General features: G+C 35.9%; 42 protein-coding genes and 1 pseudogene (1 of these 43 running past the window's edge). 31 read left to right on the top strand and 12 right to left on the bottom strand.

Going from position 1 to position 57,671, the window contains the following annotated elements; translation table 11 throughout:
• The 4 genes from FNW52_RS17850 to FNW52_RS17835 all read right to left on the bottom strand — a co-directional run.
• On the bottom strand, positions 1-318 hold the 5' portion of the coding sequence (locus FNW52_RS17850; RefSeq protein WP_143378842.1) for a CopD family protein. Its footprint begins 237 nt before the window's first position; the window shows 318 of its 555 coding nt (coding positions 1-318); the start codon lies at positions 316-318; its stop codon lies off the left edge, out of view.
• Positions 305-1,660: an MATE family efflux transporter gene (locus FNW52_RS17845; RefSeq protein WP_143378841.1), complete on the bottom strand. Its 1,356-nt coding sequence runs from the start codon at positions 1,658-1,660 to the stop codon at positions 305-307. The genes FNW52_RS17850 and FNW52_RS17845 overlap by 14 nt, the downstream gene beginning before the upstream one ends.
• A 183-nt stretch (positions 1,661-1,843) precedes the next feature.
• Positions 1,844-2,860, bottom strand: a complete 1,017-nt coding sequence (hemH, locus tag FNW52_RS17840) for a ferrochelatase (protein WP_143378840.1) — start codon at positions 2,858-2,860, stop codon at positions 1,844-1,846.
• Between the two features lie 238 nt (positions 2,861-3,098).
• Positions 3,099-3,971, bottom strand: a complete 873-nt coding sequence (locus tag FNW52_RS17835) for an AraC family transcriptional regulator (RefSeq protein ID WP_143378839.1) — start codon at positions 3,969-3,971, stop codon at positions 3,099-3,101.
• Between the two features lie 228 nt (positions 3,972-4,199).
• Here FNW52_RS17835 and hemA point away from each other — a divergent pair, with 228 nt between their 5' ends.
• The 16 genes from hemA (at position 4,200) to FNW52_RS21335 (ending at position 17,105) form a co-directional block, all read left to right on the top strand.
• Positions 4,200-5,456, top strand: coding sequence for a glutamyl-tRNA reductase (gene hemA / locus FNW52_RS17830; protein ID WP_143378838.1), 1,257 nt, complete (start codon positions 4,200-4,202; stop codon positions 5,454-5,456).
• Complete coding sequence (hemC, locus tag FNW52_RS17825; RefSeq protein ID WP_185966031.1) at positions 5,456-6,373, top strand: hydroxymethylbilane synthase; 918 nt, start codon at positions 5,456-5,458, stop codon at positions 6,371-6,373. Before hemA ends, hemC begins: the two co-directional genes overlap by 1 nt.
• A 66-nt stretch (positions 6,374-6,439) precedes the next feature.
• Entirely contained in the window at positions 6,440-7,102 is a 663-nt protein-coding gene (locus FNW52_RS17820; RefSeq protein WP_143378837.1) for a uroporphyrinogen-III synthase, read from the top strand.
• A gap of 99 nt (positions 7,103-7,201) precedes the next feature.
• Positions 7,202-8,227, top strand: coding sequence for a uroporphyrinogen decarboxylase (gene hemE, locus FNW52_RS17815; RefSeq protein WP_143378836.1), 1,026 nt, complete (start codon positions 7,202-7,204; stop codon positions 8,225-8,227).
• Between the two features lie 72 nt (positions 8,228-8,299).
• Entirely contained in the window at positions 8,300-8,683 is a 384-nt protein-coding gene (locus FNW52_RS17810; RefSeq protein ID WP_143378835.1) for a hypothetical protein, read from the top strand.
• A 279-nt stretch (positions 8,684-8,962) separates the two neighbouring features.
• The gene (locus FNW52_RS17805) at positions 8,963-9,493 is read left to right on the top strand and encodes a GNAT family N-acetyltransferase (protein ID WP_143378834.1); all 531 of its coding nucleotides are present in this window, start codon (positions 8,963-8,965) and stop codon (positions 9,491-9,493) included.
• Positions 9,490-10,479 carry an oxygen-dependent coproporphyrinogen oxidase gene (gene hemF, locus FNW52_RS17800; protein ID WP_143378833.1) on the top strand — a complete coding sequence of 330 codons (990 nt, stop codon included), beginning with the start codon at positions 9,490-9,492 and terminating at the stop codon, positions 10,477-10,479. Before FNW52_RS17805 ends, hemF begins: the two co-directional genes overlap by 4 nt.
• 11 nt (positions 10,480-10,490) lie before the next feature.
• The gene (locus tag FNW52_RS17795; RefSeq protein WP_185966030.1) at positions 10,491-10,853 is read left to right on the top strand and encodes a protease inhibitor I42 family protein; all 363 of its coding nucleotides are present in this window, start codon (positions 10,491-10,493) and stop codon (positions 10,851-10,853) included.
• A 22-nt stretch (positions 10,854-10,875) separates the two neighbouring features.
• Complete coding sequence (hemB, locus tag FNW52_RS17790; protein ID WP_143378831.1) at positions 10,876-11,886, top strand: porphobilinogen synthase; 1,011 nt, start codon at positions 10,876-10,878, stop codon at positions 11,884-11,886.
• 199 nt (positions 11,887-12,085) lie between these two features.
• A complete protein-coding gene (locus FNW52_RS17785) occupies positions 12,086-12,556 on the top strand; it encodes a methylated-DNA--[protein]-cysteine S-methyltransferase (protein WP_143378830.1) in 471 nt (156 codons plus the stop codon).
• A 169-nt stretch (positions 12,557-12,725) separates the two neighbouring features.
• Positions 12,726-13,439 (top strand): 3'-5' exonuclease, encoded by a 714-nt coding sequence (locus FNW52_RS17780; RefSeq protein WP_143378829.1) that lies wholly within the window; start codon positions 12,726-12,728, stop codon positions 13,437-13,439.
• A gap of 72 nt (positions 13,440-13,511) precedes the next feature.
• The gene (locus FNW52_RS17775; RefSeq protein ID WP_143378828.1) at positions 13,512-14,951 is read left to right on the top strand and encodes a nucleoside recognition domain-containing protein; all 1,440 of its coding nucleotides are present in this window, start codon (positions 13,512-13,514) and stop codon (positions 14,949-14,951) included.
• Between the two features lie 92 nt (positions 14,952-15,043).
• Positions 15,044-15,622, top strand: coding sequence for a Crp/Fnr family transcriptional regulator (locus tag FNW52_RS17770; RefSeq protein WP_143378827.1), 579 nt, complete (start codon positions 15,044-15,046; stop codon positions 15,620-15,622).
• Positions 15,623-15,714: 92 nt separating this feature from the next.
• Complete coding sequence (locus tag FNW52_RS17765; protein WP_143378826.1) at positions 15,715-16,131, top strand: 4-oxalocrotonate tautomerase; 417 nt, start codon at positions 15,715-15,717, stop codon at positions 16,129-16,131.
• A gap of 66 nt (positions 16,132-16,197) precedes the next feature.
• Positions 16,198-16,872, top strand: a complete 675-nt coding sequence (locus FNW52_RS17760; RefSeq protein WP_143378825.1) for a type 1 glutamine amidotransferase domain-containing protein — start codon at positions 16,198-16,200, stop codon at positions 16,870-16,872.
• Positions 16,873-16,877: 5 nt separating this feature from the next.
• Positions 16,878-17,105: a DUF2798 domain-containing protein gene (locus FNW52_RS21335; protein ID WP_143378824.1), complete on the top strand. Its 228-nt coding sequence runs from the start codon at positions 16,878-16,880 to the stop codon at positions 17,103-17,105.
• A gap of 217 nt (positions 17,106-17,322) precedes the next feature.
• On the opposite strand, the gene FNW52_RS17750 is transcribed toward FNW52_RS21335, so the two are convergent.
• Complete coding sequence (locus tag FNW52_RS17750) at positions 17,323-20,802, bottom strand: M4 family metallopeptidase (RefSeq protein ID WP_143378823.1); 3,480 nt, start codon at positions 20,800-20,802, stop codon at positions 17,323-17,325.
• Positions 20,803-21,157: 355 nt separating this feature from the next.
• On the opposite strand from FNW52_RS17750, the gene FNW52_RS17745 reads away from it, so the two are divergent.
• Positions 21,158-22,759 carry a fumarate hydratase gene (locus FNW52_RS17745; protein ID WP_143378822.1) on the top strand — a complete coding sequence of 534 codons (1,602 nt, stop codon included), beginning with the start codon at positions 21,158-21,160 and terminating at the stop codon, positions 22,757-22,759.
• Between the two features lie 73 nt (positions 22,760-22,832).
• On the opposite strand, the gene FNW52_RS17740 is transcribed toward FNW52_RS17745, so the two are convergent.
• The 7 genes from FNW52_RS17740 to FNW52_RS17710 all read right to left on the bottom strand — a co-directional run bounded on the left by FNW52_RS17740 (position 22,833) and on the right by FNW52_RS17710 (position 29,590).
• Complete coding sequence (locus FNW52_RS17740) at positions 22,833-23,378, bottom strand: hypothetical protein (RefSeq protein ID WP_143378821.1); 546 nt, start codon at positions 23,376-23,378, stop codon at positions 22,833-22,835.
• A 15-nt stretch (positions 23,379-23,393) separates the two neighbouring features.
• Entirely contained in the window at positions 23,394-24,083 is a 690-nt protein-coding gene (locus FNW52_RS17735) for a pirin (protein WP_143378820.1), read from the bottom strand.
• Positions 24,084-24,112: 29 nt separating this feature from the next.
• A complete protein-coding gene (locus FNW52_RS17730) occupies positions 24,113-24,865 on the bottom strand; it encodes an intradiol ring-cleavage dioxygenase (RefSeq protein ID WP_143378819.1) in 753 nt (250 codons plus the stop codon).
• A gap of 109 nt (positions 24,866-24,974) precedes the next feature.
• Positions 24,975-26,267: a HupE/UreJ family protein gene (locus tag FNW52_RS17725; RefSeq protein WP_221933411.1), complete on the bottom strand. Its 1,293-nt coding sequence runs from the start codon at positions 26,265-26,267 to the stop codon at positions 24,975-24,977.
• Positions 26,248-27,624, bottom strand: a complete 1,377-nt coding sequence (locus FNW52_RS17720; protein WP_143378818.1) for a DUF3500 domain-containing protein — start codon at positions 27,622-27,624, stop codon at positions 26,248-26,250. The genes FNW52_RS17725 and FNW52_RS17720 overlap by 20 nt, the downstream gene beginning before the upstream one ends.
• Positions 27,625-27,788: 164 nt before the next feature.
• A complete protein-coding gene (locus FNW52_RS17715) occupies positions 27,789-28,478 on the bottom strand; it encodes a LytTR family DNA-binding domain-containing protein (protein ID WP_143378817.1) in 690 nt (229 codons plus the stop codon).
• The gene (locus tag FNW52_RS17710) at positions 28,475-29,590 is read right to left on the bottom strand and encodes a sensor histidine kinase (RefSeq protein WP_143378816.1); all 1,116 of its coding nucleotides are present in this window, start codon (positions 29,588-29,590) and stop codon (positions 28,475-28,477) included. The genes FNW52_RS17715 and FNW52_RS17710 overlap by 4 nt, the downstream gene beginning before the upstream one ends.
• Positions 29,591-29,740: 150 nt before the next feature.
• On the opposite strand from FNW52_RS17710, the pseudogene FNW52_RS17705 reads away from it, so the two are divergent.
• The 14 genes and pseudogenes from FNW52_RS17705 to FNW52_RS17640 all read left to right on the top strand — a co-directional run.
• Positions 29,741-29,836: pseudogene (locus FNW52_RS17705) on the top strand (fumarate hydratase C-terminal domain-containing protein); the annotation flags it as partial.
• Between the two features lie 126 nt (positions 29,837-29,962).
• Entirely contained in the window at positions 29,963-31,003 is a 1,041-nt protein-coding gene (locus tag FNW52_RS17700) for a LacI family DNA-binding transcriptional regulator (RefSeq protein WP_143378815.1), read from the top strand.
• Positions 31,004-31,570: 567 nt separating this feature from the next.
• Entirely contained in the window at positions 31,571-34,681 is a 3,111-nt protein-coding gene (locus tag FNW52_RS17695) for a TonB-dependent receptor (RefSeq protein ID WP_143378860.1), read from the top strand.
• A gap of 37 nt (positions 34,682-34,718) precedes the next feature.
• Entirely contained in the window at positions 34,719-36,230 is a 1,512-nt protein-coding gene (locus FNW52_RS17690) for a RagB/SusD family nutrient uptake outer membrane protein (protein ID WP_143378814.1), read from the top strand.
• 105 nt (positions 36,231-36,335) lie between these two features.
• Complete coding sequence (locus FNW52_RS17685; protein ID WP_143378813.1) at positions 36,336-37,748, top strand: aryl-sulfate sulfotransferase; 1,413 nt, start codon at positions 36,336-36,338, stop codon at positions 37,746-37,748.
• A gap of 74 nt (positions 37,749-37,822) precedes the next feature.
• Positions 37,823-38,812, top strand: a complete 990-nt coding sequence (locus tag FNW52_RS17680; RefSeq protein WP_143378812.1) for a c-type cytochrome — start codon at positions 37,823-37,825, stop codon at positions 38,810-38,812.
• A gap of 56 nt (positions 38,813-38,868) precedes the next feature.
• Positions 38,869-41,883 carry a glycoside hydrolase domain-containing protein gene (locus FNW52_RS17675; RefSeq protein ID WP_221933410.1) on the top strand — a complete coding sequence of 1,005 codons (3,015 nt, stop codon included), beginning with the start codon at positions 38,869-38,871 and terminating at the stop codon, positions 41,881-41,883.
• A gap of 222 nt (positions 41,884-42,105) precedes the next feature.
• A complete protein-coding gene (locus FNW52_RS17670) occupies positions 42,106-45,204 on the top strand; it encodes a DUF5107 domain-containing protein (protein ID WP_143378811.1) in 3,099 nt (1,032 codons plus the stop codon).
• Positions 45,205-45,268: 64 nt separating this feature from the next.
• Positions 45,269-46,831: a M60 family metallopeptidase gene (locus FNW52_RS17665; protein WP_143378810.1), complete on the top strand. Its 1,563-nt coding sequence runs from the start codon at positions 45,269-45,271 to the stop codon at positions 46,829-46,831.
• 65 nt (positions 46,832-46,896) lie between these two features.
• A complete protein-coding gene (locus tag FNW52_RS17660) occupies positions 46,897-49,068 on the top strand; it encodes a M1 family aminopeptidase (protein ID WP_143378809.1) in 2,172 nt (723 codons plus the stop codon).
• 717 nt (positions 49,069-49,785) lie between these two features.
• On the top strand, positions 49,786-52,830 hold the full coding sequence (locus FNW52_RS17655) for a TIM-barrel domain-containing protein (protein WP_143378858.1): 3,045 nt from the start codon (positions 49,786-49,788) through the stop codon (positions 52,828-52,830).
• Between the two features lie 76 nt (positions 52,831-52,906).
• Entirely contained in the window at positions 52,907-53,788 is an 882-nt protein-coding gene (locus FNW52_RS17650; protein ID WP_143378808.1) for a sugar phosphate nucleotidyltransferase, read from the top strand.
• On the top strand, positions 53,776-54,807 hold the full coding sequence (locus FNW52_RS17645) for a phosphotransferase enzyme family protein (RefSeq protein WP_143378807.1): 1,032 nt from the start codon (positions 53,776-53,778) through the stop codon (positions 54,805-54,807). Before FNW52_RS17650 ends, FNW52_RS17645 begins: the two co-directional genes overlap by 13 nt.
• Before the next feature lie 124 nt (positions 54,808-54,931).
• Positions 54,932-56,788, top strand: coding sequence for a beta-galactosidase family protein (locus FNW52_RS17640; protein WP_143378806.1), 1,857 nt, complete (start codon positions 54,932-54,934; stop codon positions 56,786-56,788).
• Positions 56,789-57,671 lie beyond the last annotated feature (883 nt).

Here is a 57,671-nt window from a genome sequence, read left to right as displayed (position 1 = left end):
ATGATACAGATACAGCACAAAAACAAAGCCAAGTTTTACATGCATCCAAGGCATTTGTAGCCAAGTGTTGCCAATATCGGTAAAAAATAACATCCAATAAGCAAAAAAGCTAGCCAATACAGCGGATGGCCACGTGATAATGTACCACAATCGGTACGACATAATTTTATACTGTTTTTGAAGAATTTCTTTTTCGGGAGATGGTTTATCGGCAGCTTCTATTTGGTACACAAATAATCGAACGATATAGAATAAACCGGCAAACCAAGTAATTACAAAGATGAGGTGTAACGATTTTAAGTAATTATAATACTCCATTGGTTGTTGTGTTTTGTTTGAAATTCATTTCTTTTTTTAGAAAATAACCGGTAACGAGTGTTGAAAAAACATCGGCAATTGGAAATGCGATCCAAACTCCAAAAATACCTAAAAAATTTGGTAATAAAAGTACTAGCGGAATTAAGAAAAAACCTTGTTTGGTCAATGTCAACAGTAATGCTTTTTTTGCTTTTCCGGCCGCTTGAAAATACGCAGCCCCGATGAGTTGAATGGCGATAATGGGAGATGCGGCAAAAACCCAACGCAAAGCTTCGGGTGTTTCTGCAATGACTTTCGGGTCTGTAGTAAAAACGGAAACTATCGGTCGGGCAAAAAACAGTATGATTACAAAAATGACAGTGGCTAAAATGGCGGAGTATTTGATAGAAAGAGCTATGGTTTCTCGTACTCTTTGGGTATTTTTTGCTCCATAATTATAGCCTGCAATGGGTAGAAATCCTTGTGTGATTCCCAAAACAGGAAACAAAGCAAACATCAACATTCTGCTGATAATTCCGTAAACGGTTATGGAATGTTCTCCTCCATAAGTATATAAAGTGTGATTCAATATGATGGCCAATACGCTCACAACCCCTTGTCTGGAGAAAGTAACAAAACTCAATTCGGTGATTTCTTTTACTATGGGCAACTGAAATTTAAAATGTCGGGTTTGTAATTTTAATTCACTTTCGGATACAAAAAACCAAAGCACAAACAAAAAGCACATAAAATAAGAAATAGATGTCGCCAGTGCCGCTCCAAAGATGCCTAAATTCAGGAGCTTTATAAAAACAATATCCAAAAGGATGTTTGCAATTGCTGGAATAATCATGGCTACCATGGCAAATTTTGCTTTTCCTTCGGCCCGAATGATATTATTTCCCATCATGCAAAGTGCCAAAAACGGAACGCTAATTATGATGGGTATAAAGAATTCTTTGGCGGGGTTCATAATCGCCCCCTTAGCTCCAAAGAGCAATAGCATTTGATCACTAAAAATAAGTCCTAAAACAGAAAAAAGAGTAGACAACAGGAAAGTCATCATGATTTGGTTTCCAAAAACCTGTTTGGCTTTTTCCTTGTCATTGGCACCTAAAGCCCTGGAAAGTACGGATCCTCCGCCCACGCCAATTGCCATTCCTAAGGATGAAATCAAGAACGTAATGGGTAAGACAACAGTTAGCGCTGCAATGGCAAGCGAGCCAATCCATTGTCCCACAAATATGGTGTCGATAAGAATGTTAACCGACATGAATAAGATGCCAATAGAAGAAGGAACTGCTTGTTTGATCAAGAGTTTCCTTATGTCTTGCGTTCCTAATTCTTCGGAGGTTACGGCCATTTAGATTTTAGATTTATGATTAACGATTTATGATTTTAGATTTTGACCCGATGGCGATGTTTTTTGATTTAGATTGATTATTGAATTAGCAAAGTAATTTTAATTCCTTATTTTAAGATGCTACAGAAATCAGCTCCCGAAAGCTTTCGGGACACAAATCGTTAATCAGAAATCAGCAATCAACTATCCTTTCGCCCATTCATTAATCCATTTGCTTACTGTAGCACACCATTCGTCACTATCATTCAAACAAGGAATGGCCAAGAAATTTTCTCCGCCGTGTTCTTTGAATTGGTGGTTGGCTTCCATGGCAATCTCTTCTAATGTTTCTAAACAATCCGCAACAAAAGCAGGTGTTACCACGGCTAGATTTTTAATTCCTTGCTCTGGCATTTTATTCACTTCAACATCCGTGTAAGGTTCGAGCCATTTGTCTCCCGCCAAGCGTGATTGAAAAGTTTGGCTGTATTTGCCTTCGGGAATTCCTAACGCTTTTACTACTAACTTTGTGGTTTCATAGCATTGGTGACGGTAACAAAATTCGTGTGCTGGCGATGGAGTGCTGCAACAAGAACCGTCAATTTTGCAATGTGATTTGGTTATATCGGTTTTGCGAATATGACGCTCTGGAAGTCCGTGATAAGAGAACAAAAGATGATCATAACCAAATCCATCCAAGTGTTTTTGAATAGAATCGGACAAGTTTTTGATGTAATCAGGGTTATTATAAAATGCGGGAACAGAAGAGAATTTCATGTTAGGGAAATGCTCTTTTCGGACTTCTTCCGCCTTATCAATAACGGTAATCGTAGACGACATCGCGTGGTGTGGATACAAAGGAAAAAGTAATACCTCGGTAACGCCTTTGTCGTGCAATTCCTGAAGGCCTGCAAGTAAGGAAGGATTTCCGTAACGCATCGCCAAAGCTACTGGAACATTGGCTTGAGGTTTCACTTTCTCGTACATTCTTTTGGAGAGTACCACTAAAGGCGAACCTTCTTTCCACCATATTTTTGAGTAAGCTGCAGCCGCTTTTTCAGGTCTGTTTCTTAGAATAATGCCACGAACCAATAATGCTCTTAACAAATACGGAACATCAATCACGTATTTGTCCATTAAAAATTCATCTAAATAGGGTTTTACATCTTTGGGAGTTGGACTTTCTGGAGAACCTAAATTGATTAATAATACGCCTTTCATATTTCGTTTTTTTGATGTTTCAAAAGTAACTAAACTTACTTTTGGATAAATTAGAGTTAACTATTTTTTAATTATTGTTGGATAGAGGAAATAGATTTATTTAAAAAGGATTAAAAGTTAAAGGAGACACAGATTACACAAATTTACACAGATAACTGTTATACGTAAATCACTCAATACTAATCTGTGCTAATTTGTGAAATCTGTGTCAGTTTTTTTTATTGAATAATTACTTTTTCTAAACATTCGAATTAATCGACATCAAATATTTCTTGGGTGTCGTGGCAAATTTCTTTTTGAATGCCGCTATAAAATGACTTCCGGTACTATATCCAATTTTCAATCCCACTTCATTAACATTGTAGGAACCACTATCCAATAATTGACGAGCGTAATCCATTTTGTAATCAAAAAGAAAACCATAAACGGTGTCGCCATAAATTTGCTTGAAACCCATTTTTAGTTTCTTTAAAGTCAATCCTACTTGGTCAGCCAATTCTTGTAGTCCAGGAGGTTCGGCCATATTGGCAATCATAATTTCTTTGGCTTTTTTGATTTTATAAACATTGTCTTCATCTATCAAAAACGGACATTGTTCTGCATTGGGGTCTTCGGAACGATTAAAATACAAACTCAGCAATTCGTATCCTTTGCCTTTGTAATATAAATTCTTGATAGAAGGATTTAAATTATAATGAAACAACTGACTTAAAACAATAGCCATGGATGGGCTAATATCACCCTCTTTATAATATTTCTTATCCTTATTCTCTTCACTCAAAAACGGAATATGTCCAGCATCATTAGAAAATAATCTATGAAATTTTTGAATCGAAATTAAAATAGAGATGACCCAAGTATTTGGTGCTAATTCTAAATTGAGCGGTAATTCTTTTTGGGGATTGTAGAGCAAATAAGACTTCTCTTCGTTCAAATCCAAGATATAGCTCCCTTGATTGAAAATGAATTTGGCTTTCCCTTTTAATCCAAAATGAAATTGAATTAAGCCGTTACTTACTTCGTGTTTGGCCTGAAAAGTTTCTAAACCATCGTTTTGAAAACGAATCAGAGTAAAATCATCTTCAATAGTTATAATTTCTTGTGAACCCATAGCGATGTTTTTTTTGTGAAAATATGATAATTATCAAGTATTTTTATTTAGAATCATTCTGAATAAAATGAATTCTAACCCTTGATAACAGTACAAAAATAGCAGTTTTTATTCTAAAACAACGATTTAAATCTAAAAAAGCATGTAGCGATACAAAAAGAACTTTTAGCGTTACTTTTATCGAAACTATAGTAATAATTTTGTTGCACTTTAAGTGAAAGTGTATATATGGAAAATCATAACGTTTCGAAGCATCACTATTTTTATTCAATTGGCTTAAGCTACAAAAAAGCCGATGCCGAGATAAGAGGTAAATTTAGTTTAGACACTTTAGCTAAAACCCGCTTGTTGGAACAAGCCAAAAATGAGGGGATTCAAAGTTTATTTGTGACTTCAACCTGTAATCGAACAGAGATTTACGGTTATGCGGAGCATCCTTTTCAGTTAATCAAATTACTTTGCGAGAACAGCAACGGTACTGTTGAAGATTTTCAAAAAGTAGCCTACGTCTATAAAAGCCAAGAAGCCATTTCTCATTTATTCCGAGTAGGAACGGGCTTGGACAGTCAAATTCTAGGTGATTTCGAAATCATTAGCCAAATAAGAAACGGTTTTGCCGAAGCAAAAGCTCTAGGATTAGCCAACGCTTTTATGGAAAGATTGGTCAATGCAGTGATACAAGCCAGTAAAAAAATCAAAAATGAAACTGAAATAAGCTCTGGTGCCACTTCGGTATCTTTTGCATCGGTTCAATATATTATTAAGAACGTTCCAGATATTGGAAACAAGAATATTTTACTTTTCGGAACAGGGAAGATCGGAAGAAATACCTGTGAGAATTTAGTAAAACATACCAAAAACGAACACATCACTTTAATCAACAGAACGAAAGACAAAGCTGAGAAATTGGCGGGGAAATTGAATCTTATCGTTAAAGATTACTCGGAATTGCATCTTGAATTGCAAAAAGCCGATGTGGTGGTTGTGGCCACTGGCGCTCAAAACCCAACGATTGACAAAGCGATCCTGAATTTGAAAAAGCCATTGTTGATTTTGGATTTGTCAATACCTAAAAATGTCAATGAAAATGTGAAAGACCTTGAGGGCGTTACTTTAATTCACATGGATCATTTGTCGCAAATGACCGATGAAACATTGGAAAACAGAAAAACACATATTCCTGCTGCCGAGGCTATTATCGAAGAAATTAAAGAGGAGTTTTTAGCTTGGACGAAAGGAAGAAAGTTTGCTCCTACTATCAATGCCTTGAAAGACAAGCTAAACGCGATTAAAAATTCGGAATTGGATTTTCAAAGCAAAAAAATTTCCAACTTCAATGAAGAACAAGCCGAAATTATAAGCTCTAGAATTATCCAAAAAATAACCACTCATTTCGCCAATCATTTAAAAAATGAAGACACTATGGTAGATGAGAGTATCGATTGGATCGAAAAAGTTTTTCAAATACAAGCTATTGCAAAATAATGAATAAAACAATACGAATAGGAACCAGAGATAGCGAACTCGCACTTTGGCAAGCCCACACAGTCGAGAAAAAACTAAATGATCTAGGCTATAAAACCGAAATCATTGCCGTAAAATCCCAAGGCGATATCATTCTTGATAAACCGTTGTATGAACTCGGAATCACTGGGATTTTTACCAAAACACTTGATATTGCCATGATTAATGGTCAAGTAGATATCGCAGTGCATTCCATGAAAGACGTTCCTACTGCTTTGCCTATTGGGATTGTTCAGGCCGCCGTTCTGGAAAGAGCCAATACCTTAGATATTTTAGTGCATAAAGGAAATCTTGATTTTCTTAACGAATCAGGAACCATTGCAACAGGAAGCTTGCGCCGTCAAGCCCAATGGTGGAATAAATACCCCAATCACACCGTAGTCGATTTGCGTGGAAACGTAAATACCAGAATGCAAAAACTACAAGATAGCGATTGGAACGGAGCTGTATTTGCTGCTGCGGGACTAGAACGCATCAACCTTAAACCTACGGATTTTATCAATCTAGACTGGATGATTCCTGCACCTGCGCAAGGAGCGATGGTTGTTGTGGCTATGGCAAACGATGAGTTTTCGAGACAAGCGGTAGCCGAATTAAACGATATTGATACCGAAGTGTGTACCCATATCGAAAGACAATTTCTAAAAACCCTCGAAGGCGGTTGTACCGCACCAATTGGAGCTTTAGCCGTATTTGTTGAAGATGATATTTTGTTTAAAGGAGTCTTGTTTTCTATCGATGGGAAACAAAAAATTGAAGTTGAGAAAACAATTCCAATGCAAGAATGGAAAAAACTGGGGTATTATATGGCCAAAGAAATTCTTGATAATGGAGGAACTGAATTAATGGCGACTATAAAAGAGAGTTTGAAAAAATAAAGTTCTAGCAACCCTTTCAGAGTTTTTAACTCTGAAAGGGTTGCTAGGCTACTATAAAAACAAAAAATGAGTAAAACAGTTATATTATCTACTAAAACCCTTTCGGATATTCAGAGACACGATCTTTTGAAAGCCGATTTTGAAGTATTCGAGGAGGATTTCATTTCGACTAAGAAGCAAGAATTCGAGCTCAATGCCATCAACGACAATTTGATTTTTACCAGTCAGAACGCAGCACAAAGTGTTTTGGAAAATTCGAATGTTGACGATTTGAAAACCAAGAATGTTTTTTGCGTTGGACTAAAAACAAAAATTCTATTATCCGAAGCTGGGTTCAACGTGGTTGCCTACACGGGATATGCTGCCGACTTAGCCGAAATTATCGCTTTGATTTATAGCCAAGAAAGCTACACTTTCTTTAGTGGAAATCTGCGTAAAGAAACACTACCAAAAGCTTTGGCAGCCGCAGGGATAAAATTCAATGAGATTCAGGTTTATGAAACGCTATTGACTCCGATAAAGATTAAGGAGAAAATCGATGCAATTTTGTTTTTCAGCCCTTCAGCCGTTGAAAGTTACTTGAAAGACAATGTTATAAAGAAAGAAATTTGCTTTTGCATAGGCGAAACAACCGCAGAGGCATTAGATAAAATAACAAAAAACATTATAGTTGCAGACCAACCCAGTGTTGAAGACGTAGTTGAAGATGTAATCGAAGAATATAAATAACCCTAATCCCGTCGCGGAATAGAATAGAATAGATTAATAAACAAAACATCGCGTAATTAATTAGTGAAAATTAGTGTAATTCGTGTTTAAATAAACATTATGATTAAGAACGACCTATTTTTAAAAGCTTTAAAAGGAGAAACAGTACAACGTCCGCCAGTTTGGATGATGCGTCAAGCCGGAAGATATTTACCGGAATTCATCGCTTTGCGTGACAAATATGATTTTTTTACCCGTTGTCAAACTCCGGAATTGGCCGCCGAAATCACCGTGCAACCCATTCGTAGAATCGCTCCCGATGCCGCTATTTTATTTTCGGATATACTTGTTGTTCCACAAGCTATGGGAATCGAAGTGTTGATGAAACCTGATTTTGGACCATTTTTACCAAATCCTATTCGTACCATTCAAGACGTCGAGAAAGTGATTGTTCCTAATATTCAGGAAACTTTGGGTTACGTGATGGATGCCATCAAGTTGACCAAAGAAATGTTGAATGATGAGGTGCCGTTAATCGGTTTTGCAGGTTCTCCTTGGACTATTTTTTGCTATGCAGTAGAAGGAAAAGGTTCAAAAAGTTTTGATATGGCCAAAGGATTTTGTTTTTCGCATCCAGAAGCAGCTCATGTTTTATTGCAAAAAATCACCGATACCACGATTTTATACCTAAAAGAAAAAGTAAAAGCGGGAGTAGATGCCGTTCAGATTTTTGATTCTTGGGGTGGAATGCTTTCTCCTGTTGATTATCAAGAGTTTTCATGGAAATACATCAACCAAATCGTTGAAGCTTTGGCCGATGATGCACCGGTTATTGTTTTCGGAAAAGGATGTTGGTTTGCTCTTGGCGAAATGGGAAAAAGCAGAGCCTCGGCTTTAGGAGTGGATTGGACTTGTTCTCCAAGAAATGCAAGATACCTTTCTGGTGGGAACATCACTTTACAAGGGAATTTTGACCCTTCGAGATTGCTATCTCCAATACCGGTTATCAAGAAAATGGTACATGAAATGATTGATGAATTCGGAAAAGACAAATACATCGTGAATTTAGGTCACGGAATTTTACCGAATATTCCTGTAGATCATGCCAAGGCGTTTATTGATGCAGTGAAGGAGTACGGGAACTAGTAAGAAGTTTTTAGTCCCAGTTTTCAGTATGCGAAGACTGCGACTGAAGACTGCGACTGAAGACTGAAAATTATGCTAAACAAAGGCTTAAGAGACCAAGAAAGTATTCGAATTGACAACGTGCTCAAAAAGCTGATGTCATTGGTTTATGTGCCTAAATTTTGGAACTTAGAAGACCTGCTGTATGTGGAAAATGAGTTAAAAGACTTAGGAATGAATATCGAGAGTCTTCGTGATTTCGACGAAAAAGAATTGATTGCCCATTTGGAACGCCTACATTTTGATTGGAATCATTTCGAGTTATTCGCCGATTTTTTAATCGCTTTTTCAAAAGAAAGTCAATTTGATTTTTCACAAAAAGCTATTGCCATTTACAACTATATCCAACAAGAAAGTAAAACTTTTTCGTTTGGAATAAGTAACAAAATAGCTAACGTAAAGACTAATTTTAAATAAAAGCAGGATATTTAGCCAATCGTAGTTTTGGTGATTCTCATTTTAAAGAGTTAATTTTAGAATATTTAGGAAAGTTTAGAAGCACTAAAAGGGATTCATTGATGTTTTAATCAGACCTAAATTTTTTACTATTCTTACTGATGTTAAGAAGAAAAACAAAGTTGCTAATTTGTTGAAGTCAATAGAGGTGTGGCTAAAATAATATCAGTTATAGAGTATTATTAGAGATTGGTTTAAATGCTTTTTGCTTATTTTTACTCACTTTCTTAAAAAGAATAAATGCATTATACAAAATCATTCCATATTGCCCTACTGGATGACAAAGACGCAAAAAATCTGAACGAATTAATGGTTTCTAATGCCGAAAGATTCAAAAGATATTTTCCTAAAACACTATCCAGCAATTTGACTTTAGAAGATTCAGAGCGTTATATCATTGCTAAAGCATTGGAGTTACAATCTAACGAGAGTTATACATTTGCCATAAAAGAAAAGGCTACCGAAAATATTGCGGGTCTTATTATCGTCAAGAAAATTGATTTTGAAACCCGACAAGCCGAATTGGCTTATGGCATAGGAGCACAGTACGAAGGGAAAGGTTTGGTTACTTTTGCGGTGAAGGAAGTTTCAAACTTTGCATTCAATGAATTAAACTTGAAAACGCTTCAAATTATATCCCATAAAACAAATTTAGGAAGTGTTAAAGTAGCAGTAAAGTCTGGATTTGTTTGGCAAAGAACCTTGCCGGATGAGTTTACGCCAACCAACGAACTTCCATTGGATATGGAATTATATGAACTAACAAAATGAAAGAACAATTTTACGCCTACATACAAAATCTTCAAGACCAAATCTGTAAAGGATTAGAAGCCGTTGATGGTCAAGCAAAATTCCGTGAAGACCTTTGGGAGCGACCTGATACTTCGGCAGGACTCAGTACAGGAGGCGGCGGAGGAAGAACTCGCGTAATCGAAAATGGAGCCGTTTTTGAAAAAGGCGGTGTCAACATTTCAGCAGTACATGGAAAACTTCCGGAAGCTATGCAAAAAATGTTCAATGTAGGCGAAGCTGATTTTTTTGCCTGTGGATTGAGTTTGGTTTTGCATCCAAAAAATCCAATGGTACCTACCGTTCACGCCAATTGGCGTTATTTCGAAATGTACGATACTTCGACTTCGCTCAGTACAAGTTCGACTTCGCTCAGTACAAGTTCGACTTCGCTCAGTACAGAGCCTCGAAAAGTAGTCCAGCAATGGTTTGGAGGAGGACAGGATTTAACTCCCTATTATTTGTTTGAAGAAGATGCGGTTCATTTTCATCAAACCTGTAAAACGGCTTGTGACAAGCACAATCCCGAGTTTTACCCAAAATATAAAAAACAATGCGACGCCTATTTTTGGAATGCGCATCGGAATGAAGCCCGAGGTATTGGCGGATTGTTTTTTGATTATTGCAAGGAAAATGAAGATATGAGCATGCAAGATTGGTACAATTTTGTGACCGAAGTAGGGAATAGTTTCCTAGAAGCTTATGTTCCGATAGTCGAAAAAAGAAAAGATCTACCTTATACTGCCGAAAACAGAACGTGGCAAGAAATCCGTCGAGGACGTTATGTCGAATTTAATTTGGTACACGACAAAGGCACATTATTTGGCTTAAAAACCAACGGAAGAATAGAAAGTATCCTGATGAGTTTGCCTCCACACGTGCAATGGGTGTACGACCACCATCCTGAAGCAGGAAGTGAGGAAGAGAAATTAATAAAAGTATTAGAAAATCCTAAAGAATGGCTTTAAAATCAATAAATATGAGAAACCTATCAATCCTTTTTTTAACACTTTTTTTTATGTCTTGTAAAGCTCAAAAAAATCCCAAATTTGACTACATCATAAATAAAAAGGATGTGCTCGAAATTAAATTAGAATCAAATCCTACAACAGGATATTCTTGGAAATGGATAAAAAGCGAGTCCAACAAAATGTTAGATTCTATTGACGCAATTTATGTCCCGACAAAGGTTTCAAATGGTGTTGTTGGCAGTGGAGGTACGGAGATCTTTAAGTTCAAAGCAAACAAGAGCGGAATTGAGTCTCTTACATTCGAATATTGCAGATCTTGGGAACAGCATTCAGCTGTAACAGTTAAAAAGTTTATTATTAAGGTAAAATAAGTTTCAATTAAAAATATATCCTATGTTCCCATTACACAGAAATAGAAGATTACGCGTCAACGAAAGTATTCGTTCATTAGTTCGTGAAACCACATTAAGTCCAACCGATTTTATGTTTCCGATGTTCATTGCCGAAGGAGAAAATGTTGCCGTTGCCATTCCTTCTATGCCTGGAATATTCCGTCGTTCGATTGATTTGACGGTAGCCGAAGTCAAAGAAATTTATGCTTTAGGAATACGAGCCGTTAATATTTATGTAAAAGTAAGTGAGCATCTAAAAGACAACGCAGGTCATGAAGCTTGGAATCCAAACGGATTGATGCAACAAGCCATTCGAGCCATCAAAGCGGCCTGTCCAGAGATGGTTGTAATGCCAGATGTGGCATTGGATCCCTATTCTATTTATGGTCATGACGGAATTATTGCCAATGGCGATGTTGAAAACGATTCTACCGTAGCCGCTTTGGTAAAAATGGCTGTTTCGCATGCACAAGCGGGTGCCGATTTTGTGGCGCCTTCGGATATGATGGATGGTCGTGTGTTGCGTTTGCGTGAAGGATTGGATGCTGCAGGGTTTCATCACGTAGGGATTATGAGTTATTCGGCTAAATATGCTTCGGCATTTTACGGGCCTTTCCGCGATGCCTTAGACAGTGCGCCAAGAGACACAATGTCTGATGCTGAGCCTGTCGAAGTACCAAAAGACAAGAAAACCTATCAAATGGATTATGCCAACCGCATCGAAGCGATCAAAGAAGCTTTATCTGATGTAGAAGAAGGCGCCGATATGGTGATGGTAAAACCCGGAATTGCGTATTTGGATATCGTTCGCGAAGTAAAAAATGCCGTAAATGTTCCCGTAACCGTTTTTCATGTATCAGGCGAATACGCTATGATCAAAGCCGCTGCCGAAAGAGGTTGGTTGGATCACGACAAAATCATGATGGAGCAACTCATGTGTATCAAACGTGCAGGAGCTAGTTTGATTTCTACGTATTTTGCCAAAGAAGCCGCTATACTTTTGAATAAATAAGCATCCTGAGTGTAGTCGAAGGAAGGAGCTATCCAGATAATTATCGGGAGCGGCACGTAAGGATTTTTACTATTATTGGGGCTAAAAAACAAGAACCATTTGTGTAAGCGAATGGTTCTTGTTTTTTTTCATCCATTTTAAATTCTTTGCGAACTTTGCGATAACTTTGTGTACTTTGCGGTTAAATCGATTCAAAATTATGGAAACAGTCTACATCAAAACGCCCTTGGGAATCACCACAATCATTGGAGATGAAAACGGCATTTCGTCGATTTCCGTTTCAGATGAAGGAACTGTTTCGACCATAATTCCAACCATTTTAGAAGAAGCTGTTTCGCAACTCAACGATTATTTCGAAGGGAAACGGAATCATTTCGATTTCAAACTGAATCCAAAAGGCACCGAATTCCAACAAAAAGTCTGGAAAGCATTATTGGAGATTCCATACGGGAAAACCAGAACGTATCTAGAACAGTCCAAAATTTTGGGAGATGTCAAAGCGATTCGAGCAGTAGCTTCGGCCAATGGGAAAAACCCACTTTGGATTGTTGTTCCTTGCCACAGAGTAATTGGCTCCGATGGATCACTCACAGGTTACGCAGGAGGATTATGGCGAAAAAAATGGCTGTTGGAACACGAAAATCCAACTACGCAACAAAGTTTATTCTAGAGAAATAAACACGAATTACGCGAATTAACACGAATTAAATCAATAAATTTAGAAGGTTTAAATCAAGATTAAGTTTACTTCGTCCGTTCGCTATCGCTCGTGTGTAATAATTTTTTGAAAACAAACCAATTCGTGTTAATTCGTGAAATTCGTGTTTAAATAAGTCATTATGATTGAAAAAATAAACCTCAATAACATTCTTTTCCTCGATATAGAAACCGTTCCTGAAGAAGAGAACTTCAATTCACTCGATGCTGAAATGCAATCGCTTTGGGAGCAAAAGACCTTATATCAACGGAAAGACGAGTTCTCAGGCGATGAGTTTTACGATCGTGCCGGAATCTGGGCTGAGTTTGGAAAAATCGTTTGTATTTCGGTGGGGTATTTTACCATCAAAGGGGATATTCGGAATTTTAGGGTGACTTCCTTTTTTGGGGACGAGAAGAAAATCCTAAACGACTTCAATAATTTGTTAAACAATCACTTCAATCAGCCGCAACACGTTTTGTGCGGGCATAACGCCAAAGAATTTGATATTCCGTTCCTCGCTCGCCGTATGATTATCAATCAAATTGCGATTCCCAATAAACTGAATCTATTTGGTAAAAAGCCATGGGAGATTCCACATCTAGATACTTTAGAGTTGTGGAAATTTGGCGATTATAAACATTTCACATCTTTAAAGCTATTGTGTAAAGTGCTCGGAATCCCTTCGCCAAAAGGTGACATCGACGGTAGCCAAGTTGGTCATGTTTTTTATGTGGATAAAGATATTGACCGTATTGTGACTTATTGCGAAAAAGACACCATTGCAGTAGCGCAGATTTTCCTCCGCCTAAGAAGAGAAGATTTATTGATTGAAGACGAAATTATTCATGTCTAATGATTTTTTATTGATATTGATATTGTAATTGACATTGCAATTGATTTATTACATTTACAAAAATTATAAATTATGGTATTAAGTAGATTTTGGCTCGTTATTTTCATTTCTTCGATTGTATTTGTTGTTATTAGTTTGTTTTCTGGGAACAGTTACACGATTGATTTTATTTTGAATGGAAAGAAAGACGATCCAATTTTACTTTCCGAAAAGTATATCCATCAAGTGCCTCTTTTTATCAAAGACAGTATCAAAAATGCGCCAGACCAAACGATGATCATCAATAGAGATACCATCAATGCGGATACGACTTATGTTTACAAAAACAAAACCGTAAAAATCTTCAGTGGCGTTCAAAAATCAGACGGATTATTGCCTACATGCAAAAGTACCTTACTCGATTTAATTATACCACTTATTGCCTATTTGGCATTCTTCTGTGGATTGATGGAACTTTTAATCATTTCTGGAGCGACTGAAAAACTAGCAATAGTATTGAGTCCAGTGTTCGTAAAAGTGTTTCCTAGTATTCCCAAAAATCACCCTTCGATATCCTATATGACCTTAAACTTTGCCGCAAATTTCTTGGGATTGGATTCAGCTGCTACACCATTTGGGTTAAAGGCTATGCAAAGTTTACAAGAAATAAACCCCGAAAAAGATAAAGCCAGTGATGCTCAAATTATGTTTATGTGTCTCCATGCCTCGGGACTTACTCTAATAGCAACTTCTATTATTGGCTATCGCGCTGCTGCTAATGCAACAAACCCTGCCGATGTAATGTTGCCTTGTATTATAACTTCTTTTATCGGAACAATTGCTGCTTTTCTTATTGTTGGAATTAAGCAGAAAATTAATTTCAAAAGCGCATCATTAGTAATTGGGTTAATGGTGTTAATTGCTGCCATTGTAGGTTTGTTGATGTATGTGAACCATTTGGATTTAATTGGTAAAAATTATTTTACATCAAATCTTTCAGCATTGATATTGGTAGGAATTATTGCTTTTACTTTGATTTTATCATTTGTTAAGGAAAAGAAATTTGCTGAGGCAAACACTACTGTTTATGAGACATTTGTGACAGGAGCCAATAATGGCGTTAAAACGGGAGTTACCATTTTTCCTTATGTTTTAGGAATGTTAGTGGCTATTTCGTTATTCAGAAATAGTGGTTTATTTGAAATTATTAGCAACTGGATTGCTTTTGCTTTTTCTAATATGGGAGTAAGTAAAGAAATTACCGATGCTTTACCGGTAGCATTGCTTAGACCTTTTAGTTCCGCAGGATCCCGAGGGTTTTTAATTGATTCGATGAATACTTTTGGTGCCGATTCAATGACTGGAAGATTAAGCAGTATTTTTCAATGTAGTGCCGAAAGTACTTTTTATGTGATTGCGGTTTACTTTGGTTCGGTTAATATAAAAAATACGCGCTACGCTTTAGGAACGATGCTTCTAGTTGATTTTATTTGTGTAATTACCGCTATTTTGGTGGCGAGTTGGTTTTTTTAAAAGAGGGGGAATATTATAAGTCGCATTGTTGGTGGCAAGGTTACTGCAACACCTAAAAAGACAAGAAACCAAAAAAATAGACCGAAATAGAAATGGAAAAAGCCTATCAACAACTTAAAATGTTTTTAGAGGAAAATACAACTTTAAAAAAAGAAAATATTGAAATCGTTTCTTCATTATTCAAATTCAAAAAAGTAAAAAGACACGAAATTCTTGAAAAAGAAGGACGAATCTGTAAACATTTTTATTTTGTAGCCAAAGGTTGCATACGTCTTTATGAAATTGATAAAAAAGGAAATGAAGTGACTGGCTTCTTTGCATTAGAAGATAATATTTTAAGTGCTTTACCAAGTTTTATTACCCAAAAACCATCTATAGATTTTCTTGTAGCACACGAGCCGTCAGAATTATTGGTTATTGATAGAGAAGCGTTTTTTAAAGCAATTAATGATTTTCCAGAATTTGCAACTTTATATCACAACTTTATGGAATTTGCTTTTATACATTCACAAATGAGAATTTATAGTTTTCTGGGAATGGAAGGAATAGACAAATTACGTTGGGTTATAGAACACGAACCAAAATTACTTACTCGTGTTTCAAGCAAATCAGTTGCGTCTTATTTAGGAATGACAAGCTCTACATTAAGCAAATTAAAAGCTAAACTCTAAAACGTTGTCTTATGACAACTTTTATTTTTCTACTACTTCCCACCTTTGCATAGTTGTTAACAATTAAGTTATCAATTTAATAATTAGTAATTATGCCAATTACACTCACTCTCACAGAAGGGGTTCTATCACAAGGAAAGATAGAACAAGCTATTGAAAAATTAACTGAATCATTTCTCGCACATCACAATATGTCAGGAAATACAGTAATGACTAGAAATGTAACAGCTCACGTAAACATTATTCCTAATGGGCTGTCATTTGCGGCTGGAAAACCAGTTGAAGGTGCTTGGATAGAAACAAAAACACCTTCTTTTGCACTTGCTGACAACAAAATTCAAGAAAGTTTCTTCAATGAAGCTACTCAAATTATTCACAATCTTACTGGCGGAGAATTATCAAAACAGAAAATATGGGCAAATGGTGTACATACTGTTGATGGTACTTGGAATATTGATGGAGTTCCTTTGACTAACGCAGGAATTGGCGAAGCAATTAGCAAAGGTTAAAACTGTAAATCAACAAAAAGGGCTTAATTATTTGATTAAGCTCTTTTTGTTAAAAAGTAATTAAAAATGAAACATATATTATTTATAGTAACAAGTGCTGACAGAGTTGGAACAAGTAATGTCAAAACTGGTTACGAATTTTCGGAAGTAGCCGACCCCTATTTAGAATTTACTAGAGCAGGGTATACTGTTGACTTTGCCAGTATTTTGGGTGGTTTACCACCCGAGGATGGTTATGACGATAGTAATTCCAATAGCAAATTATTTAGAAAAAGTGCAGGATTTAAAAGGTTGAACTTTAGCCACAGATTAAAAAATATTGACATAGAAGCTTATGATGGTGTTTTCTTCCCAGGCGGATTAGGCCCAATGGTGGACTTGGTAGATAATAAATTGGCAAAATCAATAATTGCAAAAATGTACGAAAGTGGTAAAATTGTTGCAGCAGTTTGTCACGGTCCAGTTGCGTTTTTGAATGTAAAACTATCTAATGGTAAATTTCTTTTGGACAGCAAAAAAGTTACCAGTTTTACCGAAGCCGAAGAAAAAGTCAAAAAGCATCATCTAGAAACAGTTATACCCTTTTTATTAGACGAAGCTTTAATAAATGAAGGTGCTAATTTTAGCAATACCGAACCTTTTGAAAGCTATGTTATTGCTGATGGAAACATAATTACAGGGCAAAACCCATCTTCAGCAAGTGATGTTGCAAAAGCAATTATTCAAAAGTTAGATAAGTAGAAAAAATGTTTAAGTCAGACGTGAAATTTGCTATTGTGTATGGGCTATTAGTAACCAGCTATATCTCTTTCATAATAGCATTTGTTAATATTGGGTTTACATCAAGTTTTATTTTTACTTGGCTTCGGAGTTGGGCAATAGCTTTTATTTTAGTAGTTCCGTCGCTTTTATTTTTAGCGCCTTACATTAGAGATAAGCAACAGAAATTAAAAAAATTAGGGAGTAGCAAATAATAATTAACGCTAACTGAACAACAAGCCCAGCTACTAATGGCTACTACAATAGATTAGGGTATTTGGCTTAATAGAAAGTTGGTCTTGTACTTGGGATGATTTGGCAAATCCGAATAATGGGTTAAAGCGAGTTTCAATGATTGCTCCATAGTCATAAAATATCATAAAAAAAGCCTCACATTTCTGCGAGGCTTTTTATTTTTTCTAAAAGTAAAGATTATTTCTTAATCAATTTCTTAGTCATTGTTTTTTGACCATCATTTACTTCGATGATATAAGTACCAGCACTTAATTTACCAACATTGATAGCGTTTTCAGATAGTTTGCCTGAATCAACTTGTTGACCTAAGTAATTAAAAATTCGGAAAGAAGAGGCTCTATTGTCAGCCATTCTAACGTTTACGAAAGAGCTAGTAGGGTTTGGATACATCGTGTAATCAAAGATATTATTCTCATTACCCAATTCTCCTGCGATAGTAGCAGCTGTACCAAATCCTGCTATTGTAGTACCGCCAATATTTACCGTATAATCTTCAACTTCTCCGTAAGTAAAAGTTTCACAAGCAGTTGGAGCCGCATTGTATTTCATAGAAACTCTCATTCTTGTTGTTCCAGCCAAAGCAGTTGTTGGAACGGTAAAAGTATAAGAAAGATTGGTACTAAGAGATGAAGATCCAGCTACCATTTGTTCAGAAGTTTCGAAAGTCCCATTTTTATTAAAATCAATCCAAACGCTCCAATATTCTGTGTAAGCAGCACCTGAAAAACCAGTACTTATAACTATTGTGTTTGAGCCATAAGGAAGATTTCCAGTTAGGCTTGTGAAATCTCCGTAACCGGCATTTCCGGCTGTTGTATTTGCAATACCGCCAATAGCAACATAGTCGATAAACTCATCAGCCACGCTGTTTCCTTTAGAAGTACAATAAGTAACAGTTGTCCCTGTTGTAGTTACATTTGCAACATTGCTTGATGCAGAAACATTTCCGGCAGCATCTTTTGCTTTTACAGAGAAAGTATAAGCTGTGCTAGCGGTCAAGCCAGTAACTGCGTATGTTGTTCCTGTAACGGTAGATTTTAAAGTTGTTCCTTGGTACACATCATATCCTGTTACACCTACGTTATCTGTAGCAGCTGTCCAAGATAGATTTGTTGTAGTTGTTGTAGTTCCAGAAGCAGCTAGGCTTGTAGGAGCTGTTGGCGCCTGAGTATCGGCTGTTCCGGTAACAAGAGTAACGGTATAATCTTCTACTTCTCCATACGAAATAGCTTCACAAGCAGTTGGAATACCATTGTATTTCATAGAGATCCTCATTCTGGTTGAACTTGCAGTAGCAGATGTTGGCACGGTAAAAGAACCTGTTGCTGGAGTTGTTGTAGCAGCTGCTTTGCTCCATACTAATTCTCCTGCATCATCAAAATCTTTGTCCGCGTTTAAATCAATCCAAACGGCATACCCTTCAGCATAAACAGTTCCAGTCCATGTTGGTGTAATGGTAATAGTAGAAGCGCTGCCTTTGGTTAGATTTGTTGCAATAGCAGAATAGTCGCTATAACCAGTACCGCCTGTAGAAGTATTGTTGATAGTGCCTAATTGTACTCTACTGATATATTCATCGGTTACACTATTTCCTTTAGAGGCGCAATATGTTACAGTAACTACTCCTGTTGTTACGGAAACGACATTACTGGCTGGAGATAAATTTCCTGCTGCATCTTTGGCCTTTACTGTAAAAGTATAGGCCGTACTAGCTGTTAATCCGGTAACAGTATAAGTTAATCCAGTAACGGTAGTTACTAAAGTTGTTCCATTATAAACATTATATCCAGTAACGGCCACATTATCTGTAGCGGCTGTCCAAGATAGGTTTGTAGTAGATGAGGTTGTTCCTGCTGCTGCTAAACTTGCAGGCGCAGTAGGTGCAGTTGTGTCTGTTGAGCCTACATAAGCTGCTCCAACTCCCACTGCATAAAATGAATTTGTGGTAGCGATTACTTCTGCAGAGCCTGCTCCATAAAGATCGATTGCAGCCTGAATTCCGTACGTTCTGGCATTTGCATAGGTAGAGTTTGCCGATAAATAAACGCTTTCTAATCGATAGGCAATTTTTGCAGCTTTATCCATTGTAATACCAGTTACATTATAGGCGCTTCCAATGTCATTTGTCCCTGTTTTACCTACACTTAGAATATAAAACCAGTGATTCAATACCCCGCTATTGGTATGCACTCCACAGTAGTCATTTGATTGTGTAGGTGTACAACTTATAGTTTTCCAATTTGTTCCGCCATAAGTGTCCGGTTGTCCTTCGGTTTTTGGATTACTCATAGAACGCAAAGAAAGGTGTCCTGATCTTCTTTCGATATCTTCACCAATTAACCAAGTCGATTTGGTTGGAGCAGCATAATATTCGATACAAGCTCCCCAAATATCAGAGAAAGCTTCATTCATGGCGCCAGACTCTTTTTGGTAGGCTAAATTGGCTGTTTTTTCGCATACGGCATGGCCAATTTCGTGACCTGCTACATCTATTGAAGTTAATATATCAAAATAAGTACCGCTTCCGTCGCCATAAGTCATTACGCTTCCGTTCCAATACGCATTATCATACGCATTGTCATAGTGAACATAACTTTTTATGGTTGCACCCGCATTGTCAAAACTGTTTCTACCATGAACCGTAGACCAATAATCGTATGTTTTTTCTGCCCCCCAATGTGCATCAAGAGCGCCATTGTCTTTGTTTGTATTCGCATATTCGGCGGCTGTCCAGTTGTTATCTGCATCTGTAAAATTTACTGCTGTCGAATAATTTGTTCCCTTTTTCATATTAAAAGTCTGAACCCCATTCCCTCGGGTGTTATCTGATAAAATGTAGGACGAACCGCTTAGTAACGTTTGAATAGATTGTGTTCCGCTATAACGAGTAGCTGCATTGGCGGTAACGAATGCCATTTTCGAGTTTGGGTTCGTTTTTTGAGTTGTAGCTTTTGAGTTGCCATGACTGTATTCCCCAAGATGCTTTATAGTTGCATTGTAAAATAAAACGGCTCCAGTATTGGCATCGATATATAAATCACCGCGACTTACAGGATTTGTAGCATAAATATCGAATTTATACGCTAGTCGAACTTTGTCGCTTGTTCTTTTTTGTCCTTGCTCTTCCATTGCAGGTAGAAGAACCAACTCTCCTTTGGGTTTTTGATACCCCATTTGTAAGGCTTCTTGAGGGTTGTCCCAAAGATACTCTTTTGCGCCTATCTGACTTATAGCTATGTTGAGAGCATCTTGAGCAGAAATTGAAGCTGTCGTTTTTACATTTTTAATAGTGTAAAACTCACCATTCATAGAAGTTAATTTGTCACCTTTTGAATGCAATGTATAGGTTGCAAATTCTACTTTAATACCTTGTTGGTACAGTTGAAATTTCTCGTGCGTAAAGCCTTTGGTATCCAATTCTGTTCTGATTTTCGAGAAAGATTGACTCTCATCTAAATTCAATTGGTCTTTTAATACTTTTTTGTAATCAGACCCTTTATAAGTGGATTTCTCATTAAAAGTAATTAAAACGGGAGTGCCATTCTCCGATACATTTTTCTGGCTGATACCTTTGTCTGTTTTTTGGGCAAATGCCGACACAGAGAACATTGACGCAACAAATGTTACGGCAATGATTTTTTGTAATTTTTTTTTCATTTTGGTTTGTTTGGTTAATTGGTTAATTTTATAACAAAGACAAATGTATTTGTTATTAAAATGTTACCAAACCGTATAAGTACCTGATTTTCTGGTTAATTTTTGTATAGACTTAATAGTGGACTACTAATTAGCATTTAGTTTTCTGTGAAATAATGAGGAAAACCTAGGGATATAGGTTTTTTATACTAATGATTATAGTAGAAGATGAAAAGCTAGGCAAATAATTAAAATTGGGGCTGTGAATTTATTTTAATAATTTAAAATGTACCGTTTAACCTGATTATTTTGAAACATTTACTTATGATTCTTTGAACAATTCTTATATTTGGCGTTCTAAAAATAATCTCATACTATGGACTTTATATACCAGGATCCTTATCCAATTTTAAAAGACGATACGCAATACCGTAAAATCACTTCCGATTTTGTAAAAGTAGAACAACTAGGGGATAGAGAAATTTTGACTGTTGATCCAAAAGGGTTGGAATTATTGGCCCAAGAAGCCTTGAAAGATGTTTCGTTTATGTTGCGTACTTCACATTTAGAAAAACTAAAAGCGATTCTGGATGACCCGGAAGCGACTGATAACGATTGTTTTGTAGCTTATAATTTACTGCAAAATGCTGTAGTGGCTATCGATGGGGAATTACCTTCTTGTCAGGATACTGGGACTGCGATTGTAATGGCGAAAAAAGGCGAAAACGTATATACTGGGGTTGATGATGCCGAATGGCTTTCTAGAGGAATTTTTAATACCTACCAAGAACGCAACCTTCGTTATTCTCAAATTGTGCCGATTAGCATGTTTGAGGAAAAAAACTCAGGATCTAATCTTCCTGCTCAGATTGATATTTATGCTAAAAAAGGAGCGTCTTATGATTTCTTGTTTTTAGCAAAAGGAGGAGGTTCTGCCAATAAAACGTATTTATACCAACAAACGAAATCTTTATTGAATGAAAAATCGATGGATGCTTTCATTCGTGCAAAAATAATGGATTTGGGAACTTCGGCTTGTCCTCCTTATCACTTGGCTTTAGTAATTGGAGGGACTTCTGCTGAAGCGAACTTAGCAGCGGTAAAAAAAGCATCAGCAGGTTATTTTGACAATCTACCTACTTCAGGAAATATGTCAGGACAGGCTTTCCGTGATCTAGAATGGGAAAAAAGAGTACAGTTAATTTGCCAACAAAGTCATATTGGAGCTCAATTTGGCGGTAAATATTTTACCCACGATGTTCGAGTGATTCGTTTGCCACGACATGCTGCTTCTTGTCCGGTAGGATTAGGAGTCTCTTGTTCTGCCGATAGAAATATAAAGGGGAAAATTACCAAAGATGGTATTTTTGTCGAACAATTGGAAGTGAATCCAAAACGATTGTTGCCAGAAACAGCACCTCATTTAGAACCCGCTGTCGAAATTGATTTGAACAAACCAATGGCGGAAATTCTTGCCGAGTTGACTAAGTATCCAATCAAAACCAGATTAAAATTAAATGGAACTTTGATTGTGGCTCGTGATAGTGCACACGCCAAAATCAAAGAATTATTGGATGCGGGTAAACCAATGCCAGAATACTTTAAAAACCATCCCGTATATTATGCAGGACCAGCAAAAACACCAGAAGGAATGGCTTCGGGAAGTTTTGGACCAACAACTGCCGGTAGAATGGACGTTTATGTTGAAGAATTCCAAAAACATGGAGGAAGTATGGTAATGCTCGCCAAAGGAAATAGAACCAAAGACGTGATGAATGCCTGTAAAACCTATGGTGGATTCTATTTGGGATCTATTGGTGGTCCGGCAGCAATTTTAGCCAAAGAGAATATTCTTTCTGTTGAGGTAGTCGATTTTGAGGAGCTTGGTATGGAAGCTGTTCGTAAAATCACAATTAAAGATTTTCCTGCTTTTATTATCACTGATGATAAAGGGAATGATTTTTTTGAGAATTTATAAAAAAACACTCTCGTAGCTTCTGGATTAAATGCTCCTTATTTTAGAATAGAGGGAATTTATAGACTAAAGACCGTCAATTGTGGCGGTCTTTTTCATTTTCACACGATTCATTGAAGGTGTTTTTTTGATAATAACAAATGGACAAATGCGGTTGTATGGGAAACATTAAGGTTTTGAATCCATTTAGGGCTTCACAATTTTTTGAAACCAAATAATTATTTTCTATAATATCAATCAATGCAAGCAAAGGAGAATAGAAGGTTAGTCCTATTTTGTGTTTTGATATATCAGTAATATCCGTGTTAATGATGTCTAATTGATAATTTACAAATGGATAATAATTATTGCCCAATACATCCGTGAGCCTATGGAAATTACCTTTGAGCTGCTCTACATATCCATTTGCTGCAATGCCTACCAAGTAATGCAACTGAGTCGATTTTTCATTTTCGGTCAATAGTTCTTTAAAGGTGTTTTTTGGGTTTTCCTTAGAATTGAATTGCTGATTTTGCATTAAATACTCTTTGAAGGTATCTTCCCAAACATATTTATCCCACAGGAATGTAGAACTGTTGTCAATCACAATTCGGTAGGCTAATCGTATTTTGGCTTTATACATAAGGCTTTACAAATTTTATATCGGAACTTCAAATAGTAATAAGATGGCGTTTTGGGAGAGTGCTTCCCATTCGATAGTGTCTACTTTTTTTAAACTTAAACCATCTTTTTCTTGTAACAATCTGTTTTCTACTTCAAATGCGCCGTTGATTACAAAAACAAAAACCCCATTTAAATTGTTTTTTAAGGTATAAAAACCTTCTTTTCTGCCGTCATAAATACCAATAAAACCGTTAGTATTTGAAAACTCAAAAAGAAAATTCATCTTGTTCCTTTCAGAAAAATCAAAATCAGATAGATTGGTATTTGTTTTGAAATCATCGGTTTTGGCAGTAAACCAGATTTCTAAATAACTCACATTTTCTAATTCATAGGGGTTGGAAAGTTCAAATGACATTCCTTTTTCTGCGGAGATGTGTTTTATTTGTTCTATTCTAATGAAATCTGAATTTCCCGAATTGTCTTTATAAGAGATTCCTCCAAAAAGAGGCAAAAGAATTATTTCAGTAGCGGTTTCAATCACTGTATTGGTCTTTTGAGAGGGAGCTAATATTCCTTCGTTTAAAACCTTTAAAGTGCCAAAGGAGTTTCTAGACTCATCTTGGTATGTTCCGAAATTGAAAGTGGCTAAATTTAGAAAAACATCCGACTTAGAAATAGCTCGTAAATCGGATTTGAAAATTTGAGCAGTTGTTTGTTTGATCATTTTTAGAAACTAAAGAATTAAACAATTGTCTAGCCAGCTACATTTATGGTATGTGTCAAAATAAAACCTGCTGCTACGCTTCCTGTAATGGTTGACATTTCATTAGCAACAGAATCCGAAAACACACCGTCGGAAGCATTGTAATTATATCCAGTCATTCCTTTGGTATAACCATTGGCACTCGAAGTGTTTACTAGCGCCACTGCACTGCCAGAGCCTTCAGGGAATGCAATTTGGGTTACTAGCAACGATGTACCCGCAGCATTATAAATATGAACGTGAATGTGCGTAGCTCTACCGCTGTACCATCCTGGAAAAATAGACGTAAAATGAACCAGACCATTGGTATCGGTTGTTTGTCTTCCTCTCAAGAAATGTACCGCTGTGAAGTCTATCGTTTGCATGGATGTACCACCGTATTCAGAATAATAGCCATCTTTGTCACAGTGCCAAATATCTACAAGTGCTCCAGCGAGAGCCGCACAACTGGCATTGGTGTTTTTAATGGTAATATTTATGGTAAATCCCACGCCAGTGCGATCACCAACAATATTGGAAGTAACCAATGATGTTGGTGTTTTTGTTGGAAAAGGCCCAGCTGTTTCGGATGAAGTTACCGAACAACTTCCAGTGGTGCCAGTAGATCCTATTGTAGATGAGGTGTCTGTAGTTGTGGCAGATGAACCTTCATCATTGTCATTATTGCAAGAATTAATGACAGGAATGGCCAAAGCTCCCAATCCCACTAAACCTAATCCTCTTAAAAAATCTTTTCTTTCCATGATAAATGTAATTTTAGGGTTACGGTTATAAAAGTACTTAAACTCATAAATACATTAAAATTTATGAGGTAATAGGAAGTTTTTAAGAGGTTAATTTGTTAAAATCACATCAAATTTCCTGTAATTTTTCATTTTTCCAATGTATTCCGTAAAGGGATATAGCTGTGACTGCCAATAGTAAAATTCCCCAAGGAGCTATTGATATATTATTTTGTATTGCTGTAGAAATGGTATTTGCATTTCCGGACAATCGTTCTGTTATCCAGGCAAAGGCAGCAATTGCAGCCAAAATTGCCCAACTAATTCGAATCCATCTGTATGATGGGGTTTGGCTTAGCAGAATTAACCAAGGAATTGTAAGAATAATTACAAATAGCTGCATGATTTCTATTCCAATATTAAAACCCAAAATACTTAAAATCATAGTGCCTGTATCTAAATTTAAGTTGGAAAGAACGGTTGCAAAAGCCAAACCGTGTATCAATCCAAAACCCGACGCTACATAAATTTCTTTTCCTGGAAAAACAGGGTAGATAGCATGTATTGCCGAAACTAAAATAGAAACCGCAATCAAAATTTCAACAGGTTGCGTGGGTAAATGAAACCAACCTAATACGCCAATTAATAGTGTAATGGAATGACCAATTGTAAAAGCGGTGATAATTTTTAACAACCGCACAATGCTATATTTAGTGCCGCCAAAATTCCCCCATCGTTTGTGATTTACTGTTAGCGAAGCAGGTAATAGCAATACAAGTAGAAACAACAAATGATCGGTTCCTTCTTTTATATGTTCTAAGCCTAAGTGAACCATTCCTTTGAAGCCTGTCCACCAACTGCCTTTTTCTAGGTTTACTTCAAGAGGGAATATTTTTCCTTTGGGTATGTCCAACTGAATAATCCCTATTTGCTGCGTTTTGTTTTTATCTTGAATGCCATTAAGCCAATCTTGTTCAACATAAACAAAAATTTTATGGGTGATCACTTGATGCACAACGGCATCATAATTAAAAGTAAATTTTCGTAGATTTTCCTGAGCTGTTTTTAGTTCAAAATACACTAGGACTTCTTTGTAACTGCCAACAATTGGGTCTTTTCCTTCAAATGTAGATACACTATCAATTATGGTAGTCCATCTTTGCTGACCCGAAATTGCAGCAATATGTTTTTGAAAATACTGCTTCAAAAAAAGACTTTTAATTTTGCTACCTTGTTGTTCTCCAACAGCGTTCTGTAATTCAGCAAGAGGAATTTTAGCTTCTCCCCGTATTGATTTTCCAAGTATAAAAAGATTTACTACAGAACTAGGCATGGGATGTGCCCCTGCCTGCAAGTATCCGAAGACACAAGCAGACAAGAGTACCCATTTTATAAACTCTTTTTTAATTTTTGGTAGTACCATAATCATTAACTCTATCTCTCCATACCGAATGATGATGTACACCACTCATAACGATTCCGCCCTGCACACTAAATTCGATCCATACATGAGGTCCATCAATACGAACATAATCATTTTTTGTATCCAAAGCAGTAGTTCCGCTGTATAAAATATAGGTATTGTCTATTTCTGATGTATAGGTTGCTAAAATTGTTGCTGCATTGGTATCATCAATATCATTTGTGTACGTTTTGATGGCATTGATTACCAAAGTTTTTTGTGCCGAGGTTAATCCACTACAAATTAATCCCGATTTTGTGGTAGGAAATGACCAGTTGGCATTTGGTCCCAGTAATAAATCTGAAAAAGTAGAGCTGGATTTTGCAGTTGCCAATTCAGTAGTGCTTAATCCGGCAAGAATTGCTGCAAACGCTAGTTTTTCTTGGTTGATAGGAGCATAAGTAGTACCGTTTGTAGTAAAGGATAATGGTTCGATAGCCGCAAAGTGAGGTGTAGCAGCTATTAAGGCAGCATCTTTATAAGTATTGGCAACCGTTTTGTGATGTCCTGTCATCATAATTTCAAATGTACCAGAACTTGATGGCGTACCAAAGAAGGCGATGTAATAATTGCCTGTACCATAATCGCTACCACCACCGTTTGCATTAAGATAATCATCTGCTAGCCATAGTTGTTCAACCTCATCATATCCTTCGTTTACTGTTGTACCGCTCATTTCTTTCACGATGGCTTTGGCAGCGACCAATTGGGCAGCGCTTAAAGTACTGAACTTAAGACCCAAACGAGCAGACATTGCAGCCGGTAAATTAGACCAAGTTTTAATGTTCGAAAACGTGTATGCCAATTGCAAACTAGCTATTTGTGTAGCAGTAAGCGTAGCTTTGAAAGCATCACATAAGCAAATCAGTTTTGCTGTTCCCGTTGCCGAAGAGCAATCGGCTGTTGCTACAGAATTTACCGTCAATGTAATCGTAACCGTTTGTCCTCCAAATGTAATGGTAAAACTGGCAACACCAGAGGATGTAGGTGTACCCGTAATAGTGTACGTAAGCGTGCCCGCTCCGTTTGCAAGAGTTCCTGCGGTTAAAGTAGCAGTCAATCCTGTAACACCTGTTGAAGCAATAGCTGTTCCTGTAGAATAGGCTAGGCCATTACCACCAGAGTAAGGAAGTGTCGCCGTTCCTGTATGAGCAACATTGATAGTTGCTGTTGAAGAAAATGCAATTGAACCACTTGTAAGCGCTGTAACGGTAGCGGAGGTCGAACTAGAAGAGTCATCATCACTTTTGCTGCAAGCAATTACAATTGTCAATAGGAAAGCAATAGCTCCCAATAAAACTAATTTTGTTTTTTTCATTTTCAAATTTTTAAGGTTATTTATATTGTTTTAGACGCTTAACAATCAATTATGAAGTAAAAATATTTATAATTATTTTTTATAAAAAATGTTTGAGGTATTTGAACTATTTTAAGAGGTAAATTAAAAATAATAGGATGTGTTTTTTGTAATTGGCAAAAAAATTATTGGGTATTGAGTAAAGCAAAAAATGTAGTTTCGTAGCTCGCGCTTACAGGAATTTCTTCTTCGCCGATGTAGATTAGTTTGTTCCTTACTTTCTCAATTTTGGATATAGACACAATAAATGAACGATGTACCCTTATAAATTCAGTCTCAGGCAACTTTTGTAACAAGGCCTTCATAGTCATTCTGGCGACAATTGTTTTTTGATTCTGAATATGAATTTTTAGATAATCATCCAGTCCTTCGATGAATAAAATATCCGAGCGCAGAATTTTTATCAAACTATAATCGGCTCGAATGAAAAGGTATTGTTGTTCTGGATTTTGATTTTGTTGTTTCCATTGTGTAAATGCTTTTTCTACGGCTTGTTCAAAACGTACAAAGGAAATAGGCTTCAATAGATAATCGGTGGCACTCAATGTAAAACCCTCTACAGCATATTCAGAATAGGCTGTTGTGAATATTACCATGGTTTTGTGGGGCAATTTTTTGTAAAAATCAATTCCTGAAATAGCGGGCATATTGATGTCCAAAAACAATAGATCGACAGGATATTTTTTCAAATATTTCAGAGCATCTTCCGACTTGGTAAATGTTTTTTGCAAATAGATAGTGTCAATTTTATCACAAAAATTTTGTAAAATTTCCAGTGCAGGCGGTTCATCATCAAGAGCAATCGCTTTTATCATGTTACTTTCAGGGTTAAGGTTACTTGATATATTTTTGGATTATCATCGATATACAAAACATGATTGTTGGGATACAAAAGCGTAAGTCTTTCTATAGTGTTTTGTAAACCAATACCACTGTCGGATTTAATAGTTTGCACTTTATTGTTGGAAACATATAAAGTCAAATAATCTCCAACAATAGTAATTCGAATACAAATTTCGGAATTCTCATTTGGATTTACACCGTGTTTGAAGGCATTTTCAATAAAAGAGATTAAAATAAGCGGGGTAATGGCTTTTCCAAAGGGGTCTCCTTCCATTGTATAATCAACGGTTACTGTGTTTCCCAATCGGGTTTTTTGTAAAAGTATGTAGTTGTCAATATAATTGATTTCTTTGTCCAAAGCGATGACATCGTCATTTGCATTTGTAATGATATAGCGCATCAATTCAGATAATTGTACCACTGCATCTGCAGTTTTGTCGTCTTTTTTTATGGCCAATGAATAAATGCTATTCAGGGTATTAAATAGAAAATGCGGATTGATTTGTGCTTTTAAAAAAGACAATTCCGATTTCATTTTATCTTCTTCTACTTTTTGCAGGCGAATTTTTATCGCGATGAATAAACTAGAAATGACGCCTATCAGATAAACCAAAATAGTGTGGTTGTATTGTGTAGGAGGTCCTCCAAAATGAGTTAAATCACTTAATTCTAGATTGGGCATTTTAGGAGGTATTGGTCCGTTCGGACGTTTAAATTCTTCGTATTGTGGAGGAGGAATGTTCCCTTTAGCAAGTTGATTTGGATCTCCGAAATCAAGAAAATTTCTATCGGGTGTGTCAAAAACGGTTGAGATCCAAAGAAAAAAGAACAGAAACAAAACTAGAACAACTACGTATTGAATCTGTTTTTTTGCAAAATAAATCTTCGGAATTAAAATATAATAATTGAAATAGAAGAATAACAGTAACAAGAAATAAATGAAAAAATAAATCCTATCATGCGGATTGCTGGCTAACTTTGGCAAACTGAAAATGCTGCCAGTAGAAGAAAATGCATACGGTAAAAATAGAAAAGTAAAACACAAGCAGGTGTGCATTACATAAAAAGAAATATTTTTTTTCATAAAGGCATTAATTTTCAAAAGTATGATTCTTAAGACTTCTATTCTAATTATTGAGGTAAAAATAGTGATTATTGCGGTAGTTTTAGAATTTTTAAAGATCTGAATTGTTGTGTGACGTTTTGTTTCTATGATACTATGGAGCCTTAAATTTTGGGTATGGAAGCTGTTCGTAAAATCACAATTAAAGATTTTCCAGCTTTTATTATCACTGATGATAAAGGGAATGATTTTTTTGAGAATCTTTAGACAATAGCTCGTTTATAAATTGCGAAAAACCATCATTTCAAAAGCTTTTGAGATGGTGGTTTCTATTTTTAAACGCATATTTGTATTGTAGTATACCCTTTCAACTTTTTTTATATATTTGCTTCGATGGATAAAAAACTTACGATTAAAGATATTGCGCTGTTAGCTGGGGTTTCAAAAGGGACCGTGGATAGAGTGTTGCATAAAAGAGGCAAAGTATCTGAGGAGGCTCTTGTAAAAGTGAATGCGGTTTTGAGTGAGATAAACTATGAGCCTAATTTTATGGCTAGAAGTCTCAAGAATAACAAAGTATATCACATTTGTGTCAGTCTTCCCGATCCATCGTTAGATTCTTATTGGCTTCCTTGTGTCAAAGGAATTGAGGATGTTGTGCAAAAATTTAAAGCGTACAACCTTCAAATCAAAATATTTTATTTTGACCCGGAAAGCACAGCGTCTTTTATAAATTGCAATGAATCCATATTGAAAATAGCTCCAGATGCTGTTATGTTGGCGCCTTTGTTTTATAAGGAAACATTGGATATGGTTGAGAAATATAATGAATTGGGAATTGTTGTTTCTACTTTTAACAATCAAATTCACTCTTCAATAATCAAAAGTTTTGTTGGTCAGGATTTATTTATGAGCGGAAGGGTTGCGGCCAAGCTTTTGGATTTACTGCACAAAAAAGGAAGTATGGTCATTATTCATATCGATGAGTCTTATGAAAATGCCATTCACATGCAAGAAAAAGAGCGTGGATTTAGAGCTTATTTTAATGAAAAAGAAAATTCGGAGTACACGATACATACTTTAAAATTGCATAATCCAACGATTGAAAAGGATTTTAAAGATTTTCTGGCCCACAACCCCAATTTGGGCGGAATCTTTGTTACGACCTCAAAATCCTTCCACATCGCCAAAATAGCGAGTGCTGAATATGGATCTGAAATTGGCATTATTGGATATGATTTAGTAGCCGAAAATTGCGCTTTTTTAAGTCAAGGAACGATAGACTTTTTAATTCATCAAAACCCAAAAAGGCAAGCTTATTTAGGTGTAATGGGTTTAGCTGAATTTTTTATTTTCGGCAAAGAAATTCCCAACACTACGTTATTACCGATTGATATCATCAATTCGGAAAATATCAATTCTTATTTAGAGTAGTTTTTTTTATGCTGGTTTCTATGATAGCTCTAATTCATATTATTGCTGAGGTACTTCTTTCAGAAATTAGTCAATTTCCCTTTATACCGTAAATTCTTGACGTTGTAAATGATATGCAATCGTATTTCGTTAGAATTAAATTTTTTCAAATTTCATACCCATTCTGAAATTTCCTTGCCTCCTATTTTAATGGTTTGTATTTCTCCCCAGATTATTTTTTGCATTTGATAAAAATTGTAGGGTTAAATGTTTCGGAATTAATGCTTTTAAAATAATTCCGACACTTTTACTACAATTGTGTGCTCGAAAACACAAATTTAGCGTGTTCGAGCACATTTTTTGTTGCTTTCCTTTTTTTATTAGAAAATAATATATAGTTTCGTCATTGAATTGTGAATATTATTATTCTATTTTCAATTTTAAAGTAGTATAAAAATGATTTTAATATCATTTTAGACTTTTTAAATGAGAATATGTTTAAGTAAAAAACACGAATAGACTTGATTGTTTGCAATGTCAAGAAAGAGATGATTGAAAAAATAACTAACTAACTTAAATACCATGAATATGAATGTAAAAACCAAAAATAAGCCCGAAGATTTTCGGCTTAACATGATCTCGGGGAGAGTGGTTAAAATGACCACTATTTTACTGCTCAACTGGACTTTGCAAGTATCAGCATCAGAGAGTTATACAACAAATCTTCCGACAGAAATTAATTTAAAAAATATCCAAAAACAAATTAAAGGAAAGGTTACCGATGAAAGCGGGCAATCTATATCTGGTGCCAATATTCATATAAAAGGAGCTAAAGAATCGGTTCAAACTGATATGGATGGTTCTTTTGCAATTGATGCTTCAGATGCTTCGGTTACTTTAGTGATTTCTTTTATCGGAAAGGAAACCAGAGAAGTTAAAGCAACAGGAGGTTTTATGACTGTCGTTCTGAAAGAAGAAGGACAAAAAATGAATGAGGTAATTGTTGTTGGGTATGGTAAACAAAAGAAAAGTGACCTTACCGGTTCTGTGAGTTCTATTGGTAAAGACAACTTGAACTTAGGAGGGACAGTTTCTAATGTTGGTCAAGCTTTACAAGGACGCGCCTCTGGGATTCAAGTGCAACAGAATAGTTTTGCTCCGGGAAGTACTCCTTCAGTTGTTATTAGAGGAGGAAACTCGCTCAATACTTCTAATGCGCCATTGTATGTGGTGGATGGATTTATTACGAGTACGGGTGCATCGATTAGTCCAAATGACATTGAAAACATTCAGGTACTGAAAGATGCTTCTTCTACTGCTATTTATGGTGCCAGAGGAGGAAATGGGGTAATAATAATTACTACCAAAAAAGGAAAATTAGGAAAAATGCAAGTTGAGGCCGAAATTTCGGATGGTTTTCAAAATATAATTAATGAGCCTTCCTTATTGAATGGACAACAATACGCCGATATTCAAAATGCCATTGCTGTCGAAAACGGCAGACCACTGGTTTTTCCAGCAAGTTTTCCGATAGTGAATACTAATTGGTTTGACGCGGCAACCCGTCAAGGAGAAGTATTGAATAGAACGATTACTTTTAGCGGAAGCGATAAAGTGTCTAAATTTTTTCTTTCTGGAAACTATTTAAAACAAACAGGGGCGTTAGAAAACACCGATTTTGAAAGATACACCGTTAGAATGGGTGCTGAGAAAAGATTTAATGATAAATTAAATATGGGTACCAATGTTTATGGTGCTGTAAACGAGGGACACAATAGTGATTTTGGAGACAATATTTTATCTCCTATGTATTCTCTTCAAACCGCTCCTCCTAGTGTCCCTATTTATAATGCTGACGGGTCGTACTATAAATACCAAGGAAAAGATAATGCATTGGCTCTTTTGCTAGAGCCAACTGACCACACAATCAATAGATTGGTTAACGGAAATATGTTTTTGGACTATGAAATCATTAAAAACCTGACCTATCATTTTGGGGCTGGTGCGGAGTGGCAGGAAAATATACAAGGAAAATATACACCAAGAACACTGGTTGCAGGAGCCGCTTTAAAAGGCTCTGGATCTGAAGAAAATAAAACCTATTTCAGATGGAGTACAGAACAATATTTAACGTACAAATTTACTTTAGGTGAACAACATGCGATAACTGCAATGATCGGAACTTCAAACCAAAAAGATACTTATGAACGATTAAAAGCAGCAGGTACTGGTTTTTCCAGTGATTTGTTAACCTATTATAATCTTGAAGGAGCCACTATTTATCAAAAACCGGAAACGGAGAAAACAGAAACCAAGCTTACTTCTTATTTCAGTAGATTGAATTATTCGTTTTCGGATAAATATTTAGCTTCTTTTACCATAAGAAAAGATGGTTCTTCTCGTTTTGGGCCAAATAATAAATTCGGAATATTCCCATCTGGGGCTATTGCATGGAAAATGTCAAATGAATCCTTTATTCAAAATTTAAATACTTTTTCTGAACTAAAATTAAGAGCCAGTTATGGTATTACAGGAAATGATGGTATTGGGGATTATGCATACATGAGCAGGCTTCAATCTTGGGGGGTTACGATTGCTCCGGATAATTTTGTTGGTGGGACTGAGCCAGCAAATTTAGCAAACCCTAACTTAAAATGGGAAGAAACAGCTCAAACCAATTTAGGTTTGGATATGGGATTTTTTGACGGAAGAATCAGCGCCACTATTGATGTGTATAAAAAAACGACCAATAATGTACTTTTGAATGTTCCTGTTGGAAGATGGTGGGGTTTTGGTACCCAAAGAGTCAATGCAGGAGTTGTTGAAAACAAAGGAATTGAGTTTGGCGTAAGCACCGAAAATTTTAGAACAGATAATTTTTCTTGGAAAACGTCTTTAAATCTTGCGTACAATAAACAAGAGGTGGTCGAGCTTTCAGATAATGTTAAAATCATTAGCACGAATACGTCTAACCCAAGTGGTACTGTTTCCGGTCAAGAATTTACAAGATTAGTGCCAGGAAAAGAAATGGGCGAACTATATGGTTATGAATATGCTGGAGTAGTAAAAACGGGAGAAGTTTATGCACCACAACCCCTGTCTAAACCGGGAGACCCAAAATATGTGGATGTAAATGGAGACGGAAAAATCACAGCAGATGACAGAACTTACCTAGGAAATTCTACACCACATTATCTTGCAGGATTTAACAATGATTTTAAATATGGTAATTTTGATTTGAATATCTTTTTCCAAGGGTCATTTGATTATTCCGTATATAATATGACTGCAATGGTAGGGGAATCATCGACGAGTACAGATGCGTTGAATCGTTGGGTGGCCGGCACAAATGAAAATACCGATATTCCAAGAGATGGGTATTACAAAAGTAAATACGGGAGTTATGTAAATTCAAAATTTGTTGAAGATGCTTCTTATATTCGTTTAAAAAATGTTTCTCTGGGATATTCTATCCCGCAGAGCGCATTAAAACAAGTTAAATTTATAGATAGTATCCGATTGTATGCTATAGGTCAGAATTTGGCGACTTTCACAAAATATTCTGGAAATGACCCTGAAGTAAATGGACATATTGATCCTAATAATCCCACAAAAGAAAACATCGGTGGAGGAATTGATTTCAACTCCTTCCCAGCTTCCAGAACTTTTATTTTAGGTTTAAAAGTCACAATTCATTAGTCTAAAAAGCTTTTTTACTAACATTAAATTTATCAAAATGAAAAAATATACAATACTATTACTTTTACTTACTGCGGGAACGCAATTTTCGTGTAATAACGATCTTGATCCCACGGTATATAGTAGTTTGACCAATACCAATGGGTATCAAACAAAATCGGATGCCGTTGCAGCCATCAATTCAATTTATGGTAGACTAAAAGGACCAAGTGTGGGCGATAACTTTTCGTACTGGGCAACGAGGCATTTTGCATTAACGGATATTGCCACAGATCTGGGACATTGTCAATATGGCGGTGATCCGGGACAATTGTCTTTAGGAACTTGGAGTTCTACCAATGGGCTACTTCAAGAAGATTGGAACTCAATGTATAAGTTGATTGCCAATGCCAATAATGCAATTTTCTACATTACGCCTATGACCGGAATTTCGGCGGCAGAAAAAGCACAATTTATAGCCGAAGCTAAGTTTCTAAGAGCTTCTTCCTATATGGACTTAACCGATTCTTGGGGGCCGGTAATTTTAATTACAGAGGCTGATATAGCGAACCCTGATTATTTGGCTCAAACACCTCCATCATCAGTTGAAGAAATTGATGCTTTCATTATCAAAGAATTGAATGAAGCTGCTGATGTATTACCTGTAAATTATAGAGATAATGCAATTTATGGATCGAACGATGTAGGTCGTGCTACTAAAGGTGCAGCTCTTACTTTATTGGCAAAACTATACATGCGTAGTCATGATTGGCAAAAAGTAGTAACTCTTACACAACAAGTGATGAATTTGAATGAGTACAGCCTTTTCCCATCTTATACAGGCTTGTTCAAAGAAAGTAACAAATGGTGCAGCGAAAATATTTTCTCCTCACTTAGTGATGCTAATATAAACGGAACAGAATTATTGAACCACTTTGGACCAATAGATCACCCTGTTGTTGAAAACAGATGGCAGTATTATACCGTAAACTGGGATTTCTATAATACTTTTGGTGATGAGGATGAGAGAAAAGAATGTTTCTTCCCGGAATTTACAGGAGTAGATCATTTATTGCACAAGCAAGCTCCTACTTTGGGTGCTGAACCGCCAGCAGGTGAATTCTATATGCCGGATGTATCTACAAGAAAATATGCAGATGATGAAACAACGACGTATTATGATGGTCACAGTGTAAACATATTGCGTTATGCCGATGTGTTGTTGAGTAGAGCAGAAGCATTGAACGAGATTAGCGGACCAACTGGCGAAGCGATCGATCTTATTAATCAGGTTAAAGCAAGATCACATGCTAAACTTTTGGTTTTGTCAGATTACAATCAAGCTACTCTAAGAGATGCTATTTTACAAGAAAGAGGATGGGAGCTTTTCTACGAAGGAAAACGCCGTGCCGATTTAATTAGAATGAATAAATACGATGTTCTTGTAAATGCGTATCACCTTAGAGTTGGTGAGGCGGCTCAAATCAAGATGCCTCAAAATAAATTTTATACATACCCTCAAAGTCAGGTAGATCTTAACCCTAAGTTAAGTAACGCTGACAGACAATAAATAGGAATAGGTATTTTAAAAATCAAGAATATAATAAATGGTGAGACTATTATATTCTTGGTTTTTATAAAAAAAGCAGCAGCATTTTTTAAACACAGAAATAAAATGATCAAGAGATTTTTATCAAAAGCACTTTTTGTTTTTACGCTATTAATATTGACGGGTTGCTCTAATAATAAAGGCAATTGTATCCAAAATATCAGCGTTGGAACTCATAGTAACAACGAATTGAAGATTCAAATCGATGTTACTACAAGTACTGATGCAGAGGTATATATAGAATATTGGCGAGATGCAGTTGGAATTAAAGGCAAAATGACCTCGTCAATTACTCCTAATGGCAAAACACACTCTTTGGTGCTATGTTCTATTAGCCCCGAGACCAATTATAACTATCAAGTAATAACTATTCAAGATGGTGAAAAAAACACAAGTAAAATATATACTTTCAAATCCAGAAAATTACCGGAATGGTTGCAAAAGGAATTTAAAGCAAGTTGTCCAAATCCAAAATTATTGCCTCAAAATTTCAAAAAGGGGTTTATGCTTTTAAGCAAAAGAGAAACTCCCGGTGTCGCCTATATTATAGATTATAAAGGAAACCTGAGATGGTATCATACTGTTGAAGGAACTGGATTTAAAGTCTCTCGCTTTACCGATGACCAAAGTATTCTTTCGATTCTGGGAAAAAATGATGAGCCTACAAGCTATGGTAGTGAGATATTGGAAATTAATTTACAGGGAGATACACTAACGCACATTAAAAAAGGGCAAGGTGATTTTAAACAAGTCATTCATCATGAAATCATAAAGAAATCGACTACCGAAATAGTGACTTTGTTTGTCGATGAAAGAATAACAGATCTAACGGCTATTGGCGGAAAAAAGAAAGATACTATCAACGGTGATGGGATTATTATTTTAGACAAAAAAGGGAAACAACTCTGGAAATGGAGTGTTTTTGATGATTTAGATCCAATGAAAGATAAGGCATTGTTGAAAACCAAAAAAGATTGGATGCATGCCAACAGTTTGAATTATGACAAAGACGGTAATTTTATAATTTCTTTTTATAATAATGGCCAGATTTGGAAGGTAAATGCCAAGACCGGAAAAGTAATTTGGAAACTAGGAAAAGGCGGGACAATTACAATGCCTGCCAATTGTCAGTTCTCTCAAGCCCACGCGGCACATATTAACCAAGAAGGAAGCCTGATGTTTTTTGACAATGGTGTCGATATAAAACAATCTTCGGTTTTTGCCATGAATGTAGAGGAGAAAAGCAATAAAGCAACCTTAGATTTTCATGTTCAATTACCCAAAGAAGTCTATAATGACAGAATGGGAAGTGCTTATATGATTGACAAAGAAACGGTTTTATGCTGCTGTTCAAAAAGACATATTACCGTTCTAGCGAATAAAAAAGGAGTGCTACTTTGGACTTTAGAGTCTCAAATTCCTCCCTATCGAGTACAGTTTATTGCAGAAGATAAACTAAAACCGTTTCTTTTAAATTAAAAAATAACAAAAAATGGGAAGGCTATTTAATCGGCCTAACTTTACAAACCTCTAGATTTAATAGTATATAAAAAATGAAAAAAACAGTTATTATAGGAATCCTTTTTGTTTTACCAATTGTAATTTTTAATTCTTGTAATTCATCTTCGGCTAACACAATAGCAAAAGAAATTGCAAAAGACAATTCTTATATTACCATTGATACTTCAAAAATCCCAAATGATAAGTTTGGCGAATCAGTGCGTTATGGAAGAGAATTAATGTTAAGAACGGCGTATTATATTGGTCCAGATGGAATTAAAGGGAAATATCTAGGCAATAAAATGAATTGTGCCAATTGCCATCAAGACGCGGGCACCAAGCCTTATGCCTTCAATTTGATGTCGTCACACGACAATTACCCACAATACCGTGGACGAGAAGATAAAGTACTCACGCTTGCTGAGCGGGTAAACAACTGTATCATGCGTCCACATTCTGGTAAACCATTGCCATTAGACAGTGATGAAATGGTTGCTTTCTTATCTTATTTTAAATGGATTAGCAAGTTTGTACCCAAAGACAGTTTATTTAAAGGATCTAAAAACTTCAAAATTGAATTTCCAGCTGTAGCGGCAAGTCCAGAAAGAGGAAAGGTGCTTTTTGTTGAAAATTGTGTTCGTTGTCACGGAAATGAAGGGCAAGGGGTATTTAATGCAGACAAGTCGGGCTATATTTATCCGCCTTTATGGGGTAAATATGCCTACCAACCTGGTTCGAGTATGCATAGAATTATCAAACAAGCACAATGGCTGAAGGGGAATATGCCTTTTGATAAAGTAACCGTTGGTAAGCCCTATTTGACCGATGCACAAGCACTCGATATTGCGGCTTATGTAAATGACGACTCCGTTCATACCAGACCTAATCCTAAAACAATGGACTATCCAGATCCAAAGGCAAAAGCAATAGATTATGCTCATGCTCCTTTTAGTGACCCTTTTTCTGAAAAACAACATAGGTTAGGGCCTTTTAAACCCATTATTGAATATTGGAAAAAACAAGGTTGGGAAGCTATTTATTAAAGTTTTATACAACAATCTATTACTATTCTACATACCCTTTTTGAAAAAACAGAATCATGCAAAACAACTCAAAACCGAGATTTTTTATAAGTAGCTTACTCGTACTTTGCCTTTTTATAACTACTGGTGCTTTACGTGCACAAGAGTTAAAATACAGCGATGGAAACAACAGTTGGAATCCAGATTTACTAGGAAATCATCGTGCAGTCGTACAGTTTACTGGTAGCGGAACGGTTGCCAAAACCACTATCGAGTGGAGAAGACGAGACGAAAATCCAGAACAAAAACGCATCATCGTGCAAGATGCGAAAACAGGTAAAGACATTCTAAATGTTAAGTCTGAGAACATAAACAGAGAATCGGGAACTGTGCTTTTTGAACCGGTTTCGGGTAAAGGAACCTACTATGTTTATTATTTGCCATACATAGACGAAGGACTTGGTGTATACTATCCAAAAGGGGTTTATGCTAAACCGGTAATCACTGCCGATGCTGTATGGTTGGCGAAAGTAAAAAGCGATTTAAAAGCCAATTGTAGCGTTTCGGAAATTCAAAGTATCAATGCTTTCAACAGCTTTTATCCAATGGAGGTGATTGCTACGGCTGCCGAAACACAGAATATAAAGGCACAAAATAGCGGAAAAAAATTCTTGGTTTTTCCAGAAGACCGAATGAATTCGATCAGAATGCAAAAAGATTTACCCAAGCGTTGGATTGACAAAGGAGTTCAGAACACCTTCTCGGATACTGCATTAAGGGGAGAATATTTGGCTTTTCAGTTGGGTGTTTATGCTTTGCAGGATTTAAGCAATGTAAAAGTTACTTTTTCGGATTTAAAAAATGCAGCAGGAAAAACAATCGCAGCAAAAAATATAAGCTGCATAAATACCGATGGGGTAAAATATGACGGTACTGTTTTTTCGAATATTGTAAATGTTTCTAAAGGTAAAGTACAAGCCATGTGGTGCGGAATCGATGTTCCAGAAAGCACAGTGGCTGGAGATTTTGTTGGTGAGGTTTTGGTTAGTTCGGGCGGTGCCACCCAAACGGTTGCTCTTCATTTAGTGGTTAAAGAAGGCGTAACTCATAATGGTGGCATCGACCAACCCGAAAAAATGACCCGATTAAAATGGTTGAATTCTACTATGGCACAAGAAAACACGGTAATTGCACCATACACACCATTAGAAGTAAAGGAAACAGAGATATCATTATTAGGCAGAAAAGTGCTTTTGAATAAAAATGGATTACCGGCTCAGATTCAAACTTTTTTCACACCCGAAATGACTTCAATTGGTACCAAAGCCAATGATATATTAGCAGCTCCTGCTCAATTTCATGTATTGGACAATGCCGGAAAAGAAATTAATAATTGGAAAAACACCAGTTTTAAATTTACGAAAAAAGAGGCAGGAACAGTATCATGGGAAAGTACCAATAGCGATACCGCTGTCGATATGCAGGTAAACGGAACCCTTGAATTTGACGGGTTTTTATCGTACACCGTTAAAATTACGGCTCTTGAAGATGTTACTTTTAATGACATCAATTTTCAAATGCCTTTGCAACCTACTTCGGCTAAATATTTGATGGGATTAGGTAAAAAAGGTGGTGAACGTCCTGAATCAATACAATGGAAATGGGATGTGGCCAATAAAAATCAGGATGGTGCTTGGATTGGGAACGTGAACTCAGGATTACAATTTTCGTTAAGAGACGAAAAATACAGCCGCCCCTTGAACACCAATTTTTATTTACAAAAACCATTACTCTTGCCAGCTTCTTGGGGCAATGGCAACAAGGGGGGGATTACGATTGTTCCCAACGGGAAATCGGTTTTGGTTACTGCGTACAGCGGAAGCCGAAGCATGAAAAAAGGGGAGGTTTTGTTCTATAATTTTAATTTGCTGATTACTCCTTTCCATCCTATCAACACGGATTTTCAGTGGGATAGTAGATTTTATCACAAGTATAATAACTTGGATACCATTGCAAAAACGGGAGCTACAATAGTGAATATCCACCATGCAACGCCTATAAATCCATATATCAATTATCCTTTTATCGAACATGATAAAATGAAAAACTATATTGATGAGGCACATAGCAAAGGACTAAAAGTAAAAATTTACAATACCATAAGAGAGCTTTCGAATAAAGCCCCTGAAACATTTGCTTTACGAAGTCTGGGTCATGAAATATATTCTCCAGGAAAAGGAGGAGGGTTTAGCTGGTTGCAAGAACATGTAGGAGACGATTATATTGCCGCATGGTTTGTTCCCGAAATTAAAGATGCAGCAATAGTAAATAGTGGTATGAACCGTTGGCACAATTATTATGTGGAAGGGATGAATTGGTTGACCCAAAACGTAGGTATTGATGGTGTTTACCTTGATGATGTAGCTTTTGATAGAGTAACAATGAAGCGTATCAAAAGAGTATTGACTCAAAATGGCCACCCTGGAATATTAGATTTACACAGTGCCAATCAATACAATAAAAGTGATGGATTTAATAATAGTGCCAATTTATACATGGAGCATTTTCCATATCTGAATAAACTATGGTTTGGGGAGTATTTTGATTATGAGAAAAACCAACCTGACTTTTTCTTAACCGAAGTAAGCGGAATCCCTTTCGGACTTATGGGGGAAATGTTACAAGATGGAGGAAACGCTTGGCGTGGTATGATTTACGGTATGACCAACAGAATGCCTTGGAGTGATAATGCAGATCCGAGACCAATCTGGAAATTATGGAATGATTTTGGTATCAAAGGTTCTGAAATGATCGGGTATTGGAGCGAAAATTGCCCAGTGAAAACAAGCAATGCTAAGGTATTGGCAACTGTTTATAAAAAGAAAGGTACGGCATTAATCTCTATTGCAAGTTGGGCTGATAACGATGTAAAAGTAAAATTGAACATTGATTGGAAAAAGTTAGGAATTGATCCTGCTAAGGCTACAATAAGTATCCCTGAAATAAAGAATTTTCAATCAGCACAGCAATTTTCTGTTAATGCGGAGTTACCGGTTGCAAAAGGAAAAGGATTGTTGTTGATTGTTAAGTAAAACGCTTTGTGAAAAAGTCTTTTTAACCTGAGTTCGATTGTTACTTTATGGGGCTGCCACATTATGTTCGAAGACATAAAAGAGAAGACCGATGAAAAACAATAAATACCACAATATATGAAATCGCCATAATTCTAGATCACAAAAGAAGAATGGCGATACCATATTGTTTCGCTCGTTCGCTATCGCTTTAGTCCGTTAAAAATTAAATAGTATCTTGATATGCAATTAAAATCAGTAATATTTCTTTTCTGTTTTATAGGTCAGTTTTCTGTTGCACAGAATAATGTGCCAACGATTAGAGAATATAAAAAAGTTTTTACAACCTATCCTTTTTCCGATCCGGATCCTATCCCAAAACCAGATTCAAAAATCTATCCGTACTATCGATTTGATGGCTTTACAGATAAGCCCGTACAAAAGGAATGGAAAGTAATCGAATTAGAGAACTATTACATTAAGCTGACAATTTTACCAGAGGTAGGTGGTAAGGTTTGGTCTGCGATTGAGAAATCTACCGGAAAAGATTTTATTTATAACAATCATGTGATTAAATTTCGGGATATTGCCATGCGAGGCCCTTGGACCAGTGGTGGTGTGGAAGGAAATTATGGAATTATTGGGCATACTCCCAATTGTGCCACACCAGTAGATTATACCACCATTACTAGAGAAGACGGTAGTGTAAGTTGTGTGATTGGGGTACTGGACTTGCTTACCAGAACTTCATGGAAATTAGACATTAATTTGCCAAAGGACAAGGCTTATTTTACCACCAATTCATTTTGGTTTAATGACACTGCATTCGAGCAACCGTATTATACATGGATGAATACCGGGATTAAAGCAGCCGGTAATTTGCAATTCATTTATCCAGGAAAAAATTATCTTGGCCACGATGGTGAGTATAATTCATGGCCTATCAACAAGGAAAATGGAAAGGATCTTTCTTTTTACAACAATAATAATTTTGGTGGTTATAAATCATACCATGTGTTTGGGAAATACAGTGATTTTTTTGGTGGATACTGGCATGATGAGGATTTCGGAATGGCTAGATATAGCAATCACGATGATAAACCCGGAAAGAAAATATGGATATGGGGTTTGTCACAACAAGGAATGATTTGGGAAAAATTATTAACGGATACAGATGGACAATATGTAGAAGTACAAAGCGGCAGATTGTTCAATCAATCAAGCGAGAATAGCATGTACACTCCTTTTAAACACCGATCTTTTTCACCGTATCAGTCGGATTATTGGACTGAGTATTGGTTTCCCGTTAAGCAAACCAAAGGCTTCGTAAAAGCGAATAATTATGGTTCTGTAAATGTAAAAAATGAGAACGGCTGGCTGAAGATTTATTTTTCGCCATTGCAAAAGTTGAACGAAAAACTGGAAGTGTTTGATAATGGCAAAGTTGTGTATTCCAAGAATATTTCCGTTAAGCCGATGGAACTATTCCAAGACTCCATTCGTGTTGCTGTTGATGTAAATAAATTAAGACTCGTACTTGGGGAGAATAAACTAGTTTGGAATTCAGCACTGGAAGATGGAAACCTCAACCGACCATTGGAAATCCCTAAAGACTTCGATAATAATTCAGTTTATGGATTATACTTACAAGGGAAAAATTACATCAGTTTTAGAGATTATATAAAAGCTGCGGAGAAACTAACAGCCTGTTTGAAAAAAGATCCTAACTATGCCCCTGCTCTATCTGATATGGCATCCTTACAGATTCGAAAGTTTCAATATGAAGAAGCAGTTGTTTCGGCAAGTAAAGCTTTATCTATAAACACTTACGACCCTGCTGCCAATTATTATTACGCTTTGGCCAACCTGCATTTAGGGAATATCACCGATGCAAAAGATGGTTTCGATATTACTGCTTCGAGTGTTGAATATCGCACTGCCGCTTATACGGAATTAAGCAAGCTTTATTTCCGTGAAAACGAAATTAGCAAAGCCATTGAATATGCCGAAAAAAGTCTAGTGAACAACCAATATAATTTGGAAGCTTTACAGTTATTAGCGGTTATTTATCGTCGGCAAAACAAAAATAAAAATGCAACTGAAATTTTAAATAGAATTAATGCTTTTGATCCTCTAAATCATTTTGTTGACTTTGAGAAATATATTTGGGAAAATTCAGAAGTATCAAAACTGAATTTTACTTCATTAATTCAAAATGAAATGCCTGTGCAAACCTATTTAGAACTAGGAATATGGTATGAGAATCTAAATCAAAATAAGGAAGCACTTAAGGCATTTTCTTTGGCTCCAGCCAATTCTGAAATACAGTATTGGAAGGCATTCTTAGAAAATAAACCTGTGGATTTAAGTAAAATTCAATCTGAAATTAGTTTTCCTTTCCGTTCAGAAGCTGCCGAAATTCTCGAAAAGTTAATTAAAACAAATGATCAATGGTTATTAAAATATCATCTTGCATTAATAGAATGGAATCGTGACAATATACCAAAAGCCAAAGAATTATTCTCGCAATGTGGCAACCAACCAGCTGATCCGGCATTTTATGCAGCGAGAGCTTCTTTGATGAAAGACAAGCCAGAAGTTGCTTTAAGCGATATTCAAAAAGCAATTAAATTTGATGAAAATGGATGGAGATATAATAAATTATTGACTGAACATTTTATTGCACAAAAACAATTTGAGAAAGCATTATCGACTGTAGAACCATTTTATAAAAATCACAAAGACAATTATATTATCGGAATGTTGTTTGCGAAAACATTATTACGGAATAAAAAATATGTTCAAGCAGATGCTTTTTTAACAAAATTGCAAATTCTTCCTTTTGAAGGTGCCACCGCTGGTAGACAATTGTACCATGAGGCCAAACTAATGCAGGCAGTAACGGAAATGAAAAACAAGCAATATAAAAAGGCATTGCAGTTTATAGCAGAAGCAAAGTTATGGCCGCAAAATTTGGGTGTAGGTAAACCTTATGATCAAGACATAGACGAAAGATTGGAGAACTGGTTGAATTATATGTGTTACACAAGTCTTGGGGATAAAGCAACTGCTAACGAGTCATTGCAAAAAATCATTGCTTTTAGTCCAAAAGTAGACAATACGGTTATGAATTTTTTACCAGCAAATCAATTGGTTTCGGCATGGGCGATTGAAAAAACTTCTTCTTCTCAGGAAGCTGAAAAATGGCTCAAAAACCAAGCAAATTTATATCCGACAAACAAAACAATTCAATGGAGTTTATTGGCTTACACCAAAAAACAATCGAATATTTTGAGCGAAGATGAAAAAGACGGCGAAGTTAGAATCATTGAAAAATTATAAGAAACAACTGAATATATAATCAATTACGAACTAAATTAACTATAGTTAATAAAAATCTACACGAATGAAACATCTTGTTTTACTTTGCATTTTATTTTTCCTTTCCAAAGGTAATAGTTATGCTCAAAGTTCTATAGACTCAATTTCCTTAAAAGAAGATTTAGCTTTTTTTAAAGATAATTTAGCTACGAAATTAAAAAAGAACATAAAATATCAACAATTAGATAAGATTAAGAATAAGGAAGTTCGTAATGCAGCCATACAAATGCTTAAAGGTGAATATGATTTCAATTATAGATTAGGTATTTACAAAGCTTATTTATCGCCAACAACCTTAGGAAAAAAGTTATCCATTGGTGATGGGTACAGTAAATATGAAAACATTACAGGTATTTATTTGCCCTTGGGTAAACACGTAATTCTAGTAGACAATATTGCTAAAAATAAAACTGTCGATTTAGTTATACCTAATTGGAACAGACAGCCACCCGCAGGAATTGCCCCCGATAAAGATGCTAATTGGGGAATTGAAAAAAAAACATATCCTTTAAAAAATGGTATAAACATTATAGATGTTAAAAACTTTGATGGTTTGGCTTATATTAATTATTATTCTGAAGAACCTAAAAAGGAAAACGCAATTAAAATTCATTTTATTGATGCCGAAATAAATGGATTTTTTGATTCAGGAAAACAAAAAAATGAAGATTGGAATAAACTTCTGGACAACAATATTTATCCTATGATAGATGCTAAAGGAAAGTATATTCAAACAATTTATCCTAAAGCAGATTTAAAAAAATATGCTTACAACAAAGGGATGGAATTACTAAATTGTTATGACACTTTGATATATCGCCAACATCGAATTATGGGGTTAATTAAATACAATCTTGTGCCAAACAATAGGATATTGGCTCGTGTAAACTACAATTACTATATGTTTAGAGACGAAGATGGAATAGCTTATATGGGTGGTAAATCAGGTTATGCATTAGGAATGGTACTTGATCCCGAAAAAGTAATAGCTGGCGATCCGGCATGGGGATTTAGCCATGAAACCGGTCATGTGCATCAACTGCAACCCTATTTTAATTGGGGAGGACTCTGTGAAGTAAGTAATAATATTTTCACAATGTATGTTATCAAATCATTAGGGATTAAATCTCGTCTTTTAGAAGGTAACTACTATGATTCTGCAAGAAAAAAAGTTATCGAAAAAAAAGAAAATTATTTAAAAGTGGGTGGGAGTTTTGAACCGCTAGTGCCTTTTTGGCAACTGCAATTATACTTCGAAAAAGCAGGTAAATATCCTGATTTTTACCCTGACCTTTTTGAAGCATTTAGAAAACAAGCTAACGATTTTGATAAACTAAAAGTAAAAGCCGATGATAATCCGGCTGTTTACCAACTCAATTTTATAAAAACAGCATGTGAAATCAGTAAAGTTGATTTAACCGATTTTTTTGATTCATATGGATTCTTTTATGTGGGCAATTTCGAAGGAGATTGTTATGGAACATATCACTACAATATGACCGAAAAAATGGCAATGGATTGTAAAAAAGAAATAAAATCGAAAAATTATCCTAAACCAGTTTTAGATATTACTACCTTGACTGATTAATTTTCAAATCAAAAATTGAATTTTTTAAAATATACTAAACCCGATTACTATAAAAAATACAAAAAATGAATAAAAAATTTCTAAAATATACTGTTTTAAGTTTAGTTACTTTGGCATGCCAAAACATGCAGGCTCAAAATGCAGAGAAAGAGAAAGATAAAGAGCAATTAGCAATTTACAGAGCAACTCCGCTAAAAGTTCATGATTTAGTAAACACGAAACTGGAAGTGTCTTTTGATTACGGAAAAAGACATATGTACGGTAAAGAATGGCTTACTTTAAAACCTCATTTTTACGAAACGGATACGCTTACTTTAGATGCCAAAGGAATGGATTTTAAAGAAATTGCTATAGTGGAAGGAACGAAAAAAATTCCCTTAAAATATAGGTACGACACGGAGCAACTTTTTATCACTTTGAACAGAAAGTATAAAAATGCGGAAAAATACACTGTTTACATTGATTATACGGCAAAGCCCGATGAGTTAAAAGTAAAAGGAAGTGCGGCAATTACGGATGCAAAAGGATTGTATTTTATCAACCCAGACGGTAAAGACGATAAACCGGTACAGATATGGACACAAGGTGAAACAGAGGCGTCATCTGCTTGGTTCCCTACTATTGATAAACCAAATCAAAAAACAACATCGGAGATTTCGATGACAGTAGAGGCTAAATACACAACCTTATCAAACGGGAAATTAATTGGGCAAAAAGCCAACAAAAACGGAACTCGTACCGATACCTGGAAGATGGATTTGCCTCATTCTCCCTATTTGTTTATGATGGCGGTAGGCGATTTTAAAATATTTAAAGAATCGTATAATGGGAAAGAAGTTAGTTATTATCTAGAACCAAAGTATGCGCCCTATGCCAAACAAATTTTTGGTAAAACGCCCGATATGATGAATTTCTTCAGCAAAATGTTAGGGGTAGAATATCCGTGGGGCAAATACGCTCAGATTGTGGCGCGAGATTACGTTTCTGGCGCAATGGAAAATACATCAGCCACTTTACATGGTGAGTATGTACAGAAAACCGAAAGAGAATTGCTAGATGAAAATGGCGAAAGTACTATTGCACATGAACTTTTCCACCAATGGTTTGGAGATTATGTAACTGCCGAATCTTGGTCGAATTTAACGATGAACGAATCTTTTGCCACTTTTGGTGAAGTGCTTTGGCATGGACATGATGCCGGACAAGATGCAGAGGATAGATCACGTTATGAAAAATTACAAAACTATTTGTATTCTTCCAAAAATGGAATAAGCCCAGTTTTAGCCCGTTTTCATTACAAGGACAAAGAAGATTTGTTTGATAATATTAGCTATTCAAAAGGGTCTATAATTTTGTATGCTTTAAAAAATCAAATGGGAGATGCCGCTTTCTTTAAATCTTTAAATCATTATTTAGAAACTAATGCTTTCAAAAGTGGAGAATCACATCAGCTACGTTTAGCAATGGAAGAGGTAACCGGGAAAGATTGGAGTCCTTATTTTAACCAATGGTACTATCAAGGTGGTAATCCGATTTTAAATATCGAATATGGTTATGCCAATGGAAAAGTTACAATTGCTGTAAAACAAGTACAGGATAGTTCGGTACAAACGTTTAGCCTGCCATTAAAAGTCGATTTTTATGTAAATGGAACAAAAATAAGAAAGGATATTTTAATTGAAAAAAGAGAACAAAATTTCAGTTTTGATGTAGCTGCCAAGCCGGATTTTATAGACATGGATTCTGATAAAATTGTAGTGGGCCAAATTTTAGACAACAAGAAAGTTGAAGATTATTTATATCAATACAAAAATGCACCATCATACTACAATAGAATTGAAGCCATAAAATTTGCGACTAATGATAAAAGCCGTGATGCTCAAGTTATACTACTGGCTGGTTTAGAAGATCAGCAAGACGAGTTGCGATCCCTTAGTATTGCAGCGATTGATTTAGACGATAGCCAAATAAAAGTGGCTGCATTGAAAAGTGTGCTCAACATAGCCAAAAAGGACAAAAACACGACTGCCAGAGCGGCTGCAATTATAAAATTGGCAGCTACTGGTGATGTAATTTATAAAGAGTTAATGAATGAAAGTATAAAAAATCAATCTTATAATGTAATTGCTGCTGGGATATCTGGATTAACAAAATTAGCACCCGATGAAGCAGCTAAAGCATTAACAACATTAGACGAGGACACTAAAAAGCATGTAACTCCGCTGATAAAAAAATAGAACCGTCAAGAATAGTTAGGAAAAATCCTAACAATTGCAATTTTTGCAAAAGTAAATGTTGCTATGCAATCACTACATAAAATTACTGCCTTAACTCCAAAAGTGGATAATGGTGTTATGATTTTTTTACCGGCGAAACAACTGGTTTCGGTATAGGCTATCGAAACAACAGTTTTTTCCAACCTCAAAAGCATTTTCGAAATCAGACTAAAGTTGTTTTTGGAGTGAAAAAATTTAATTTTCGTCTCTTTTTTTAATAAAAAACACCATTCAAATTTAAATCTGAATGGTGTTTTTTTTTTGGTTAAAACTTAAACTAACATTCTGATTTTAAGTTTTAATCGCCAAAATAAGGCGCCTTAATTTTCTTACTGACGATAAAAAAACGACTCGTAAAAGTGGTTGGCAATAGTAGTTCTGCATAATTTATGTGCTCGATAACACAAATTTAATGTGTTCGAGCACATTTTTTCATGTTTTCCTTTTTTTATTAAAAAATAATATATAGTTTCGTCATGGAATTGGGAATATTATTGTTTGATGTTTAAGTTAAAAATAGTAAAAAGAGGATTTTAATATCATTTTTAAGCTTTTTTAAGAAACAGACATAAATTGAACGGTGGTGTTTTTTTTAAATAAAATAGTAACATAAAAAGAACACCTTTTCGATAAGAATAATCGTTTTTCGGAAGTTTGAACAACAATAAAAACAGAATGATGAAAAGAATACTACTAATCGCCCTCTGCGTTTTGGGAATCGTTTCCATACAAGCTCAAAACCAACCTTTTTACAAGCAGGATTTTAGTTCGGGTAAAATACCGGCTAATTGGACAATTTCTGAGGTTAAAGGAACATGGGATCCACAATGGATAGTAACCAATGAACCGTATCCTGGATCTTATAAATACCAACAACAAGCGCCACCAATTGCATCAAAAAGTCGTGGTGCCTATATGCTTTTCCAAGCAGGTTATTTTACAGATGAAGATGTCGAAAATTGGATTAAGAAGAACAATTATCCTGATGGTTGGATAACTTCTGCACCAATTGATTGTTCTGGAAAAGAATCAGTTGTTTTAAAATTTCAACATACATTCCGTTGGTGGGACTATCATCCAGGTAATGGAGCTGGTTTGTATGTTGGGGTGAGTACTGATAATGTGCATTGGCAAGAGTGGGATGTACGCAATGGAGCCAAAGAGGCTACAGATATGTTGGTTCCGGTAACAGAAGAGATTAATATTTCTAAATGGGCTGCCAATGCCCCAAAAGTATATCTTCGATTTTATTGGAAAGGACTTCAAGCCTGGTATTGGATGGTCGATGATATCGAATTGACGCAAGCCAACAAGAAAGATGTGGGAATCGTTCGTTTACTTTCGCATTCTGAAAACGGAAATGTACTTACCACTTCCGAAAAATTAAGAGTAAGCATTCGCAATAACGGTTCTGAAACCATTGCCGAAAAATTTTCCGTAACGGCTAAAGTCAATGTGACTGTTTTCGAAAACCAAACGATTGATGCCAAACAAAATCCATTGAAAAGCGGAGAAGTTAGAGAAGTAGTTTTCTCAACTATCGATTTATCACAAGCGCCATTGTACCAATTAGATTTTAATATACAGTTGGCTGGCGATGAAACCCCAGCCAATAATCAGTTGGTTCAGACCATCAGTAACGAAAAAACGGTTTTAGGGAAATTGACCAAATGGGAAAAATTATCGAACGGAATCGAAATGCAAAGCGGAATGACCAAACTAAAAGTGTTATTCTACAAAGACGATATTTTTCGTGTGCTGCTAAGTCCGGATGGCAATTATACAAATCCAGCGGGGAATGACATTGTAATTGATGATAAAATATACCAACCTTCCTTGAAAATAACGGAAGACACCAACGCTATTTATATTGCTTCGAAGGCAGGAAAGCTTCAGATTCAAAAAAAACCTATCCTTTTTTCTTTGTATGATGCAACAGGAAAAGTATTGTGGGCAGAAAAAGAGCCTTTGTCTTTTGGAGCCAAAACCACTCAACAATTAAAATACAACAACGACGAATATTTTTATGGCTGCGGCATGCAAAACGGCTATTTCTCCCATAAAGATACCGTTTTGTTAATCGAAAAAGGAAACGGCTGGGATAATGGAGGAAGACCAAACCCTGTGCCGTTTTATATGAGCAGCCGTGGATATGGAGCTTTGAGAAACACCTTTGATGTGGGGGTTTATGATTTTACCAATAAGTTGTCTTTGTCTCACAACGAAAATCGTTTTGATTGTTATTATTTCATAGGGTCATCCTTAAAAGATATTTTGGGTGATTATACCGAGATTACCGGACGACCTTTTATGCCAGCGCGTTGGCAAATGAGTTTGGGAGACGCCAACTGTTACAACAAAAAAGGCACCACTCCCGATGTAGTAAAATTGGTTGCCGATCAATATGTGAAAAATAATATGCCCCGCGGTTGGATTTTACCAAACGATGGCTACGGTTGTGGATATACCAAATTAGATTCAACTGTTGTGGAGTTAAAGAAAAGAGGCTTCTACACCGGATTATGGACCGAGAATGGAGTGGATAAAATCGCCACCGAAGTGGGGACTTACGGAACCAGACTTTGTAAACTAGATGTGGCTTGGGTTGGACCAGGATATAAATATGCATTAGATGGTTGTAAAGCCGCTTACGAAGGCATCGAAAAAAACAGCGATTCTCGTGGTTTTGTTTGGAGTGTAATGGGTTGGGCTGGTACTCACCGTTACAGTGTGATGTGGACAGGCGATCAAAAAGGCGATTGGGAATACATTCGTTTTCATATTCCAACCGTGATAGGAGCGGGACTTTCTGCTCAAAACTGTGCTACGGGTGACATCGATGCTATCTTTGGCGGAAGCGAAAAAACCTATGTTCGTGACTTGCAATGGAAATGTTTTACCCCCGTTTTAATGACCATGAGTGGTTGGGCCAAAAAAGACAAGCAACCTTGGATTTTCGGAGAACCATACACCTCCATAAACCGAGAATACCTGCAGTTAAAAATGCGTCTTACCCCTTATATGTACACGCTTATGAACGAAGCCTACCAAACTGGCGTTCCTGCCGTTCGTGGTTTGTTACTCGAATATCCAAATGATCCGGTAACCTTGGGTACAGCTACACAATATGAGTTTTTGTTGGGAAAATCATTCTTGGTAGCTCCTGTTTATAAAGATGAAGTAAAAAGAGACGGTATTTACTTGCCAGAAGGAAACTGGATTGACTATTGGGATGGAACCGTCTATGCTGGCAAACAGACTTTGGATAATTACAATGCACCACTTGATAAATTGCCATTATTCGTAAAATTAGGATCGATTATTCCTATGTATCCACAAATGAATTACGATGAAGAAAAACCATTGGATACTTTAACATTAGATATCTATCCAAACGGAAAAACAAATTATCAATTGTACGAAGATGATGGGAAATCAAGAGAGCATCGTAAAGGAATATATGCTACAACGGATATTACAGATGAGCCAAAATCAAATTCGGAAGTAGTTACCATTAATGCCATTAAAGGAAATTACAAAGGGATGCTTGAAAATAGAAATTACGAGTTGTTGATTCACAGAAACCAGAAGCCACAATCGATTACCATAAACGGAAAAATAATAAAAGACTGGTCTTTTGACAGTACAGTCCAAAAAGGACTTTTGAAAATCAATTGTGGGAAATGGAGCGTAAAGGAAAATGTGGTTGTAACGATTAAATAAAAAACAAGATTAATTTATAAAGGAACAATCCATAAAAAAAATATTTTTTAGGATAATGTGATTAAAAAGAAAGAAGATGAAGCCAACATTAGTAGTATTAGCCGCGGGTTTAGGAACGCGGTACGGAGGATTGAAACAGTTAGACACCATAGGACCCAATGGTGAAATTATAATGGATTATTCCATTTCAGATGCCATACTAGCCGGATTTGGTAAAATTGTATTGATAGTGCAGGAAGACATGATTCCAATTTTGACGGAAAGATACATTCGGAATCAAAAGGTTGCAGTTGAATTTGTAGTTCAAACTAAGGAGTTAACATTAAATGTTTTAACATATAAGAACGTAAGGCCTTGGGGAACTGCTCATGCCGTTTGGTGTGCCAAAGATAAAGTGAAGAACAATTTTCTGTTGATTAATGCCGATGATTTTTATGGTCGAAGCTCTTTTCAGTTAGCCTACGATCATTTGTCAACATTCCATAATCCTTGTGCAATTGTGTATCCTATTTTGAAAACACTGTCGGAGAACGGAACGGTAAATAGAGCCGAAATTCAGATGGAAAATAACTATTTGGTAGATTCTATCGAAAGAGAAAAAATTAGAATAGAAAATGGGGTAGTTCTTTATCCCGATGCTAATTCAGAATTGCAAGAGATTAGCAAAGATGCATTTGTATCGATGAACATGTTCGGGTTTACCACTCAAATTTTTGATTTTATAGATACAGATATTCACAAATTTATTGCAAAATGGCTAGATGACAATAGTATTGAATACCAGTTGCCCAATGTGGTTGGTGAGATGATTAAAAACAATATCGTTACCGTTGAAGTTTTAAAAACCAATGAAGAATGGATTGGAATTACCTACAAAACCGATAAAGAATTGGCCGAAGTAAGACTTCAAAAATTACATGATCAGGGGATTTATAAAAATGAAGTATGGAAGAATTAATTCAAACCGTCTTTAAGGATTTTTATTCGGACAAACCAATTCTTGGCTATACGACCATTGACAGTGGACTGATCAATAGCACGTACAAAATTGAAACTGCCGATGAAGAGTATATTTTGCAAAAAATGAATCAGGTTGTATTTCCGAATATAAAAGCTTTATTGAACAATAAGATAAAAACCACTAGTTATCTGAATGCAAATGGGTTTCCTACTTTGACATTTATTGCCAATAGAGAAGGACGGTTTTACTCGGAACAAGACGATACGATTTGGCAGCTTTCAACGTATATCCCTTCGGCAGTTCTGGATCGAATTGATTCTAATGCGGTTGCAAGTCAGGTTGGGGCTTATTTGGCCAAGTTTCATATGGCATTGCTCAATTTTCCGGTTTCGGAATTAGAATATACGATTCCGGATTTTCATAATACGATAAAAAGGTTTTGTGATTTTGAAGAAAGCATAATAAAAGCATCTCCTGAAAGGTTGGCTCAAGCAAAAGAATCGATTGCGTTTTTAGAATCTAATTTCAAAAGCATTGAAACCGTTGCCAGTGCTATCAATTCAGGAAGAATACCGTTGAGAGTAGTGCACAATGACACTAAAGTTGGGAACATGCTTTTTGACGAAAAGGGTAATATTTTATGCATCATTGATTTTGACACGGTAATGCCAGGAAGTATTTTTCATGATGTTGGAGATGCCCTACGAACAGGAACCAACACATCAACGGAAGAAGAAAAAGACCTGTCGAAAGTGTGTTTTGACATAGAAATTTATGAGGCTTTTATGAAGGCTTACGTCAAAGAAGCCTCGAGTTTTATGTCTGAAGAGGAATCGAAAAATATTCATTTAAGCTTACCCTTGATTCTTTTTGAACAAGCTTGTCGTTTCTTGGGAGATTACTTAAATAATGACAGTTATTATACAACAACATACGAGGATCAAAATCTGGTAAGAGCCAAAACACAGATTAAATTGATGGATAGTGTGCAGTTGTATTTGAAAATAAAAAATTAAACGTATAAATATGCAGTGTTTCAATAATCATAATTGAAGTACTGCCTATTCTTTTGAGGAATTGTGATAGCATTGCTTCTCCTCTAAATTATCGCTAGAGTTCATTAATAATAAATAATTTCAAATGAAAAAAAGTCTTTTTACCTTGTTTTTATTCCTTTTGTTAGTTGTAAATGCAACTGGGCAAACCAAACACACTTTTGCTATTACGGCTGGTAATTTTGTTTTAGACGGAAAACCCATTCAGATTCATAGTGGCGAAATGCATTATGCCCGTGTTCCTAAACCGTATTGGCGTCATCGTTTGAAAATGATGAAAGCCATGGGGTTGAATGCTGTAGCGACCTATGTTTTTTGGAATTATCACGAAACAGCACCTGGTGTTTGGGATTTTAAAACTGGTAATAAAGACATTGCAGCATACATAAAAATAGCGCAGGAGGAAGGTTTGTATGTCATTTTGCGTCCTGGTCCTTATGTTTGTGCTGAATGGGAATTTGGGGGTTATCCGTGGTTTTTGCAAAAAGTCCCCGGGATGGTTATTCGCGGAAACAATCCACAATATTTGGCAGCGACCAAATCCTATTTTACGGCACTTTATGGTCAGGTAAAAAATTTATTGGTGAGTAATGGTGGGCCAATAATTATGGTTCAGGGCGAAAATGAATTTGGTTCCTATGTTGCTCAACGCAAAGACATACCATTGGCAGAGCATAAAAAATACAGTGCCGCCGTTTTTCAGCAACTCAAAGATGTAGGTTTCAATGTGCCTTTCTTTACCTCCGATGGTAGTTGGTTGTTTGATGGAGGAGCACTTCCGGGAGCTTTACCAACCGCTAATGGAGAAGATGATGTTGCCAAATTAAAAGAAGTAGTCAATCAGTATAATGGAGGGAAAGGACCGTATATGGTTGCCGAGTTTTATCCGGGTTGGTTGGATCATTGGGCCGAAGAATTCCCTAAAGTTTCAACAGAAAGTGTAGTAAAGCAAACTCAAAAATATCTGGACGCCGGCGTTTCTTTCAATTATTATATGGTACATGGCGGAACCAATTTTGGGTTTACCTCTGGGGCAAATTATGATGGTAATCACGACATCCAGCCTGATTTGACTACCTATGATTATGATGCTCCCATAAGCGAAGCAGGTTGGGCAACAGAAAAATATACTGCTTTGCGAGATATATTAATGAATCCTAAAACTCCAGCGGTACCTGCAAAGATTCCGGTAATTTCCATTCCAAATATTCATTTAACCAAAGCAGTTAGTTTAGAATATCTAAAAAGCAAAATAAAACCAGTTACTGCAGATACCCCTTTGACTTTTGAAGATTTAAATCAAGGTCATGGCTATGTTTGGTACAGTAAAAAATTCAAACAACCCATTAGCGGAAAACTTGAATTAAAAGGACTTCGCGATTATGCCATTGTATATGTGAATGGTGTAAAAGTAGCCGAATTGAATCGCTATTACAAAAAATATGATTGTATGATTGATGTGCCTTTTAATGCCGCTTTAGATATTATTGTTGAAAATATGGGACGTATCAATTATGGGGCCGATATTATAAACAGCACCAAAGGGATTATTTCGCCAGTAATTATTAATGGACAAACAATTACCGGTGACTGGAATATGTACGCGTTGCCAATGGATGTCGTACCTAATTTAACCGATGCCAAAACCACGGCTAAAGTTGGGCTTCCCACAGTCTACCAAGGAACTTTTGACCTGAATACAACAGGTGACACTTTTCTTGACATGCGGGATTGGGGCAAAGGAATAATTTTCATTAACGGAGTCAATATTGGTCGTTACTGGAGTGTGGGACCTCAACAAACACTATATGTTCCAGGATGCTGGTTAAAAGAAGGGGCTAATGAGATTGTGATTTTCGAACAAAAAAATGACAAGATTCAAAATTCAGTAGGAACCTTAGAAACACCCATATTGGAAAGTTTGCAACCTGAAAAAGGGTAGGCAAAATCAAAAAAAGTCAGTTATTAAGAAAAAAGAAAACTATAATTCATAGTTCTCTTAAAATAGTTTTTAGAGACTGACAATCAGAATCATACATTTTTTTTTCATTTGAAAATTTTAAAAGGTTAAGCCGAATTGGTTTAATTCTAGCCCTTTTCATGTTTTTTTTTTAATAAATACCACAAAATATTTCAAAATAAAAGAGAGTTTTTTTGCCCTAATTATACCCTTTTAGAATCAAAATTTAACCGCCTTTGATTTTAAAAACAAGTTTGAAAACCATTTACGATAAGTGAACTGGATGTTGTTTTACGAATACGATTTTATTGAATGCTATTATTAACCAATTAAAAAACCAATTTTATGAAAAACCAATTTGACCCAGTAAATGCTGGGCTGTTAACCAAACAAAAAAAATATTCCTTTGGATGAAAATGAAATCCATATTTTTTTTGTTGCTTTATTGGTTTCGTATATGGTTTAAAACTAGCGTTTTATTGAATTTTGATTTAGCTTCTAAAAATATTTCAGCCAGAAATCACGTAATTTTTTACAAATTAATTAGTGCTAATTAGTGTAATTAGTGGTTAATAAATAAGTGCCGCGACCTTGCAGACTTTTAGTCTGCCAACCAAATCTATGGAATTTAAATCCATAAGGGTTTATTTTTCTGTAAAAAAAACTTAAATATCACTAAAAGTGGGTATTGTTTTGTATTATTAAATGAGTTAGGTTTGTAAAAAATAAATTATATAGTTTATCATTAAAACAATCATTAACCTACAAACCTATGAGTAATTTTGCACAACAAGTCCATTTAGATATTAGCGGTTTCGCTCATAATGTCGTTTATTATGATTTGAAGTTAGAACAAAAGATGGCA

Origin of the sequence: Flavobacterium sp. ZT3R18 (assembly GCF_007097385.1) — a bacterium.
In the GTDB taxonomy this organism is placed as follows: domain Bacteria; phylum Bacteroidota; class Bacteroidia; order Flavobacteriales; family Flavobacteriaceae; genus Flavobacterium.
Note: the sequence above shows the minus strand (reverse complement) of the source record. Positions and strands in the feature narration are given on the sequence as shown.

Coding starts and splice junctions, on each gene's coding strand:
- FNW52_RS17845 (WP_143378841.1), bottom strand. CDS start 1,660: ATGGCCGTAACCTCCGAAGAATTAGGAACGCAAGACATAAGGAAACTC.
- hemH (WP_143378840.1), bottom strand. CDS start 2,860: ATGAAAGGCGTATTATTAATCAATTTAGGTTCTCCAGAAAGTCCAACT.
- FNW52_RS17835 (WP_143378839.1), bottom strand. CDS start 3,971: ATGGGTTCACAAGAAATTATAACTATTGAAGATGATTTTACTCTGATT.
- hemA (WP_143378838.1), top strand. CDS start 4,200: ATGGAAAATCATAACGTTTCGAAGCATCACTATTTTTATTCAATTGGC.
- hemC (WP_185966031.1), top strand. CDS start 5,456: ATGAATAAAACAATACGAATAGGAACCAGAGATAGCGAACTCGCACTT.
- FNW52_RS17820 (WP_143378837.1), top strand. CDS start 6,440: ATGAGTAAAACAGTTATATTATCTACTAAAACCCTTTCGGATATTCAG.
- hemE (WP_143378836.1), top strand. CDS start 7,202: ATGATTAAGAACGACCTATTTTTAAAAGCTTTAAAAGGAGAAACAGTA.
- FNW52_RS17810 (WP_143378835.1), top strand. CDS start 8,300: ATGCTAAACAAAGGCTTAAGAGACCAAGAAAGTATTCGAATTGACAAC.
- FNW52_RS17805 (WP_143378834.1), top strand. CDS start 8,963: ATGCATTATACAAAATCATTCCATATTGCCCTACTGGATGACAAAGAC.
- hemF (WP_143378833.1), top strand. CDS start 9,490: ATGAAAGAACAATTTTACGCCTACATACAAAATCTTCAAGACCAAATC.
- FNW52_RS17795 (WP_185966030.1), top strand. CDS start 10,491: ATGAGAAACCTATCAATCCTTTTTTTAACACTTTTTTTTATGTCTTGT.
- hemB (WP_143378831.1), top strand. CDS start 10,876: ATGTTCCCATTACACAGAAATAGAAGATTACGCGTCAACGAAAGTATT.
- FNW52_RS17785 (WP_143378830.1), top strand. CDS start 12,086: ATGGAAACAGTCTACATCAAAACGCCCTTGGGAATCACCACAATCATT.
- FNW52_RS17780 (WP_143378829.1), top strand. CDS start 12,726: ATGATTGAAAAAATAAACCTCAATAACATTCTTTTCCTCGATATAGAA.
- FNW52_RS17775 (WP_143378828.1), top strand. CDS start 13,512: ATGGTATTAAGTAGATTTTGGCTCGTTATTTTCATTTCTTCGATTGTA.
- FNW52_RS17770 (WP_143378827.1), top strand. CDS start 15,044: ATGGAAAAAGCCTATCAACAACTTAAAATGTTTTTAGAGGAAAATACA.
- FNW52_RS17765 (WP_143378826.1), top strand. CDS start 15,715: ATGCCAATTACACTCACTCTCACAGAAGGGGTTCTATCACAAGGAAAG.
- FNW52_RS17760 (WP_143378825.1), top strand. CDS start 16,198: ATGAAACATATATTATTTATAGTAACAAGTGCTGACAGAGTTGGAACA.
- FNW52_RS21335 (WP_143378824.1), top strand. CDS start 16,878: ATGTTTAAGTCAGACGTGAAATTTGCTATTGTGTATGGGCTATTAGTA.
- FNW52_RS17750 (WP_143378823.1), bottom strand. CDS start 20,802: ATGAAAAAAAAATTACAAAAAATCATTGCCGTAACATTTGTTGCGTCA.
- FNW52_RS17745 (WP_143378822.1), top strand. CDS start 21,158: ATGGACTTTATATACCAGGATCCTTATCCAATTTTAAAAGACGATACG.
- FNW52_RS17740 (WP_143378821.1), bottom strand. CDS start 23,378: ATGTATAAAGCCAAAATACGATTAGCCTACCGAATTGTGATTGACAAC.
- FNW52_RS17735 (WP_143378820.1), bottom strand. CDS start 24,083: ATGATCAAACAAACAACTGCTCAAATTTTCAAATCCGATTTACGAGCT.
- FNW52_RS17730 (WP_143378819.1), bottom strand. CDS start 24,865: ATGGAAAGAAAAGATTTTTTAAGAGGATTAGGTTTAGTGGGATTGGGA.
- FNW52_RS17725 (WP_221933411.1), bottom strand. CDS start 26,267: ATGGTACTACCAAAAATTAAAAAAGAGTTTATAAAATGGGTACTCTTG.
- FNW52_RS17720 (WP_143378818.1), bottom strand. CDS start 27,624: ATGAAAAAAACAAAATTAGTTTTATTGGGAGCTATTGCTTTCCTATTG.
- FNW52_RS17715 (WP_143378817.1), bottom strand. CDS start 28,478: ATGATAAAAGCGATTGCTCTTGATGATGAACCGCCTGCACTGGAAATT.
- FNW52_RS17710 (WP_143378816.1), bottom strand. CDS start 29,590: ATGAAAAAAAATATTTCTTTTTATGTAATGCACACCTGCTTGTGTTTT.
- FNW52_RS17700 (WP_143378815.1), top strand. CDS start 29,963: ATGGATAAAAAACTTACGATTAAAGATATTGCGCTGTTAGCTGGGGTT.
- FNW52_RS17695 (WP_143378860.1), top strand. CDS start 31,571: ATGAATGTAAAAACCAAAAATAAGCCCGAAGATTTTCGGCTTAACATG.
- FNW52_RS17690 (WP_143378814.1), top strand. CDS start 34,719: ATGAAAAAATATACAATACTATTACTTTTACTTACTGCGGGAACGCAA.
- FNW52_RS17685 (WP_143378813.1), top strand. CDS start 36,336: ATGATCAAGAGATTTTTATCAAAAGCACTTTTTGTTTTTACGCTATTA.
- FNW52_RS17680 (WP_143378812.1), top strand. CDS start 37,823: ATGAAAAAAACAGTTATTATAGGAATCCTTTTTGTTTTACCAATTGTA.
- FNW52_RS17675 (WP_221933410.1), top strand. CDS start 38,869: ATGCAAAACAACTCAAAACCGAGATTTTTTATAAGTAGCTTACTCGTA.
- FNW52_RS17670 (WP_143378811.1), top strand. CDS start 42,106: ATGCAATTAAAATCAGTAATATTTCTTTTCTGTTTTATAGGTCAGTTT.
- FNW52_RS17665 (WP_143378810.1), top strand. CDS start 45,269: ATGAAACATCTTGTTTTACTTTGCATTTTATTTTTCCTTTCCAAAGGT.
- FNW52_RS17660 (WP_143378809.1), top strand. CDS start 46,897: ATGAATAAAAAATTTCTAAAATATACTGTTTTAAGTTTAGTTACTTTG.
- FNW52_RS17655 (WP_143378858.1), top strand. CDS start 49,786: ATGAAAAGAATACTACTAATCGCCCTCTGCGTTTTGGGAATCGTTTCC.
- FNW52_RS17650 (WP_143378808.1), top strand. CDS start 52,907: ATGAAGCCAACATTAGTAGTATTAGCCGCGGGTTTAGGAACGCGGTAC.
- FNW52_RS17645 (WP_143378807.1), top strand. CDS start 53,776: ATGGAAGAATTAATTCAAACCGTCTTTAAGGATTTTTATTCGGACAAA.
- FNW52_RS17640 (WP_143378806.1), top strand. CDS start 54,932: ATGAAAAAAAGTCTTTTTACCTTGTTTTTATTCCTTTTGTTAGTTGTA.